56 protein-coding genes (1 of these 56 running past the window's edge) are annotated in these 57671 nt (G+C 54.3%); 28 read left to right on the forward strand and 28 right to left on the reverse strand.

Going from position 1 to position 57671, the window contains the following annotated elements; genetic code table 11:
• Positions 1–581: 581 nt before the first annotated feature.
• The gene (gene olsF / locus FEF65_RS11915) at positions 582–2291 is read left to right on the forward strand and encodes a bifunctional ornithine lipid synthase OlsF (protein WP_138240052.1); all 1710 of its coding nucleotides are present in this window, start codon (positions 582–584) and stop codon (positions 2289–2291) included.
• A 39-nt stretch (positions 2292–2330) separates the two neighbouring features.
• Positions 2331–3047, forward strand: a complete 717-nt coding sequence (locus FEF65_RS11920) for a type 1 glutamine amidotransferase (RefSeq protein WP_138240053.1) — start codon at positions 2331–2333, stop codon at positions 3045–3047.
• A gap of 664 nt (positions 3048–3711) precedes the next feature.
• On the opposite strand, the gene FEF65_RS11925 is transcribed toward FEF65_RS11920, so the two are convergent.
• The 3 genes from FEF65_RS11925 to FEF65_RS11935 all read right to left on the reverse strand — a co-directional run bounded on the left by FEF65_RS11925 (position 3712) and on the right by FEF65_RS11935 (position 5280).
• Positions 3712–4251 carry a single-stranded DNA-binding protein gene (locus tag FEF65_RS11925; RefSeq protein ID WP_138240054.1) on the reverse strand — a complete coding sequence of 180 codons (540 nt, stop codon included), beginning with the start codon at positions 4249–4251 and terminating at the stop codon, positions 3712–3714.
• 74 nt (positions 4252–4325) lie between these two features.
• Positions 4326–4880 (reverse strand): thioredoxin family protein, encoded by a 555-nt coding sequence (locus tag FEF65_RS11930; RefSeq protein ID WP_138240055.1) that lies wholly within the window; start codon positions 4878–4880, stop codon positions 4326–4328.
• Positions 4881–4905: 25 nt separating this feature from the next.
• Positions 4906–5280, reverse strand: a complete 375-nt coding sequence (locus FEF65_RS11935) for a SirB2 family protein (RefSeq protein WP_138240056.1) — start codon at positions 5278–5280, stop codon at positions 4906–4908.
• Positions 5281–5493: 213 nt separating this feature from the next.
• On the opposite strand from FEF65_RS11935, the gene FEF65_RS11940 reads away from it, so the two are divergent.
• On the forward strand, positions 5494–6393 hold the full coding sequence (locus FEF65_RS11940) for a delta-class carbonic anhydrase (RefSeq protein WP_138240057.1): 900 nt from the start codon (positions 5494–5496) through the stop codon (positions 6391–6393).
• Between the two features lie 266 nt (positions 6394–6659).
• On the opposite strand, the gene FEF65_RS11945 is transcribed toward FEF65_RS11940, so the two are convergent.
• From FEF65_RS11945 to FEF65_RS11955, 3 genes are read right to left on the reverse strand one after another with little or no spacing between them, the layout of a single operon-like run.
• Positions 6660–7820 carry a sensor histidine kinase gene (locus tag FEF65_RS11945; protein ID WP_138240058.1) on the reverse strand — a complete coding sequence of 387 codons (1161 nt, stop codon included), beginning with the start codon at positions 7818–7820 and terminating at the stop codon, positions 6660–6662.
• Between the two features lie 5 nt (positions 7821–7825).
• Positions 7826–8542, reverse strand: coding sequence for a response regulator (locus FEF65_RS11950; protein WP_238701383.1), 717 nt, complete (start codon positions 8540–8542; stop codon positions 7826–7828).
• Between the two features lie 41 nt (positions 8543–8583).
• Positions 8584–9093, reverse strand: a complete 510-nt coding sequence (locus tag FEF65_RS11955) for a Crp/Fnr family transcriptional regulator (RefSeq protein ID WP_238701384.1) — start codon at positions 9091–9093, stop codon at positions 8584–8586.
• 182 nt (positions 9094–9275) lie between these two features.
• Between FEF65_RS11955 and FEF65_RS11960 the strand changes: the two genes are divergently transcribed.
• The 8 genes from FEF65_RS11960 (at position 9276) to FEF65_RS11995 (ending at position 17794) form a co-directional block, all read left to right on the forward strand.
• Entirely contained in the window at positions 9276–10373 is a 1098-nt protein-coding gene (locus tag FEF65_RS11960; protein WP_138240061.1) for a hypothetical protein, read from the forward strand.
• 86 nt (positions 10374–10459) lie between these two features.
• Complete coding sequence (locus FEF65_RS11965) at positions 10460–11488, forward strand: substrate-binding domain-containing protein (RefSeq protein ID WP_138240062.1); 1029 nt, start codon at positions 10460–10462, stop codon at positions 11486–11488.
• A 246-nt stretch (positions 11489–11734) separates the two neighbouring features.
• Positions 11735–12979 (forward strand): phosphate ABC transporter permease subunit PstC, encoded by a 1245-nt coding sequence (gene pstC, locus FEF65_RS11970; RefSeq protein ID WP_138240063.1) that lies wholly within the window; start codon positions 11735–11737, stop codon positions 12977–12979.
• Positions 12972–14156: a phosphate ABC transporter permease PstA gene (gene pstA / locus FEF65_RS11975; RefSeq protein WP_138240064.1), complete on the forward strand. Its 1185-nt coding sequence runs from the start codon at positions 12972–12974 to the stop codon at positions 14154–14156. Before pstC ends, pstA begins: the two co-directional genes overlap by 8 nt.
• 6 nt (positions 14157–14162) lie before the next feature.
• On the forward strand, positions 14163–14933 hold the full coding sequence (gene pstB / locus FEF65_RS11980; RefSeq protein WP_138240065.1) for a phosphate ABC transporter ATP-binding protein PstB: 771 nt from the start codon (positions 14163–14165) through the stop codon (positions 14931–14933).
• Between the two features lie 11 nt (positions 14934–14944).
• Complete coding sequence (gene phoU / locus FEF65_RS11985; protein ID WP_138240066.1) at positions 14945–15652, forward strand: phosphate signaling complex protein PhoU; 708 nt, start codon at positions 14945–14947, stop codon at positions 15650–15652.
• Between the two features lie 186 nt (positions 15653–15838).
• Positions 15839–16513: a TIGR00153 family protein gene (locus tag FEF65_RS11990; protein WP_202978277.1), complete on the forward strand. Its 675-nt coding sequence runs from the start codon at positions 15839–15841 to the stop codon at positions 16511–16513.
• Positions 16514–16525: 12 nt separating this feature from the next.
• Positions 16526–17794, forward strand: coding sequence for an inorganic phosphate transporter (locus FEF65_RS11995; RefSeq protein ID WP_138240068.1), 1269 nt, complete (start codon positions 16526–16528; stop codon positions 17792–17794).
• Between the two features lie 82 nt (positions 17795–17876).
• Here the strand turns inward: FEF65_RS11995 and FEF65_RS12000 are convergent, their stop codons facing one another.
• From FEF65_RS12000 to FEF65_RS12025, 7 genes are all read right to left on the reverse strand, one after another.
• Complete coding sequence (locus FEF65_RS12000; RefSeq protein ID WP_170304450.1) at positions 17877–18926, reverse strand: succinylglutamate desuccinylase/aspartoacylase family protein; 1050 nt, start codon at positions 18924–18926, stop codon at positions 17877–17879.
• The gene (gene rimK, locus FEF65_RS12005; RefSeq protein ID WP_138240069.1) at positions 18923–19825 is read right to left on the reverse strand and encodes a 30S ribosomal protein S6--L-glutamate ligase; all 903 of its coding nucleotides are present in this window, start codon (positions 19823–19825) and stop codon (positions 18923–18925) included. Before rimK ends, FEF65_RS12000 begins: the two co-directional genes overlap by 4 nt.
• Positions 19822–20265: an ATP-dependent zinc protease family protein gene (locus FEF65_RS12010; protein ID WP_138240130.1), complete on the reverse strand. Its 444-nt coding sequence runs from the start codon at positions 20263–20265 to the stop codon at positions 19822–19824. The genes rimK and FEF65_RS12010 overlap by 4 nt, the downstream gene beginning before the upstream one ends.
• Before the next feature lie 209 nt (positions 20266–20474).
• Complete coding sequence (glgP, locus tag FEF65_RS12015; RefSeq protein ID WP_138240070.1) at positions 20475–22187, reverse strand: alpha-glucan family phosphorylase; 1713 nt, start codon at positions 22185–22187, stop codon at positions 20475–20477.
• A 27-nt stretch (positions 22188–22214) separates the two neighbouring features.
• Positions 22215–22901: a TrkA C-terminal domain-containing protein gene (locus tag FEF65_RS12020; protein WP_138240071.1), complete on the reverse strand. Its 687-nt coding sequence runs from the start codon at positions 22899–22901 to the stop codon at positions 22215–22217.
• Between the two features lie 405 nt (positions 22902–23306).
• The gene (locus FEF65_RS13505) at positions 23307–23444 is read right to left on the reverse strand and encodes a hypothetical protein (RefSeq protein ID WP_162847930.1); all 138 of its coding nucleotides are present in this window, start codon (positions 23442–23444) and stop codon (positions 23307–23309) included.
• 139 nt (positions 23445–23583) lie between these two features.
• Positions 23584–24819: an SLC13 family permease gene (locus tag FEF65_RS12025; protein ID WP_138240072.1), complete on the reverse strand. Its 1236-nt coding sequence runs from the start codon at positions 24817–24819 to the stop codon at positions 23584–23586.
• A gap of 211 nt (positions 24820–25030) precedes the next feature.
• Here FEF65_RS12025 and FEF65_RS12030 point away from each other — a divergent pair, with 211 nt between their 5' ends.
• Together FEF65_RS12030 and FEF65_RS12035 are read left to right on the forward strand one after the other, a co-directional pair.
• Positions 25031–26314 carry a citrate synthase gene (locus tag FEF65_RS12030; RefSeq protein WP_138240073.1) on the forward strand — a complete coding sequence of 428 codons (1284 nt, stop codon included), beginning with the start codon at positions 25031–25033 and terminating at the stop codon, positions 26312–26314.
• A 69-nt stretch (positions 26315–26383) separates the two neighbouring features.
• Positions 26384–27304, forward strand: coding sequence for a methyltransferase domain-containing protein (locus FEF65_RS12035; RefSeq protein ID WP_138240074.1), 921 nt, complete (start codon positions 26384–26386; stop codon positions 27302–27304).
• 28 nt (positions 27305–27332) lie between these two features.
• Here FEF65_RS12035 and FEF65_RS12040 read toward each other — a convergent pair whose 3' ends face one another.
• The gene (locus FEF65_RS12040) at positions 27333–28175 is read right to left on the reverse strand and encodes a LysR family transcriptional regulator (protein WP_238701385.1); all 843 of its coding nucleotides are present in this window, start codon (positions 28173–28175) and stop codon (positions 27333–27335) included.
• A gap of 96 nt (positions 28176–28271) precedes the next feature.
• Here FEF65_RS12040 and FEF65_RS12045 point away from each other — a divergent pair, with 96 nt between their 5' ends.
• From FEF65_RS12045 to FEF65_RS12055, 3 genes are all read left to right on the forward strand, one after another.
• On the forward strand, positions 28272–28481 hold the full coding sequence (locus FEF65_RS12045) for a hypothetical protein (RefSeq protein WP_138240076.1): 210 nt from the start codon (positions 28272–28274) through the stop codon (positions 28479–28481).
• Positions 28481–28768, forward strand: coding sequence for a hypothetical protein (locus FEF65_RS12050; RefSeq protein WP_138240077.1), 288 nt, complete (start codon positions 28481–28483; stop codon positions 28766–28768). Before FEF65_RS12045 ends, FEF65_RS12050 begins: the two co-directional genes overlap by 1 nt.
• 153 nt (positions 28769–28921) lie before the next feature.
• The gene (locus FEF65_RS12055; RefSeq protein ID WP_138240078.1) at positions 28922–30181 is read left to right on the forward strand and encodes an Npt1/Npt2 family nucleotide transporter; all 1260 of its coding nucleotides are present in this window, start codon (positions 28922–28924) and stop codon (positions 30179–30181) included.
• Positions 30182–30267: 86 nt separating this feature from the next.
• Here FEF65_RS12055 and FEF65_RS12060 read toward each other — a convergent pair whose 3' ends face one another.
• Positions 30268–32448, reverse strand: coding sequence for a methyl-accepting chemotaxis protein (locus FEF65_RS12060; RefSeq protein WP_161595243.1), 2181 nt, complete (start codon positions 32446–32448; stop codon positions 30268–30270).
• A gap of 532 nt (positions 32449–32980) precedes the next feature.
• On the opposite strand from FEF65_RS12060, the gene FEF65_RS12065 reads away from it, so the two are divergent.
• From FEF65_RS12065 to FEF65_RS12085, 5 genes are all read left to right on the forward strand, one after another.
• On the forward strand, positions 32981–33703 hold the full coding sequence (locus tag FEF65_RS12065; RefSeq protein ID WP_138240080.1) for a hypothetical protein: 723 nt from the start codon (positions 32981–32983) through the stop codon (positions 33701–33703).
• A gap of 147 nt (positions 33704–33850) precedes the next feature.
• Positions 33851–36487: an aconitate hydratase AcnA gene (acnA, locus tag FEF65_RS12070; protein WP_138240081.1), complete on the forward strand. Its 2637-nt coding sequence runs from the start codon at positions 33851–33853 to the stop codon at positions 36485–36487.
• A 273-nt stretch (positions 36488–36760) separates the two neighbouring features.
• The gene (locus FEF65_RS12075; protein WP_138240082.1) at positions 36761–37189 is read left to right on the forward strand and encodes a hypothetical protein; all 429 of its coding nucleotides are present in this window, start codon (positions 36761–36763) and stop codon (positions 37187–37189) included.
• A 131-nt stretch (positions 37190–37320) separates the two neighbouring features.
• Entirely contained in the window at positions 37321–37866 is a 546-nt protein-coding gene (locus FEF65_RS12080) for a BPSL1445 family SYLF domain-containing lipoprotein (RefSeq protein WP_138240083.1), read from the forward strand.
• Between the two features lie 85 nt (positions 37867–37951).
• A complete protein-coding gene (locus tag FEF65_RS12085; protein WP_138240084.1) occupies positions 37952–38389 on the forward strand; it encodes a DUF2721 domain-containing protein in 438 nt (145 codons plus the stop codon).
• Between the two features lie 222 nt (positions 38390–38611).
• Here the strand turns inward: FEF65_RS12085 and FEF65_RS12090 are convergent, their stop codons facing one another.
• Both FEF65_RS12090 and ftsY read right to left on the reverse strand, forming a co-directional pair.
• A complete protein-coding gene (locus FEF65_RS12090) occupies positions 38612–39226 on the reverse strand; it encodes a porin family protein (protein WP_138240085.1) in 615 nt (204 codons plus the stop codon).
• Between the two features lie 127 nt (positions 39227–39353).
• Positions 39354–40256: a signal recognition particle-docking protein FtsY gene (ftsY, locus tag FEF65_RS12095; protein WP_138240086.1), complete on the reverse strand. Its 903-nt coding sequence runs from the start codon at positions 40254–40256 to the stop codon at positions 39354–39356.
• 295 nt (positions 40257–40551) lie between these two features.
• On the opposite strand from ftsY, the gene FEF65_RS12100 reads away from it, so the two are divergent.
• The 5 genes from FEF65_RS12100 (at position 40552) to FEF65_RS12120 (ending at position 44296) form a co-directional block, all read left to right on the forward strand.
• A complete protein-coding gene (locus tag FEF65_RS12100) occupies positions 40552–41058 on the forward strand; it encodes a TlpA family protein disulfide reductase (protein ID WP_238701386.1) in 507 nt (168 codons plus the stop codon).
• Positions 41059–41179: 121 nt separating this feature from the next.
• Complete coding sequence (locus tag FEF65_RS12105) at positions 41180–41899, forward strand: DsbC family protein (RefSeq protein ID WP_138240087.1); 720 nt, start codon at positions 41180–41182, stop codon at positions 41897–41899.
• A gap of 27 nt (positions 41900–41926) precedes the next feature.
• Complete coding sequence (gene rph, locus FEF65_RS12110) at positions 41927–42640, forward strand: ribonuclease PH (protein ID WP_138240088.1); 714 nt, start codon at positions 41927–41929, stop codon at positions 42638–42640.
• 10 nt (positions 42641–42650) lie between these two features.
• The gene (rdgB, locus tag FEF65_RS12115) at positions 42651–43232 is read left to right on the forward strand and encodes an RdgB/HAM1 family non-canonical purine NTP pyrophosphatase (protein ID WP_138240132.1); all 582 of its coding nucleotides are present in this window, start codon (positions 42651–42653) and stop codon (positions 43230–43232) included.
• Positions 43233–43348: 116 nt separating this feature from the next.
• Positions 43349–44296, forward strand: a complete 948-nt coding sequence (locus FEF65_RS12120; RefSeq protein WP_138240089.1) for a magnesium transporter CorA family protein — start codon at positions 43349–43351, stop codon at positions 44294–44296.
• Positions 44297–44341: 45 nt separating this feature from the next.
• Here FEF65_RS12120 and FEF65_RS12125 read toward each other — a convergent pair whose 3' ends face one another.
• Together FEF65_RS12125 and FEF65_RS12130 are read right to left on the reverse strand one after the other, a co-directional pair.
• Positions 44342–44623: a hypothetical protein gene (locus tag FEF65_RS12125; protein WP_138240090.1), complete on the reverse strand. Its 282-nt coding sequence runs from the start codon at positions 44621–44623 to the stop codon at positions 44342–44344.
• A gap of 345 nt (positions 44624–44968) precedes the next feature.
• Positions 44969–45844: an SDR family oxidoreductase gene (locus FEF65_RS12130; protein WP_138240091.1), complete on the reverse strand. Its 876-nt coding sequence runs from the start codon at positions 45842–45844 to the stop codon at positions 44969–44971.
• 85 nt (positions 45845–45929) lie between these two features.
• Here FEF65_RS12130 and FEF65_RS12135 point away from each other — a divergent pair, with 85 nt between their 5' ends.
• Together FEF65_RS12135 and FEF65_RS12140 are read left to right on the forward strand one after the other, a co-directional pair.
• Complete coding sequence (locus FEF65_RS12135) at positions 45930–46319, forward strand: winged helix-turn-helix transcriptional regulator (protein ID WP_138240092.1); 390 nt, start codon at positions 45930–45932, stop codon at positions 46317–46319.
• Positions 46320–46639: 320 nt separating this feature from the next.
• The gene (locus tag FEF65_RS12140; RefSeq protein ID WP_138240093.1) at positions 46640–47680 is read left to right on the forward strand and encodes an IS110 family RNA-guided transposase; all 1041 of its coding nucleotides are present in this window, start codon (positions 46640–46642) and stop codon (positions 47678–47680) included.
• Between the two features lie 431 nt (positions 47681–48111).
• Here the strand turns inward: FEF65_RS12140 and FEF65_RS12150 are convergent, their stop codons facing one another.
• From FEF65_RS12150 to FEF65_RS12190, 9 genes are all read right to left on the reverse strand, one after another.
• A complete protein-coding gene (locus FEF65_RS12150) occupies positions 48112–51147 on the reverse strand; it encodes an efflux RND transporter permease subunit (RefSeq protein WP_138240094.1) in 3036 nt (1011 codons plus the stop codon).
• Between the two features lie 105 nt (positions 51148–51252).
• Positions 51253–52032, reverse strand: a complete 780-nt coding sequence (locus FEF65_RS12155) for a PhzF family phenazine biosynthesis protein (RefSeq protein ID WP_138240095.1) — start codon at positions 52030–52032, stop codon at positions 51253–51255.
• Positions 52033–52070: 38 nt separating this feature from the next.
• Complete coding sequence (locus FEF65_RS12160) at positions 52071–52733, reverse strand: YceH family protein (RefSeq protein WP_138240096.1); 663 nt, start codon at positions 52731–52733, stop codon at positions 52071–52073.
• Between the two features lie 14 nt (positions 52734–52747).
• Positions 52748–53992: a DEAD/DEAH box helicase gene (locus FEF65_RS12165; RefSeq protein ID WP_138240097.1), complete on the reverse strand. Its 1245-nt coding sequence runs from the start codon at positions 53990–53992 to the stop codon at positions 52748–52750.
• A 4-nt stretch (positions 53993–53996) separates the two neighbouring features.
• Positions 53997–54545 carry a YaeQ family protein gene (locus tag FEF65_RS12170; RefSeq protein WP_138240098.1) on the reverse strand — a complete coding sequence of 183 codons (549 nt, stop codon included), beginning with the start codon at positions 54543–54545 and terminating at the stop codon, positions 53997–53999.
• Positions 54546–54974: 429 nt separating this feature from the next.
• A complete protein-coding gene (locus FEF65_RS12175) occupies positions 54975–55661 on the reverse strand; it encodes a potassium channel family protein (protein WP_138240099.1) in 687 nt (228 codons plus the stop codon).
• Positions 55662–55670: 9 nt separating this feature from the next.
• A complete protein-coding gene (locus tag FEF65_RS12180) occupies positions 55671–56189 on the reverse strand; it encodes a YqhA family protein (protein WP_138240100.1) in 519 nt (172 codons plus the stop codon).
• Between the two features lie 96 nt (positions 56190–56285).
• Positions 56286–56903 (reverse strand): L-threonylcarbamoyladenylate synthase, encoded by a 618-nt coding sequence (locus tag FEF65_RS12185; RefSeq protein ID WP_138240101.1) that lies wholly within the window; start codon positions 56901–56903, stop codon positions 56286–56288.
• Positions 56904–57238: 335 nt separating this feature from the next.
• Positions 57239–57671, reverse strand: the 3' end of a protein-coding gene (locus FEF65_RS12190; RefSeq protein ID WP_138240102.1) for an AsmA family protein. 1859 nt of this gene lie beyond the right edge of the window; only the last 433 of its 2292 coding nucleotides appear in the window; its start codon lies off the right edge, out of view — the gene reads right to left on this strand; it ends in the stop codon at positions 57239–57241.

The raw sequence follows: 57671 nt of genomic DNA on the forward strand, positions 1-57671 counted from the left end.
CAATGCTGGAGAAGACTCGACACGTCCACAGTTCAAATAAAAATCACTAATTGTAAAGAACAAACCAAACTTTTCTTCCGCTATCGGGCGGCTTGCGCTGCCTGACTGCGGGCGGCGAACTATACGGTCGCCGTTCGAGGTGTCAACCTCTTTCTTCATCGCTCGTCCTTGCGAACCTGCTTTGAAGAACCTCGTTCACCGTCTCCGGTTTGCGAGGGCGGCGAACATTAGCGCAGCGTTTCGAGCCGTCAACCACTTTCTTTTGACGTCTCTGACTGGCTCGAAACTGCTGCTTTTCGAACCGGTCACCCTTTGCGAGGGCGGCGAACATTAGCGCCGCATTCCGAACCGTCAACCACTTTCTTTGACGTTCCGAAACAGGTTAAAAACAACTGCTTTTCAACCCGATCCCCTTTGCGAGGGCGGCGAAACATAGCCTCAAGGACCCCACCGTCAACCGAAATCTTCACGCACATTTCCCCCATCAGGTTCTCATGCTGTCATCAAGCTGCCATGCTGTTGAAATCATTGTGTAACTCATTTCAGCGAGGATTGCACTCACCCCCATGGAGATACACATCATGTTAAACATTGAAGCACTGAGTCAAACATTCATGCCCGGCCTGACCGACAAACCCCTTGTCATCCGGAAATCACTACAGGCCATATTACGCTCTCTTTTCCATGAAAAGGAGCTCAACCGATTCCAGGCAAACTACCCTCACCTTGAAGGGCTGGATTTCGTCGAGCAATTACTCGATCACTTTGACGTCAGTTATTCACTACGTGGCAATGAGCGCGAACGCATTCCACCGCATGGCAGAGTTGTTATTATAGCCAACCATCCTATCGGCACACTCGATGCCGCTGTACTCCTGCGCCTCATTGGTGAAATCCGGCGTGATGTCAAAGCAGTCAGCAACCAACTGCTATCCGGACTTCAACCACTCTCCTCCCTGCTGCTTCCGGTGGATAACATGGGTGGTCGCAGCAGCAGGGAGCAACTAAAGGGAGTCTATCGACACCTGGAAAATGAGGGTGCCGTCATCATCTTTCCGGCCGGAGAGGTATCGCGCATGAGTCCGACCGGCATTAAGGATGGCCACTGGCACAGTGGCTTTCTGCGCATTGCCACCGCCACGCGCGCCCCGATCCTCCCCGTCTGCATCGATGGGCGGAATTCCATGTTTTTCTATACACTATCCATGCTATCCCGTCCCTTATCGACCCTGTGGCTCGTCCGCGAAATGTTCAAGCAATCGAATCGATCGCTCCACCTGTCCATAGGCAACCCCATCACATTTGAAAACTATCAGCGCACTCATCTGCCACTCAAGTCGTGCGCCAAACTATTTCAACGCCATGTATATCGAATCGGAAAACAGAAAGAACCGGTCTTTGCCACCCTGCGTGCCATTGCTCATCCCGAGGACAGGCAGCGCCTGCACAGGGAGATACAGCGCTGCACGCTTCTTGGAGAAACCGATGATGGCAAACAGATCTATCTCTCAGACTTCAATCCTGACAGCTGCATCATGCGGGAGGTTGGTCGCTTGCGTGAAATTGCCTTTCGCGCCGTCGGAGAAGGAACCGGACTTCGCCGTGACACCGATCCTTTTGACCGCCATTGCCATCAGCTGATCCTGTGGGATGAGAGTGCACTTGAAATTGTCGGCGCCTACCGGCTGCGCGACACCTGCCATGCAGATCCGGCCAGTCTTTACAGCAACACACTGTTTCACTTTGAAGCAGGCATGCAGCCGATCATCCGCAATGGCCTGGAACTTGGCCGCAGCTTTGTTCAGCCCCGCTACTGGGGCAAGCGCAGCCTGGACTATCTCTGGTTCGGAATCGGCGCCTTTCTCCGCAACAATCCGCATTACCGCTATCTCTTCGGGCCAGTTAGCATCAGCAACAGCTATCCGGCCGCCGCCCTGGATATGCTCACCTGGTATTACAATCACTACTTCGGTACTGAAACAGCGCTGGCATATGCCCGTCTTCCCTACACACTCCTACCGCATACACAGCAACAAATGCGGGAGGTATTTCACGGCAATGACCGCAAACGTGACTTCGTCACGCTCAAAAGTCGCATGGGACACCTCGGATGCAGCATCCCTACCCTGCTTAAACAGTACAGTGAGTTGTGTGAGACAGGCGGAGTCAGCATGCCTGCCTTCAATATCGACCCCGACTTCAGCAATTGCGTGGACGCCCTCGTCGTACTCGATCTTGAACGGCTAAAACCTTCAAAGCGTAACCGCTACATCCACAACGATACAAAGTGACAGGTTGCCAGCCTCCTGACGCCCTCATATCCTTGTCAGATGAACTTCCTCGTCATTCAGCATCTTGATATTGAGCCCCCCGGCCTGATCGGAGAGCTACTGCAGAAGGCCGGCCACAGCATACAAACAGTCCACATCAACCGTGGCGAAGAGCTGCCAGCCGATAGCGCACATATGGATGGCATCGTGATAATGGGAGGCCCTCAGTCCGCCAATGACAGTCACCTCTGTTATATAAGAGACGAACTGCAATGGCTGGCAGCCCGAATCGATGAAGGCTTACCCATGATTGGCATCTGCCTGGGAGCTCAGCTGATGGCCAAAGCATCCGGAGCGCATATCCTGCGTTCGCCGGTTCGGGAGCTTGGCTGGTTTCCGGTCTACCGGACCATGGCAACAGCAACCGACCCGCTCTTTTCAGCCATGACAGACGGGCAGGTTGTATTCCAGTGGCATGGAGAAACATTCTCCATCAGCGATAGCATGACCCTGCTGGCCACCCATCCGGATGTACCGGCGCAGGCATTCCGCCTGGGCCAAGCGCAGTACGGCCTGCAATTTCATATCGAAATCGATGCAGCCGTCATTGAACAGTGGATCGATTACGGTGAAAGTGAACGCAACCACCTGGGCCAGGCAGGCATCCTGAATATGAGAATGGCCATCGACGAGCTGATGCCGACGGCGCACCGTTTTTGCACAACGCTCGTCAACAGCTGGCTTGAACAGATTCACCCCTCAACAGAGAGAGCGTGACATTTACCCCGACTGCCAGCCGATCATCACACAACCATCAAAGCCTTGACAGAAAATCCATCAGCCCCATCAGTGCGACCACAAACAGCATCGCCCCCGCCACTTTCACGCGCTCACTGAAAACAAAACCCATCACACACCTCCAGTTCATTAAGGAAGCGCTGATTCATTCGGCGCTTCCGAGCGAGCCATGGACGGCTCGCCAAATCAGACGCGTAAGTGCCTGATTTGTAAGCAAAGACAAAACCACGCTTTTGTCTTTGCGAACTGATTTTTGCCAGGAGGGCAATAAATCAGCATCTCCTTAAGGAAGCGCTGATTCATTCGGCGCTTCCGAGCGAGCCATGGACGGCTCGCCAAATCAGACGCGTAAGCGCCTGATTTGTAAGCAAAGACAAAATGACTCGGGCATCATGCCCTCGCCCTGCGGGCGGCCGTTGGCCGTCCAATCGGCTTCCTGCCTCTTTGTCACGCTTTTGTCTTTGCGAACTGATTTTTTGCCAGGAAGGCAATAAATCAGCATCTCCTTAATCTACCCGACCATCATCAGCCATAGAGATGTCAGAGGTGTGTCAGGGCGAAGTCAGCAGCGTGACAGAAAAAAAACAGGGCCCTGCATGCAGGGCCCTGTAAGTGGAGCGATGTAATTGATCGATGGTCTATTTCAGAACGGAATATCGTCGTCAATCGGCACATCGCCGAAATCAGGACCACTGGCAAACGGATCATACCCGCGTGACGGCGCACCACCACCACCGCCATGCGTCGGGAAGCCGCCACCCTGATTACCACCACGCGACTGACCGCCAAAATCATTATTACCCGAGTAGCCGCCACCGGAAAAACCACCACCTGATGCAGCGCCGCCGCCACCGCCCGCACCACCGCCAAGCATTTTCATTTCGCTGGCACGAATTTCGGTGGTATATTGATCCTGCCCTTCCTTATTGGTCCACTTGCGGGTCTCGATCTTGCCCTCGATATAGACGCGGGCGCCCTTGGTCAGGTATTTGGCAGCGATTTCACCAAGCTTCCCCCAGATCACAACACGGTGCCACTCGGTTCGCTCCTGCTGTTCGCCTGTCCGGCTTTTGAATTTCTCGGTCGTCGCCAGACGCAAATTACATACGCAGGTACCATCCTGGGTATAACGTGTTTCCGGGTCAGCCCCCAGATTTCCGATCAGAATTGCTTTGTTCAGCATATTAACCCTCTCTCTGATAACAAAGGCGCGACACTAGAAAGCCCCCCCGCAAATCGCAACGGTGAAATCACCCATCACGCCTCTTTCCATTTAATCGAACAGCCGATGGTCGGATGCTGCGGCGATGGCGGGTTTTCACCGGAGATCATCAACTCCGCAGCCATCAGCAGCTCCTGCCGCGTCACCTTCGCCTCATCTTTCCATGCATCATCGATACGTCCGTGATAATAAAGACGTCCATGACGATCAAACATATATATATCCGGCGTACACTGGGCCTCAAATGCCCGGGCAACCGTCTGGGTCGGATCGGCCAGGTAAGGAAAAGCAATCCCCCACTCGGCAACCTTCTCCTGCATCGCAGCGACACTGTCAGCAGGATAATCCGGGTGAATATTCGGATTAATCGCAACCGTCTGTATACCCATTGCCGCGAGTTCGGCTGCATGCCGGATCAATCGCGGCCAGACAGCCAGCGCATAAGGACAATGATTGCAGGTAAAGACCACCAGCAAACCTTCACTGCCGGCCAGTTCAGTCAGACGAACATCACAACCGGCCAGATCACTCAACACCATATCCGGCAGACTCCAGCCGGAATCAACATGTACAGATGCTACCAGAGCCATTTCAAACATCTCCCCGTTACAGATTTCACAACCACGGCCATATCTGCATGGTGTGGGCGACAGCAACAATATAACCCATCACCAGCAGAGCAATGATAAAACTCACCCGGTTGATCCGGCGATCACCGCGATATTGAAGTGCAACAAAACCGAACAGAATATAGACCACGATAGCCGCCAGCTTTGCCGCCAGCCAGCCATCCGCCCACGGGGCAACATGCCAGAGATAAGCCAGAACCACGCCACTGATGAGCAGCAAGGTATCGATCGTATCAGGAATAAGACGGCCGGCCCGACGGGAATCCACCGGCCTCCCCGACCACATACGCACACCACGCCAGGTAAAAAGCGCCAGTGATATCACCACAAGTGTCACATGCAAAAGCAACAGCCCGCTCATAACCGGGAACCCTGCATCAAAGTATCGACATGCAAAACATTTTCCACCTTACGAGCATATCCACTCACCCATCCTCATCAATTCAACCTGAATCATACGCAACAAGATGCAAAAAATGCACTTGCATGATGAAAGCCGGCCCCTATATTCGATTCCGCGCAGCAACTCTGCTGCCGCGCTAACCTGAGGGAATATTCATATGGGAGGATTACAATGAAACACATTGCAATAGCAATGGCTGCCAGCGCCTTGCTGGTCGCACCGGCAATCGCCAGCGAACATGGTGGCCATGCAGAAGCAGGCGCACATGGCGAAATGACCACGGTTGCGACAGATCAGATGATCGCCAAACAGCGCGAACTGCTGGCTACCAACACCAGGGGCAAGGGTTTCGGCCCGCAGTCACCACGTGACATCGACTCCGCAGCCGGCAACAACAACCGCATGTTCAACGCTGCACCTGCATTCACCGAAATGAATCTGTGCAATATCCACTTTCATAAAAATGCCGAGCACAAGGCCAAAGACTTCTCGATCTATGCCGGTAACGGTGATGGCCATGGTTACCGCAGTGGCTACAAGTTTGACACGTCAGGCCTGAGCAAAGCCGAGCTGACCCCGATCAAACACGAAGTGTGCAACAGCCATCATGGCGACGGCTCACTGCAGGTCGGTGACACCATCGAAGTTCACTACGTACACTCAACCGCACAGGTCACACCTGGCCCTACGCTGAACTCATGCCTGAGCGAAGCGATCAAGAACCCGCAGCTGCGTGTTGAAACCCAGGTCTATGTACTTGTGAACGACAAGCATGCCCTGGACTTCGGCAAACTGACCAAGTACAGCAAAAACAAAGGCGGCCTTTATCAGGCCACCGGCATCCCTGCCGATACAGGCACACCGGTTCAATATGAAGGCTCCACCACCGGTCCTGGCTACAATGAAAACGGCTCACCGTTCCAGGTTACCTGGAGTGTACGCCCTCATGTTGCCAAGGTGAATATTGCAACCGTCGGCAAGTGGTGTGAAAAGAATGACTTCAACGAAGACCACGGCCATGGCGTAAGAAACCTCGTCATCAACCCTGACCTGCTGTCGAAGATCGACTGATCGCTGATACCGGCCATAAAAGCCGTCTCCCTCGCGGAGGCGGCTTTTTTTTGCTTTCAACGACGGTAAAGGTGTGCATTGCCATGCCGGACAATCCATCAGCACAGCAAAAACATCGCTGTAGCCCTGCTTGCAAAACCGGTCGATGAGCACACCGCATCATGCAAATCAGCCGGGAGAACGGCATCCAATCCGGCGATCCCGCCCGGGCGATCCAATGCCCTGACACTGAACAGATCCCCCCCATCACCGTGATCTCTACGCTGTCATAACTCCAGTGGAATCAGCACAGAAACGGCAAGCCCATGCGGTTCGACATTGGCCAGCTGTACGCTCCCGCCATGGGCCTCGGCAAGCTCCTTGACAATGGCCAGCCCGAGCCCGTGGCCGCCATACTCACGACTGCGGGCCTTATCCACACGATAAAAGCGCTCTGTGACACGATTGAGATGCTTGTCCGGAATACCCGGCCCGTTGTCCTGCACGGACAGATGCGCCATGTTATCGCCATGCGTCTGCAGAGATAGCAGCACAACCCCTCCCTTCGGAGCATACTGGACGGCATTTTCCAGCAGGTTTCTGACAATCCGCTCAAAGCTGTCCACATCCATGCGCAGAGCAGGCAACATCTCATCAAGCTGACAACGAACGTCGACCGCCTTACCATCAACCGCCATCTTCAACATATCGAGCACCTGCCTGATCACATCGTCTGCCTGACAGAAGGCATCGGGATCGCTACCGGCAAACTCAATCTGATCAAGCGTCAGCATGGACTCCAGCAGATGGTTTACGTGCTTGGCCTCATCAGCTATCACCTGAATCGCCTCCTGGCGAAATTCATCATCCTGACCAAAGCGCTGCAGACTCCGGGCATAGCCAAGCAGAGATGTCAGTGGTGTTTTAAGGTCATGCATCAGATTGGCCATAAAACTGCGCCGCTGCACTTCAAGCCTGTGCTTGTCGGTAATATCCATACAGAGCAGCAGCGACTGCCCGCCACTAAGCCTGGCAATGCGTGGCGATAATGTTCGATCACCCACCTGCATATCCGGCAACACCATGCGCTCAGGCAGCAGAGCAACAGCAGCCTGCCAGGCCTCGAACCAGTCGTTATCGCGATAAAAGAACATAAACGGCTGCGGCAGCACCAACTCTGATGCATGAAATAGTGTTCGTGCACGAGCATTGGCCGCGACCACCCTTCCCTTGTCATCAATACGAAGGATGGCTTCATCAATGGCAGACAGACACTCGTCGAAACTCCCCTGTGAAGACTGCTCCCTGCTACCGGAAACCTCCCTCAGGCGCCTGATCACCTCTTTATAGCGACGAATCTGACGACGCATGCTGTAGTCCGAAAAGAACCAGGTCACAGCCATGGCAGCCATCGCAGGCAACAGCAATGACGCTCCACTAACCTGCATGGCAGTTATTCCGAAGGAGGAAGAAAGCGGTATCCCATACCGCGAACCGTTTCGATACACTCACTTCTATCCAGCTCCTTCAATGCCTTGCGCAGGCGTTTGACCGTCACATCAACCGTACGGGCCTCAACATACACATCATTACCCCAGACATGATCGAGCAGATAATCCCTTGCCCGGGTCTTGCCCGGCTTGCGCATCAGGATCTGCAACAGCTTGTACTCCATCGGTCGCAGGTCAACGCGCTTGTCCCCTTCATATACTACAGGCACATCAGGATCGAGCTGCAGGGTTGGTGTGGCTGTACCACCACTATTCACAATACGGGTACGGCGCAGCAGTGCACGGGCCCGAGCCACCAGCTCATCCGGCTCAAACGGCTTGGGCAAATAATCATCCGCCCCCTCATTCAACCCCTGCACCCGTTCGGAGGCCATGCCCAGAGCTGTCACCATCAAAACGGGAATGTGAGCCCGCTTCTCCGAGCCCTTTAACCAGCGCAGCACCTGCATACCACCGGTACCAGGTAACATCCGATCCAGTATCACCAGCCGCCACTCACCATCACACAGGCAGTTCAGCGCCTCATCACCATCCGCACACCGGTGAGTCGTAAAGCCGGCTGCACGCAGGTGGAGCCCCATCAGCCGGGCAATCGCATCCTCATCTTCAACAATAAGGATATCCGCTCCGTTACTATCATTCATTTCAATACTCTTCATAAGATCACGATACTGTAAGCTGACTCCACCAATCTCAACCATCACATCCTTCTCGCTGTCACATAACGATGCATGGCTGCATATTCTGTATCAAGCTTCAGTGACATTTGCGATAACAGGCGAAACATAAAGCGCAACAGCAAGTTGCCCATGGCCGGGTCTTCAAGCGTAATCACATTGAAATACTCCCGATTAAGCGTCAGCAACGTCACATCGCTCACCGCCCTGAGCGTGGCTGAATGGACGCGCTCCTCATCGAGAAACGAAAAGAGCCCGAAGGTATCGCCCGCCTGCAATTCTATATATAGATCATCGGTTGGTGCCGCCACAGATACGCGGCCATCCATAATCAGGCGAACGGTGTGATCCGACACCCCGCCAGCCTCGTAAAACAGTTCGCCCGCAGCCACATCGATCGCACTGAAACATGAATAGAGCATCATACTTTCATTGGCTCCAAGTGTAGCGCAGGCCGGCATACCGCGGAATCGCATATAGGTCGGGCTGCTTTCAAGCGTCGCCTCATAGGCACTTAATAAATTATTTGTCATATGCATGCATGATTGTTCCTTGTAAAGTGACATAACACGTCCTGACACAATCATGTGCATAAAAATGTCAACGGTATGACACAGATCACACATCTTCAGTATGTCATCTTCATGTCACAATCGACCGCTAGCTTCCGCCCCGATCCGAGAGGAACCGATTTTGAAACACACAGGAGAAGAACTTGAAAGCAACGATTAAGTCTATTGCTGCTCTTGCCATGTTCGCATTCGCTGCGCCGGCTGCATTCGCTGGCGGCGTAAATGTATATGATGACGGCGAAAGCAAACTGAAACTCAGCGGTAAAGTCTTTGTTGACGGCACCAGCTTCAAATCTGACCAGACAGTCGCAGGCACCACTACCACCCTGTCAAAGACACAGGGCTTCAACCTGGGCCGTGCTTACCTGACTGCAAAGTACTACTTTGACAAAAACTGGATGATGCGCGTCACCACCGACGCTGCTCTGGAAAACGGCGCCGGCCTCGGCAAGCGTACCAACGTCTTCGTAAAATATGCCTATGTTGAAGGAAAACTCTACGGCAAGGCGCTTGAGCTCCGTCTCGGTATCTCCCACAACCCATGGATCGACTACGAGCAGGGCCTGTGGAAGCATCGTTACTTCACCAAGGTTACCGCTGACCAGTTCGGCTATGATGACTCCGCCGATATCGGCGTCGGCTTCAAAGGTGAGCTGCTCGACGGCATGGCTGAATACTGGGTTACCGCTGTAAACGGCGGCGGCTACGGCAACATCTCCCAGTCCAACGGTCTGGACTACAAGTCCCGCCTGAGTATCTTCCCGATCGAAGGCCTGACCATCGACCTGGGCTACAACAACGGTTTCCGCGGCAAGAAGACCTTTGTAAACAACGTCTCTACCAATCCTCTGAAGCAGTCCATGTATCAGATCATGGTGACCTACGGCGCCAAGGATTACCGCGTTGGTGTGAACTACATCGCCAACCAGGACAAGGCCAAGAACCTTGTTGATGCCAAGACCATGGCAGCATGGGGCTGGGTCAACGTCGGCAGCGGTGTTGGTCTGGTTGCCCGCTACGAGCAGGAAAAGTCCAATACCTTTACCGCTCTCGGTGCAAAGGTTACCGGCCAGCCAAAACAGGTTCGCACCCGTTATGCAGCAGGTATCAGCTATGACCCGGTCAAGCATGTTAACCTGACCCTCGGTTACATCAGCGACAAGACTACCGCTCGTGCCAACGTAACCGGTGACTCTGCCAAGACCACCCAGTTCGGTCTCTGGTCCGAGTTCAAGTACTAAGTAGCATAAAAAAAGGCCGGGGCTACACCCCCGGCCTTTATTCCTGATTCCTGTTCATACAAGCACTCAAGAAGGAGCTAATTCTCATGAAAAAGATCATACTGGCAACCGCCGCGTTGCTTATGGTTTCAAATGTGGCTGAAGCACGCGACCAAATCAAGATCGTCGGCTCATCCACTGTATATCCGTTTTCCAGCTATACCGCTGAAGCACTGGGCGCAACAAGCAAGTTCAAGACCCCTGTTGTTGAATCCACCGGTTCCGGTGGCGGTCTGAAACTGTTCTGTGCCAGCAATGACATGGACAGCCCGGACATCACCAACGCATCACGCCGCATGAAAGAGAAAGAGTTTGCAACCTGTCAGAAGAACGGTGTCAAATACATCACCGAGATGGTAGTCGGCTATGACGGCATCGCTATCGCCCAGTCCAAGACGACCGCAGCCATCGACCTGACCCGTAAAGAGCTGCTCCTTGCTGTAGCTGCCAAGGTACCAAACAAGGATGAATCCGCTCTGATCGACAATCCTTACCACTACTGGGATGAGATCAATGCCAAGCTGCCGCACCGCAAGATCACCATTTATGGTCCGCCAACCTCTTCAGGCACCCGTGATGCGTTCGAGGACATGATCCTCAAGCACAACACCAAGCACTGGAAAGTGTACAACGATGCAGGCTTCAAGAAGTTCCATGAGATCCGTCAGGATGGCGTTTATGTTCCAAGTGGCGAAAACGACAACCTGATCGTACAGAAGCTTGCCAAGGATACCGAGGCACTGGGCATTTTCGGCTACAGCTACCTGGCTGAGAACACCGACAGCATCGGCGCTGCTACCATCGAAGGCGTAGGCCCTGCTCCTGAGACCGTACAGGATGGCAGCTACAAGCTCTCCCGTTCACTCTACTTCTACATCAAGCAGTCTCATGTTGGCAAGGTTCCTGGCATCATGGAATATTCAGACCTGTTCATGAGCGAGCGTATGATTGGCGACAAGGGTGAATGTGCAGAAATCGGCCTGATCCCGCTGCCAGCTGCAGATCGTGACCACTATCGTGCGAACCTCAAGGCAATGACCCGCCTGACCGCGGATGACCTGAAGCCAAAGAAGTAAAACCGGTCAACCAACGCATCACCTGACAGGCTGGCCGGAGTTCACACTCCGGCCAGCTTTTTTATAAAACGCCAAGCAGGTATCGACATGGAAGCCACACTTCCATCTCCATGCCGGACTTGATGACCTACTACAGCATCGTGATACAGATAGCGCTTTCAGTGCATTCCCCTGCTATCATGCCGCCGCCAGTAGGTGATGTAACTTATCCGGCAAATGATATGAACGGGGTTGCGAACATATCCAATGACCACTGCTGATCTATTTTTATGGTTCTTTGCCGGCCTGATTCCGCTCGCTGCCATGGCTTTCTGGCTGGCCAGGGGCAGAGCGATGGCTATCGAAACGGGTGATGTGCGCCTGCACTCCCGCCCCGGTTTCTACGGCTGGTTTTCAGTCATCTGGCTGGCTCTTCCGGCTATTGCTGTTTCGTTTGCATTCAGCGTCCTGCACATGTTCGGTCTCTTTACCGTTCCCGGCCCGATGCTGCTGGCAGCTACCTTTGCAGCCGGCGGTGCCGGCCTCTGGTTCTCACTGGGCCAGATCAAGGCAGAATTCCGCGCCCGTCAGGCCGTTGAAAAAGTGATGCGCGGTCTGTTGCTGACTGCAGCGACGATTTCGATCCTGACCACGATCGGTATTGTCCTTTCTGTCATTTTTGAATCCATCCGCTTCTTCAAGGTGATCCCTATATGGGACTTTATTACCGGTACCCAGTGGCAGCCGGACACAGCCTTCCTGATCGGCGCCGGCCGTGCAGATGAGCATGTAGCTCCCCCGCTGTTCGGCTCTGTACCCATTTTTGCCGGCACGTTCATGATCACCCTGATTGCCATGCTGGTCGCTGTGCCCGTCGGACTGTTCTCAGCCATTTATATGTCTGAATACGCCTCACACAAGGCTCGTGGCAGACTCAAGCCGATGCTTGAAATTCTGGCCGGCATCCCGACTGTGGTTTACGGCTTCTTCGCAGCCATCACCGTCAGCCCGATGATCGTTGAAATTGCCCACTCCTTTGGCTATGAGGCTGCTTACACCAACGCGCTCGCTCCCGGTCTGATTATGGGCATCATGATTATTCCTTTTATGTCATCGCTCTCTGACGACGTCATCCGCGCTGTTCCGGAAAGTCTGCGCGACGGTGCCCTTGCCCTTGGCACCACCAAGGCGGAAACGATCCGTCACATTGTGCTGCCAGCCGCATTCCCCGGCATCGTATCTGCGTTCCTGCTCGCGGTTTCCCGCGCCATTGGTGAAACCATGATCGTGGTGATGGCTGCCGGCCTGCGTCCGAACCTGACCATGAATCCGCTTGAAGGCATGACAACGGTAACCGTCAAGATTGTTGAAGCACTGACCGGCGACCAGGAGTTCGACTCAGCCTTCACACTCTCGGCCTTTGCCCTGGGCCTCGTTCTGCTGATTGCCACACTGATACTCAATATTATTTCGACCATCGTGGTCCGGAAATTCAGGCAGCGTTATGAATAAAGAAGCGAATAACTTTCTCCATCAGGGAGCCAACCCTCGTAAACGCAAGCGTGAGCGCGCTGACACCCGCTTCCGCTGGTATGGTCTGATTGCACTCGGGCTGGCGCTGAGCTTTCTGGTCTTTTTCTTTGTCGACATCATCGGCCAGGCACTCCCTGCCTTTAAACAGACAGAAGTGCTGGTCAGCGTAAATTACACTGAGGAAGCAAAATCCAACTACAACCGTGCCGTTGAGCACAAGCTGACCCATATCGTCAGCCGTGCCTGGCTTCGCACCATTCCCGCCTACCTGGAAGCGCATCCTGAAGCGGTTGGCACAAGCCATGATGAGTGGGTGCCGGCAGACAGTCGCGTTGATCAATACGTAAAAAAACATGAAGGCCATGGCCTGAAGAGTAAATATCAGAAAGAAGTGGATGCCCTGCAGCAGGAAGGCAAGGTACGCTCTTCATTCAATATTGCCTTCTTCGAAACAGGTGACTCAAAGATGCCTGAAAATGCCGGCATTCTGGCTGCAGCTGTCGGTTCAGTATTCACTCTGCTGATTACCATGCTGGTTGCCGTACCGATTGGTGTCATGACCGCGATTTATCTGGAGGAGTTTGCTACAGATAACCGCTTCACCCGTCTGATCGAAGTCAACATCAATAATCTGGCTGCCATCCCATCCATCCTTTACGGCCTGCTGGGTCTGGCGATCTTCATCAGCTTCATGGGCGTACCCCGTTCATCGGCCCTCGCCGGTGGTCTGACCCTGGCCCTGATGACACTGCCGCTGATTATCATTGCCACACGTGCCGCCCTGCGGGCTGTACCTGAGTCGATTCGTGAGGCGGCCTATGGCCTCGGTGCATCCAGCCTGCAAACGGTATGGCATCATGTACTGCCACTGGCGATGCCCGGCATTCTGACCGGCTCCATCATCGGTCTGGCACAGGCAATGGGCGAGACAGCTCCGCTGATTATTGTCGGTATGATGGCATATATCCCCGAGCCGCCATCATCCATTCTTGAAGCAACAACGGTTTTACCCGCGCAGGTCTACACATGGTCAACCGAATCGATGCATGGATATATCGAGCGGACAGCAGCCGGCATTCTGGTACTGCTGACTGTGCTGTTAAGCCTGAATGCGATGGCTGTGAGATTGAGAAACCGTTCGGAAAAAACCTGGTGAGGAACGATGAGCACTAATCTGGAAACAAAAATATCGATACGCGACCTCAAGCTGTGGTATGGCAGCTATGAAGCGCTTCACGGCATTGATCTGGACATCTACAGTGGCAAGGTCACTGCATTTATCGGTCCGTCCGGCTGTGGTAAATCAACCTTTCTGCGCACCCTGAACCGCATGAATGACCGTATTCAGGGATGCAAGGTTGAAGGGAAGATTCTGCTCGAAGGCAATGACATCTATGCCCCGCAGGTGGATGTGGTTCAGCTGCGCACCCATGTCGGCATGGTGTTCCAGAAGCCGAATCCGTTCCCGAAAAGCATCTATGAAAATGTCGCCTATGCACCGCGCATCCATGGCATGGTGCAGGATGGACCGGAGATGGACGAGCTGGTCGAAACCGCACTGAAAAAAGCCAGTATCTGGAATGAGGTAAAGGACAAGCTTCATCAGCCTGGTACCGCACTCTCCGGTGGTCAGCAGCAGCGTCTCTGCATCGCCAGAACGATCGCGGTTCAGCCTGATGTCATCCTGATGGATGAGCCATGTTCAGCACTGGATCCGATTGCAACAGCAAAGATTGAAGAGCTGATGGATGAACTCAAGCAGGAGTACACCATCGTTATCGTCACCCACAACATGCAGCAGGCAGCCCGTGTTTCCGACTACACTGCCTACTTCTATCTGGGTGATCTGATCGAGTTCGGTGAGACACAGCAAATCTTTACCGCACCATCCAACAAGAAAACTGAAGATTATATTACCGGCCGGTTTGGTTGAAGGAGCCGCAGATGTCTGAACACACAATCAAGCGATATGAAGATGAGCTTAACCTTCTCAAGCAGAAGGTGATCGCCATGGGCGGACTGGTTGAAAAAGCCGTCCGTCGCTCGATGAAATCACTGCTGGAGCTTGATGCCAAGCGCGCGCGCAAGGTCATCGAGCGTGACAGTGCCATTAACACACTCGAACTGCAGATCGATGAGATGACCCGCAAAATTCTGGCTCTGCGCCAGCCTGCAGCCGGTGATCTTCGCTTTATCATGACCACCATCAAGATTGTGACCGATCTTGAACGCACCGGTGATATGGCTGAAGCCATTGCTGAAACCATGCTGCAGAGTGAAGACCATCCGCTGACTCATCTGGCATCTCTGCAGGCCATGGCAGAAAAGGCCATCTCCCAGCTCAAGGATGCACTCGACTGCTTTGCCCGTGGGGATCTGCACCTGGCTCTTTCTATCATCCAGAAAGACGGTGCTATGGATCTGATGTTCAAGAGCCTGCAGCGGGAAACACTCACCTATATGATGGAAGATCACCGTGAGATCAGTACAGGCCTGCTCGCCTACTCCATCGGTAAGAACCTTGAGCGGATTGGTGACCATGCCGTCAATATTGCAGAAATGGTGATCTATATGGTCAGCAGCCATGATGTACGCCATCTCAATCATGAGGCCGCATCAAAACTGTTGAATCTGCAAACTCCGACTGAATAAATAACTTCCCTCCAGGGAATCGCTGATCAATCCAGCGATTCCGGGCGGACCATGGACGACTACCTAAATCATGCCGGTATGCCTGTACAATAACAGGCCGGTGTATCGGCATGATAGTCATAGTGACCGTTCAATATTGTTCCTGTAATATATCCCTGTTTTCACAGGGGGGAATGGTCCATGGTCATGAAAAGCTCAATCACCCGGATGTTTGCCGGCTCACCGGTTAAACCACTGCAACTGCATATGGAAAAGGTCTGTGCATGCGCCGATCAGCTGCAGCTTTTTTTCCGGGCCTGCGTCGAAAAAGAGTTCGACTCATGCAAAAGCATTCATAAATCGATTGCAAAAATGGAGCAGGAGGCGGATCGCATCAAAGCCGATCTGCGCATGAATCTTCCCGGCAGTCTGTTTATGCCGATGCCGCGCGAACAGATTCTCGACATCGTCCGCCTGCAGGACAAAATCGCCAATATCACGCAGGACATCTCCGGCATTATGACCGGTCGGAAAGCCGAAATTCCCGACGCCGTTGCCCCGCTGTTCGTCGCCTTTGTCGAACGGGCCATTGATGCGGCACATCAGGCACGCATTGCCATTAACGAACTGGATGAGCTGGTCGAAACCGGTTTCCGCGGCAAGCAACTCGATATTGTACAAAAAATGATCGATACACTCGAAGAGATCGAAAGCGAAACAGACAAGCAGGAACGGAAGCTGCGTCACGCCATGTTCAAGATCGAAAAAGAGTACGACCCACTGGATATGATGTTTCTTTACCGGGTGATTGACTGGATCGGCAAGCTGGCTGACACCTCCCACCAGGTAGGGGCCAGACTGCAGCTGTTGATGGCGCGTTAAGGAGCAATCAACATGGAGTCAATTCTCATCCAGCACGCCACACTCTTTATTGCACTTGCAGCCATATTCGGGCTGTTTATGGCCTGGGGCATCGGTGCCAATGATGTCGCCAATGCCATGGGCACCTCTGTCGGCTCCGGTGCACTGACTTTCCGGCAGGCGGTCATGATTGCTGCCGTATTTGAGCTTGCCGGAGCGGTTCTTGCCGGTGGCGAGGTGACGGCGACCATCCGCAAAGGCATTATTGATATTTCATCGATTGGCGATCAACCCGAACTGCTTGTCTATGGCATGCTGGCATCATTGCTCGCAGCAGGTATCTGGCTGCTGGTTGCATCACGTCAGGGATGGCCTGTTTCCACCACTCACTCCATTGTCGGTGCCATCGTCGGATTTGGTGCTGTCGGCATTGGCATGGAAGCAGTCCACTGGGGTAAGGTTGGTACCATTGTTGCCAGCTGGGTCACCTCTCCGCTACTGGCCGGTGCAATCTCATATTTCCTGTTCAGAAGTATTCAGAAACTGATCATCAATACCGACAACCCGGCTGAAAGTGCGCGCAAATATGTACCCGCCTATATCTTTATCGTCGGTTTTATCATTGCCATGGTGACCATGGTCAAGGGGCTGACACATGTTGGTGTAAAACTGCCAATGAACCAGAGCGCCATGATTGCTGTCGCCATCGGTATCCTCATCACCGTCATCGGGGCGGCTATGATCAAACGTATCAAGTATGATCCTGAAGCGAACCGCGATTTTCATTTTGCCAGCATGGAGAAGATTTTCGGCGTATTGATGATTTTTACTGCCATGGCCATTGCCTTTGCCCATGGCTCGAACGATGTCGCCAATGCCATCGGGCCGGTCGCAGCCATTGTCGGTGTTGTTCAGAGTGCCGGTGAAATCGCAGCCAAATCTGCGACGCCGCTATGGATCCTGCTGATTGGCGGTGGCGGTATCGTGTTCGGCCTGATGACCTATGGCCACAAGGTCATTGCCACCGTTGGCACCGGCATCACCGAGCTGACGCCTTCGCGGGGCTTTGCTGCCACGCTCGGAGCCGCGATCACTATCGTTTTCGCATCAGGAACCGGCCTGCCTATCTCCACCACCCATACACTGGTCGGTGGTGTCCTTGGCGTTGGCATCGCCCGTGGTATCGGCGCACTGAATGGTGACGTCATCAAAACGATTTTCATGTCATGGATTGTCACACTTCCGGCCGGTGCCGGGTTGTCGATCCTGTTTTTCTTCCTGTTCAAAGGCGTTTTGGGCTGAATCAGCGATAAGTAACCCAGCCTCGTGAGCTGCCGGTCATCTCTGGCCGGCAGTGCCAGACTCACAGCAAAGACTCTCCGCCTCACATAATCGGAGCATCGAAGTCATCCATCGTCGAATCATCAAACACAACCTCGAACTCTGACTGAAAGGCCTCAACCACAGAGGCAACATCGCTGGCGTGCCTGAACTGGGCGATATGGCACAGGGCATCGCCCTCATACACAAGCGGCAGATTCGTGCGCCCGATAATAATACCCGATGAGGGGGCATGAATTTTTTCATCCGCACCCCCGTAAGGATCGTTAATCAGCCCCAACAGATCACCCCGACTGACATGCGCCCCCATCGGCAAGATACTGCGATAAATTCCGCTGCGCGGTGCTCTCACCCAATAGGAGCGACTGGCCACCTGGGGCACATAGGGCTTGTTGATCTTCCGTTTGGAGAGCATGCCAATCTCACGCATGACCTGAACAATGCCGCGCACTCCGGCCCGAATGGAGACCTCATCAAAACGCAGTGCTTCGCCTGCCTCATACACAATCCACGGAATACCAAGCTTGCCTGCCGCCTCACGTATCGTTCCCGGCCGCAATGCCGCATCCAGCAAAACGGAAACAGGAAATGCATTGGCCATCTGACAGGTGGCAGGGTCATTCAGGCAGGCGCGCACCTGTGGCAGGTTATCGCGGTGAATGGCAGCAGTATGCAAATCAATGCCATGCGTACATTTGCTGACCACTTCATTGAGAAAAAGAGCGGCCAGCCGGGCTGCCATGGAGCCGGTTTCAGAGCCGGGAAAGCTCCGGTTCAGATCGCGGCGATCAGGCAGATAACGGATCTGGTGGATAAAGCCATAAACGTTGACGATCGGAATAGCGACCAGGTCACCACGCATTTTAGCCAGCGCCGGATGGGTCACCAGGCGCCGGATGATCTCCACCCCGTTGATCTCATCACCATGTAATGCGGCACAAACCAGCAGACGGGGGCCGTTTTTTCTGCCTCTGATCACATGGACCGGCATATGCAGACTGGTATACGTGGTCAGCGGCGGCAGAGGAAGTTCAATAATCTGCCGCTCGCCACGGCGAACGGAGCTTCCTCCGATGATCAGTTCAGCACTCACCCCTTGCCTTTGGTACGGGTATTGCCGGCTTTGGCATTGGACTCGATAAACTCGATAATCATGCCGGCGATATTCTTGCCGGTTGCCGTTTCTATGCCCTGCAGGCCGGGTGAAGAGTTTACCTCCATCACAACCGGCCCGTGGTTGGAACGCAGAATATCAACACCGGCCATATTCAGCCCCATAATCTTGGCTGCCTGTACAGCAGTCTGGCGCTCGGCACTGCTGATCTTCACAAGCTCAGCCGTACCACCACGATGAATATTGGAACGGAATTCACCCGCCTTGCCCTGCCGCTTCATCGCTGCCACCACCTTACCGCCCACCACAAAGCAGCGGATATCGGAACCGCCGGCCTCCTTGATAAACTCCTGAACAAGGATATTGGCATTCAAACCATGGAATGCCTCAATCACACTCTCGGCGGCCTGCTGGGTTTCCGCCAGCACCACACCGATGCCCTGGGTTCCCTCAATCAGCTTGACCACCAGCGGGGCCCCGCCGACCAGTTTAATCAGATCTTCCGTATCATCGGGATAGCGGGCAAAACCGGTGACAGGCAGACCGATGCCCTTGCGGGCCAGCAGCTGCAGACTGCGCAATTTGTCCCGCGAACGAGAGATGGCAACCGACTCATTCAGCGGGTAGACCCCCATCATCTCGAACTGCCGCAGCACGGCGGTACCATAGAAGGTCACCGAGGCACCGATACGCGGGATCACAGCATCAAAATCGAGTCGCTCACCACGATATTGCACCGACGGATTCATGGAGGTGATATTCATATAGCAGCGCAGATGATCAACCACCCTGACCTCATGGCCGCGCGCTTTCGCCTCCTCAACCAGTCGCATGGTTGAGTAGAGCTTTGTATTTCTCGACAAAATACCGATTTTCATCTTTTCACCTCTAAATTTGCCCCGGACAACAGATAGGATCCTGATGGATCCACAACCAGGTGGCGGGCCACCATCGCAGTACGTCCCAGCAAGACACGAAAGCGCATCGAATCACGATTGGTCAACGTAAATTCGGCAGGAAAACTGATCGGACCGAGCACAATCGTGGTACGGATCACAGGGCGCAGTTCGCGATGGCCACCGGAATCACAGACCACCCGCTCATCGACGATCTCCGCTGCACACACGACCTGGCTATCACGACTTAATTGCACCGGGTGCATACCAAAACGAATCCATGGTGCTCCGTCCTGTGTAAAACGTTCCTGGCTGAATGCATGCAGGCAGGAGGTCCTGGCACCGGTATCGACTTTCACCTTGATGCGATCAAGCCCCAGCTCGGGAAAGGCTGCCCACTCACGCCAACCGATGGTGATCATCTCCACAGGGCAGCCTCCATTTCAGAAAATATGTTACGCATTCCTTATGCCATCCAATAGCTGAGAAGAAATCTTCCGGTCGCAATGAGCCAGGATCGAACCACCGGGTCGGCCAGCAGCCTAGGAGGGCATCATCACAATGGGAAGTAACAGCACGATGACGTCAGCAGCTCTTTACAATCGCCATGCCTGCACCGGTGCAACACATTTCAGCGGATATAGGCATCGGCTGCATACCTTCGCATCATACGATGACTATTAAAGAGCGAGGCATTCTTGCAGATCGCCCCCTGCATCACTGAAATCCAGCCATCCCGGTTATCGCGATATAACGGCAACACCACCTCCTCCAGCTTGCGATACAAGGCTGCTGCATCATTGCCATTGGCAACATCACAGCTCTCACCATCATCACAGCTTTCGCCAATGGCCCAGCCGGTCACCCCCTCAATGCACCCCTCAACCCACCATCCATCCAGTACCGACAGGTTCGGCACGCCATTAAACGCAGCTTTCATACCACTGGTGCCGGAGGCCTCAAAAGGCTTTAGCGGCGTGTTCAGCCAGATATCGGAACCGGAGACCAGCTTAAGGCCGGTTTCCATGTTATAACCCGGAATAAATACGACACGAATATCATCCGACAGTTGCCGTATATATCCGTACAGCTGCCTGATCAGCTGCTTGCCCTGTTCATCTCTCGGATGAGCCTTACCGGCAAGAACAATCTGAAACGGCTGTTTGCGTGCAATCGCCCGCAAACGTTCGATATCATAAAACAGCAGGTCCGGTCGTTTATAGGCGGTCATCCGACGGGCAAAACCAAGAATCGGCACATCGACATCAAGCGAAACATGGCACCGTTCTTCTACCAGCCTGACAAGCTCCTGCTTGGCCTCCATATGGGTCTGCCACAGCTCTTTCTTCGGAATACAGCAATCCGCGCGCAACAACTGCTCAGGCTCATGGCACCAGCCGGGCAAATGCGCATCAAACAACTTGCGAAATGGAATGCTTGTCCAGCTGTGCGGATGCACACCATTGGTGATGGCCCGTACATGGTAGCCCGGAAACATCCGCCGTGAGACCTCGGCATGGCGCTTGGCCACACCATTGACGTAATCGCTCATATTCATGGCCAGGCGGGTCATATTCAACTCTTCCCTTCCCGCCAGCAGCATCAATGTATCGTTGTCGACAAAATCATCGAGCAGGCGATGCACCAGCTCATACGGGAATCGATCCTGCCCTGCCTCCACCGGTGTGTGGGTGGTGAAATTGCACAGCTCACGCACGGCCGGAATATCATACGGACTATCCCCCGGCCGCAGACCATCCGCCGGATAGGCATGACGTCGCAACAGCTCAAGCGTCAGCAGCGCCGAGTGCCCCTCATTCAGGTGGTACTGACGCACATGAAAATCGAGCGCATGCAACAATCGGGCACCGCCGACACCGAGCACAATCTCCTGCTTCAGACGATAAGCTGCATCACCGCCATAAAGGCGATCGGTGATCTGGCGGTCGTCCGCCCTGTTTTCATCCAGATCCGTATCAAGCAATAACACAGGCTGGCGCCCGCCCAGATAACTCTCCAGCACATATAACCAGCCACTGACCCATACATCACGCCCGTCGATGACAACCGCCACCTTGGCCGGTAACGGGTGGGCGTATTTTTCCGGCGCCCATGTATCAGCGCTCTCGCTCTGCCCTCCCTCTTCGTCGATGTGCTGATGAAAATAGCCCAGCCGTGAAACCAGCGTCACAGCCACCATCGGCATCTGCAGGTCGGCTGCCGAACGCAGGGTATCGCCGGCAAGCACACCCAGTCCCCCGCTATAGGTGGGAATATCATTCTGCAACGCAATCTCCATCGAAAAATAGGCGATGCGTTCATTACGAATAAACTCTCTGAGCATGTGATCCTCCGTATGATGACGTTCTGTTCAGTGAACCATGCCGGCAAACTCGGTCTTTAGCTGTTCCAGCTGGCCATACACAATCATCTGGTCACCCGGCAGCAGCGGCTCATGCATCTGGCGGGCAGCAATCCATGTCCGCCCCCGCTCCACCCCGAGAATCAGCATCTCCCGATGCCCTTTACCGATCTGAATGATGGATTGACCTGCCAGCACCGATGAGGGTTTTACCTCAACCTTCACCAGTCCGTACCCCTCCGCCAGGTGCAATAACTCCTCCACCGGCTCGAACTCAAACAGTGAACTGCGATAGAGCATTCGCTCAACCAGTCCCTCCCACTGCTGCATCAAGCCGATATGACGGGCAATCAGATAAATACAGAGTAACCCGGCCATCAGCACGAGTACATTTCTTGGCATGTTCTGGGCCGTCGTCATCACCAGAGAGGAGGTGCCGCTGACAGTCACAGCGGCGATACCGGCATAACCACCGATCATCAGGATACTGATAATTTTTCGCCGGGTAGGATGGTTCACCACCTTTTCGGCCTCATGCGTGGTAAAACCCGTTGAGGTGAAGGCAGAAAGAGCCTGGAACTTGGCCTGATCATAGTGCATACCGGTCAGCATCAAGGCAATGGCACCGGCCCGAACAAAGAGCATGGAAATAAGAATTGCCATCAGGGTAGGGATGAGGAAATACAAACCACTCATGCTTGACCTCCGGTCTGCGACCGCACCAGGCGGGTCAGCCGCACACCATATGAGTCGTTTTATAACATGAAGTACTGCAAATATCCACTTAAGGAGATGCTGATTTATTGCCCTCCTGGCAAAAATCAGTTCGCAAAGACAAAAGCGTGGTTTTGTCTTTGCTTACAAATCAGGCACTTACGCGTCTGATTTGGCGAGCCATCCATGGCTCGCTCGGAAGCGCCGAATTAATCAGCGCTTCCTTAAGGAGGTGCTGCCCCACGGGCAGGATGCTGTGGATCACTATTCAGCTGCACATCAAACAAGGATGCGCTCAGTCGGATTCGCTGCATTACGCCGCGCCTCTGAAAAGACAACGCGGCAAACAAAAAGCCGCCCCGTTTTTCGGAGCGGCTTTTGCCTTACTCAATCATCCCAATCATCGCCCCACTCATCTTCGTCATCATCATCCCAGTCATTATGATGCTTCTTTTTTCTACCGGGATTCCACGGCATGTCCTCTTCAAATGGTTCATTATCGTCGTTTTCGGGGTCGTATCCCATGCTTCCTGCTCCATTTTATATGCGTTTCGGGGGCGCAATAACTCCCGCGCACAATTCGAAAGGCAGGTGAAAGGCATGTAAAACGGAATATTTCGCACGCAGTGGAAGAAAAAATTCTACACCTGCATGACAAGGCGGATCAGTGACCGATAAGGCTCCAGCCAAACAGCCCCAATAACGCAACCACCGTAGCCGGAATACCGACTCTGGCATGTTCGCCAAATCCGATCACCACCCCCATCTGTCGTGCCTGGGTCACCACAATCAGGTTGGCGATGCTGCCGATGAGAAAAAAGTTGCCCGCATAGGTCGTAGTGGCCGCCAGCAGATACCAGCTCTGGGCGGTATCCGGCAGCAGCGGAAACAACAACATACAGGCCGGCACATTGCTGATCAGGTTACTGAGCAGGGATGCCGCTACAATCAGGGTGCCATGCTGGTCAAGGTGAATACCGGCAGCCATCATCCACCTGCCCAGCGCTGGCAACCAGCCGGCAGCGGCAAAACCGGCATTCAGCACAAACAGAGCAGCAAACAGCGTCAGCAAATGCCAGTCAACCAGCCCCAGCATTGATCGGGTATGCATGCGTCTGGAGGCCAACAACAGTGCGGCAAGCCCGAGAGCCGACCACTCGCGGGGCACATCTGTAAAAAACAGGGCAACCAGCAGCAGTAGCAACAGCCCCCCCTTGCCACTCTGCCAGCGATCAAATCCGGGCAGTTCCGCCGTATCGCCTGCCTGCACTGCCCCGCGTACAGGCATACCTGCCGGCAACAGCTCACACCGGTACAGTTTCACCAGCAACAGAAATGTGGCCACCAGCGCCATCAGGGCCGGCGGCAGGCTCCACAGTGTAAAGGCGGCGAAATCAAGCCGACCGACCTGCCCCAGCAACATATTCTGGGGATTACCGATCAGGGTGGTCGCTGAACCAATATTGCTGGCCAGAGCCAGACCAAGCAGATGGGGCACCGGCACAACCGATGCCCTGCGACAACAGTGAATAATCACAGGAGTCAGGGCAAGACAGACCACATCATTGACCAGCAGCGCCGACATCAATGCCGAGCCGGCCATCACTCCGCCAAGAAAATGAACGGGATTTGCCAGCAACGGTGCCATTTTCAGCACCACCTGCGTATAGAAACCGCCCAGACGAAACTGGGCGGAAAAAATCATCAGCGCATAAAGCAGTAACATGGTCGACATATCCACTGCTGCAAATGCGCGATCGGCAGCAAGCGCACCGCTTACCACCATCAGCACGGCCCCGATCAGGGCAATGCCGGTCCGGTCCAGCGCCAGCCCCGGCACACGCCCCAGTGCCAGCCCGACATAAGAGAGGGCAAAAATAGCCAGCGTCAGATAGTCCATGACTTCACCTCTTGATACGATCATCTCATGCAGGGGGAGCTTACAGGGATCAGCCCCCGTCACATGGCCGGCAGAGTGGTATCAAACCATCGGCACACAACCCCTGCCCGGGCTTTGCCGAATCCACACAATAGCACAATGCTGCACTGGACAAATAATATCCTATGACACAACAATGCCGCACAATCGGAAGTCATCCGTGGAGAAAAATATGACCCAACAATATGCCAGCATTATTATCGGGGATGAGCCCGGCAAGGATTCATTGCCCATCCTGAAAGGCAGTATCGGCCCTTCAGCGATCGATGTCAGGGCACTGCTCGGCCAGAATGGCCTGCTCACCTATGACCCGGGTTTCCGCTCCACGGCCTCCTGCCAGAGTGCCATCACCTACATTGACGGTGATGCCGGACAACTGCTTTATCGCGGCTATCCGATCGAGGAGCTTGCTGCCAGCTGCAGCTTTTCCGAGGTGGCCCACCTGCTGATGTACGGAGAGTTGCCAACCGCAGAGGAACTCACCGGGTTTCAGCGCAATATCAATGATCATAATCTGCTGCATGATCAGGTACTCTCCTTTTATCATGGCTTCCGGCGTGACGCTCATCCCATGGCTGTCATGGTCGGTGTGGTTGGAGCCCTCTCGGCATTTTATCAGGACGCACAGGATTACAATCGGGATGCCGATCAGCACAAGGCCGCCATCCGTCTGGTAGCCAAGATGCCTGCCATTGCCGCAGCCAGCTTCACCTACAGCATCGGGCGCCCCATCCGTCACCCGGATAACCGTCTGGATTATGCCTCCAATTTTCTGCAGATGATGTTCGGCAAACCCAACGAGCCCTACCATGTTGATCCTGTGCTGGCCAAGGCAATAGAACTGATCCTGATTCTGCATGCCGACCATGAGCAGAATGCATCCACCTCAACCGTTCGTATGGCCGCCTCCTCCGGTGCCAACCCGTTTGCCTGCATTGCCTCCGGTATTGCCACCCTGTGGGGACCTGCCCATGGCGGTGCCAATGAGGCCGTACTCAACATGCTGGAGATGATCGGCTCACCTGACCGCATCCCCGATATCGTTCGCCGGGCCAAGGATAAAAATGATCCATTCCGCCTGATGGGCTTTGGACATCGCGTCTACAAGAATTACGATCCGCGTGCGGCCCTGATTCGCGACACCACCCGTCAGGTACTGGCTCATCTCGGCATGGAGAACAGTCCGCTGATGGCAACTGCTCTGGAGCTGGAGCGTGTCGCACTCGAAGATGAATATTTCATCGCCAAAAAACTCTATCCGAATGTCGATTTTTACTCCGGCATTCTGCTGCGTGCGATGGGCTTCCCCAGCCGCATGTTCACGGCGGTTTTCGCCGTTGCCAGAACCGTTGGTTGGGTCTCTCACTGGCTGGAGCTTAAGCGTATCGGTCACGGTATCGACCGGCCGCGCCAGCTCTATACCGGCCCGACCGTGCGTCACCTGGACAAACGCTGAATCAAAAAACGGAAAAGGCCGGCGCAAACCGGCCTTTTTTTATGGTGAATAATATTTATAGTGCATGCAATGACCCACGCATTTGATTTTCCCACCGGCCCGGACATGCATAACAATGCCATTACCGAGGCTGATAACCTTCTCGGACAGTATATTCCGCTCCATTATCACTTTCAGATGCTCGAGGATGAGGCCCGTATGTCGGGGTTCAAGGCAGCTCTCGATTATATGGTACCGACAGGAGGTACCGTGCTCGACCTTGGCTCGGGAACCGGTGTGCTCTCCTTTCTAGCCGCCCAGAAAGCCGGTCGCGTTTACAGTGTTGAACGACAGCCGGAGCTGATTGAGTGTGCCAAAGAGCTGCTGATCGAAAATGGTTGTGGCGACAAGGTCCAGCTGGAGCTCGCTGATGCGCGCGACTACCTGCCCCCCGAACCGGTGGATGTCGTCGTATGCGAAATGCTGCATTCAGCGCTGTTGCGGGAAAAACAGCTGGAGGTCATTCAGACGTTTAAACAGCACTACCGTGAGAAATTCGGCGACCGCTTACCGCTGTTTATTCCTGATGCCACCATTCTTGGCGTTGAACCGATTTGTGCCGACTTCTCATTCCAGGGCTACCATGCCCCGATCTCATTTTTTGAGGACCCTGGCCTGCTGTCCGGCCGCTATCGATCTCTCGGAGCAGTCACCCCCTACTGTATTCTCGAATACCAGGCCGATTTTCCCACGCGATTAAGCTATGACGGGCCGCTGACCATGACAGAAAGCGGCCGTTTCAATGCACTGCGCTTCGTCACCAAAAGTCTGCTGGCCATCAATCTCAAGACGGGTGACAGTATCGACTGGATGAACCTGAATCTTGTGCTTCCCATAAAGAAGCCGCTTGATGTCAGCGCAGGAGAGAGGTTTCACGTACGCTTCAGTTATGAGGCCGGCGGTGAAATTCAGTCACTGAAAAATTCTATCGAAGTCGCCAGAGAGCGATAGAGCGGTAAGCCCGGGCAAGCCTCCGCACCTAACCTTTGCCGGGCAGTAACAAGCTGTTGCGCAAAGCTGTATAGGTCACATCATTTTCCTTGCTCAGTGCCGCATATAACGACAGTGGAATGCTGCCGATACCCACAACCCTGCGAAGCAGTCCATCTTCCAGATGCCCTGCAACCAGTGCCAGTGGCAGCCATGCCGTCCCGCCAAAACGCAGCAACCAGTCGAGACCGAGCCATGCCACATTGACATCGGCAACCGCATCAGGCGTCAGGTGGGTCGATTCAATCACCCGGTTTCTGAATCCATCGCCCCAGTCAATATCGACATAGCGATCGAGTCTCGCAGCAGCCTCATCGCCTATATCCGGCGAGCAGACAAGCACCAGATCCAGATCGGTGAGGTGCTGACAGAACACCCCCGGATACTTGACCTCTTCAGGCAATACCGCGCAATCCAGCGAACCATTGATCAGCATCTGGGCCAGATCACGCCGCTCTCCGGTTCTGAGGATAAAGCTGCAATCCGGCGTGGCTGCGATCAGTGCCGCGATTTTCGGCTGCAGCCAGATCTGCCAGATCACATCGGTGGCACCCAGTCGCAAAAGCCCGCCTTCATCCCTTTTCAGCACATCCTGGCGAATATTATTCCACTCCTGGATCATGCCCTCGGCCCGCTCCTTCAGACGGCTGCCAGCCGGTGTCAGCACCACTCCGCTTCGATTGCGATCAAACAGCTGCACCCCGATTTCACGTTCAAGCTGCCTGATTCTTGAACTGACAGCCGATGGCGTTAAATGCAGAAATTCGGCGGCCTTCCTCAGCCCCTCATGCTCGGCGACAGCAAGAAATGTGCGCAATAAATGGATATCCATGTGTGCTCCGATTTTGAACATACTGAGTGATTTATTTTGCTTTACGCATGCAGACCTGCATCCACATATTTGCACCGTGTTTACCAGCACAATCATATGCTTGAGGTAGCAATCATGGCCAGACAAAGTCATTCGGCAGAAACCGACTTCTTTGAAAACGCGAAACACACCAGGAGCAAAAAAGAGGAAAAACGTAAGCGGAAGGCATATTCCGCTGACGATGATAGTGATGACGATGATGACGAGTGGTTCGATCACATCGATGAATACGACGATTTTCAATCCTTTACGAGAGAGGAACACTGATGAAAAAACATATGAAGTCCATCATGCTGGCTGCCTGCATGAGCATTGCTGCAGGTGGGCTGGTCGGCACCGCACAGGCTGAAGATCAGGGCACCGGCCTGAATCCGTGCGACATGGCCACCAACCCCTGCAATCCATGCGATATGAACAGCATGCAGGGTGATATGGGCTATCCGGATGCCGGCAATCCATGCGATCAGCAGGCTCCTGATGGTTATGGTATGGGTGACGGCATGGGCGGTGACAGTGCCATGCCGGCAGACAGCGAGCCGGGTGCTGCACAGTAAGCTGCCACAACAGCCATATGTCATCCTCTGATGACACTGAAAACGGGTCCGCACGGGCCCGTTTTTTTTCATTACGCCACGGCAGGGATGACAAACCGGGGCGGGGCAGAGCACAGGCTTGAACGTATCTCCCGTTTGCTTCATGATCCCAGAATGGAACCCATGCGTCGCACCGCCCTGATTCGCGGCATATTGCTGTTCACCAACTATTTTCTGATCATCGCAGCGCTGTACCAGTTGAAACCGGCCAGCCGCTCCATCTTTATCGAACAGGTAGGCAGTGAACACCTGCCGTATGTCTGGATTGCCACAGCCATTTCGCTGGCGCTGATTATCTCACTCTATAACAGGCTGGTTGCCCGCTTTTCACGCATGCATGTGGTGATCGGCACCGTTGCCATCCTGATCTCACTGCTTGGACTGTTCCGGCTATTGTTGAATGCACCGACACAGGTCACGGCATTCGCCTTCTATATCTTTGTCGACATCCTCAGTGTGATACTGGTCGAGCAGTTCTGGAGCCTGACCAACAGCATTAACAGTGAACAGGACGGCCACCGCTGGTATGCCCTGATCGGCACCGGCGGTCTGCTCGGAGGTGTACTGGGCGGCATGGGAGCTCATGCACTGATTACCTATGCGGCCATGAATACACTCGACCTGCTGCTGGTGGCAGCCACCATTCTGCTATTGCTGATGGCGCTGACACTGCTGATGCAGCGGTGCGGCCTCTATCACGAACAATCAACAGCCGCTCATGAACGCCATGTCGACAGCGGCTTCTGGCGTACGATCATCGGCAACCGTTATCTGACACTGATTGCAGCGCTGCTACTGTTATCACAAATCATTGAGCCACTGGTCGAATTCCAGTTTATGCATGCCGTTGAGGCAGCCTACGGTGACCGTGAGGCGAGAACCGCCTATCTCGGCAGCTTTTTCAGTCTGCTCAGCGGCGTTGCCATCGCCATTAACCTGATTCTTACCCCACTGATCCACCGCTGGCTGGGGGCAATCGCCGGCCTTGCCATGCAACCGCTGTCGGTGGCTGTCAGCACCATGTTTTTTATCGCCAACCCGACCCTGCTGACCGCTGCTACACTGAAGATTGCCGATCGGGGACTCTCCTATTCGATCAATCGCGCCTCCAAAGAGCTGCTCTATATCCCCATTGATGCTGTACTGATTTTCCAGGCAAAAGCATGGATTGACATGTTCGGCTACCGGGTTTTCAAGATTCTCGGCTCGGTCATGATCCTGCTGCTCACCCAATGGCTATGGTTCACGGTCTCTGTACCGGCCACCGGCTGGTTAAGCCTGATCATCTGCATCACCTGGATGGCCGTATTAGTCGGGGTCAAACGCGAGTACAGAAAGGTCTCCCGTCACTCGCTCAACAATACAGACCGATAAAAGCTGCTCTCATGAGGAAGGCGCAGCCGGACAAGCCATGCGCTTACGCCATGGCGCGACACCGACTCAGGCAGCTACGCTCCGGATCAGTCCCACAGCTCATCATCACCATCATTGAGCATGGCATCATCATCCACCCCGGCATCACTTGCCTCCACAGCTCCTTCACCCTTACGGGAGGCTTCAAAGCGACTGATAAAATCATCCGCATAGCGCTGTTGTACCGAAATCGTCTCTTTCAGTTCAGCCGCAGCGGCAAGAAGCATGCGCGCCTTATCAGAGATATTTCCCGTTGCATGCGAAACCTTCACAATTTCACTGTCGATGTAATGCATCTGCTCGGCTGCCAGGCGGGCGCCATGCGAGATCTCTCTGGCCGCCTCGGACTGCTCGGCCATCATCAGTGAAACCTCCTGAGAAACGCTGTTGGTCTGGGTAATAACATCAGCAATCGAATCAATACTTTGCGTCGCATATTCACTCTGCTGCTGCACCTGATTGATCAAATCAGTAATCTCCGAAGTCGCTCGTGCCGTCTGGTTTGCCAGCTCTTTCACCTCACTCGCCACAACGGAAAAGCCACGTCCGGCCGCCCCGGCGCGAGCCGCCTCAATATTGGCATTCAGTGCCAGCAAATTGGTTTTCTCGGCAATCCCGCTGATGATCTGGACGATAGAGCCGATCTTCTCGGTTGAGGCAACAAACTGGGCAATCGTGCGCGAGGCCTGCATGGAGCGCTCTACCGCCTGTCCGGAGACATCCGAGGCATTTGCCGTACGTTCCGTCACCACGGCAGTAGATGAAACAATCTCCTCGGAAGCTGTAGCTGTGCCAGTGACATGCTCTCCCGCCTGCTTGCTGCTGAGCATGGCGTTATCCGCCTGCTCGGACATCACCTGCGCCTCCTCTGCCAGTGCAACAGCAATCTGATCAATGGAGGCTGATACAGATGCCACCAGCTCTGTCACCCCCTCCAGCTTCCGTTCAAAGCTCAGCACCAGCGCCTGCTCCTGCTCCTGTGCCTGCGCCCTCTTATCCAGCTTCTCACGCTCACTTTTAATGGCAAACTCACTCAACACCATGCCCTGATGCAGCTCATTGCGCATCACCTCCAGTGTTTGAATCAAATGTCCGAGCTCATCCTGGCGACTGGTCCTGATCGGGGTGATCATATCCCCCCTCTTGATGTTGCGAATATCATGCTCCGCCTCATCAAATCCCAGAAAGATAGAACGGTTGAGCAGCCAGCCGGAGATAAACATCAACAGTATCGTGACCGGCACAATCACCCATATCTGCTGGTAGGCACGATCGACCGCTGTCTTCACCTGTTCTTTGGCATGGGCAATCACATGAATCGACGATGCCTCCAGCCGGTCGGACAGATCACCCAGTGCCTGCAGGGCAGCTGCGTCATTCACCTCAACCTGTGGCAAAATATCCCTGATGCTATGGCCTTCAGCACGCATACGGCGCACGACCTCAAGATGACTGTGATATTGTGCCATCGCCCGTTCAATCAACTGCAGATCATCCAGCTCATTTTGACTGATACCCTCAGCCTTGCGATAGTGATCAACCTGTAGCAAAAATTGCTGATAATCTCGCTGAAAGTTTTCAAAATATGCCTTCTCACCCCTTAAAAGATAATTTTCAAAATGATGAATCAGCCCTCCGTAACCGATCGCCTGCAGAAAGCCCCGCATCGCCACCTGCCTGACGTAGATGGTTTGATAATCACCTGCAAACCCGGATGAAATCCCTGATATATATGCAATTTGGCGGTCCGTTGCTGTAAACACCTCATCATTCAGCTTACCCATAGCATCAATATAGGGAGTGTCATCCACCCGCACTGCTGCATCCACGGAGGCAATGGAAGCGCCCTGTGCCCCCATCGTTCTGGCGACCTCAATGGCCTTTCTGTATTTCCCGATCATCTGGATCAGTCGCATTGCCATTTCATTATTTTCCCGGCTCACCAAACCAACCCGCTCGATATGGTGCAACTCCTCCGAAGCCTCGCCACTTTCCTGTAGAAAATACTCAAGATCCTGAGCTTTTTGCCTCAGTATATAATCCTTGAAGTGATGAATGGCCCCGCCGTAGCCAAGACGGGCAAGCGTCTGACTGACCTGATGCTGTTTCAGCTGCAAGGTCTGCAATGATTCAAGGCTGTTCAACGCTTCGCCCTTCACTAACCCGTTAATACCGATCCAGCCCACCCAGATCAGTCCGATCACTCCGAAGATCAAGGCAAGGTTCATTTTGGTACGAATCGACAAATGTGTTAAAGCCCGACGTAACGATGCAAGAGCCACTGGATCCACCCCTTATCTTTTACTTGCTTAAAACGCTGGATGCACTGCCATCCAGTCAGCGTTTCAATGCCGGCCATAAAGGCCGGTAAAGGAAAAAAATCACACAACTTCCTTTTCCTGCAGAATCACGACAGGTACGCAGTGAAATCAGATCATCTATTTTAATGATTGGAAGCAATTCAAGTGCCACCTGCCCAACAGCTTGTCAGTCATCGATCCATGGACCGGAGACAGAGCAGCAGAGGATTGATGTTAATCATGGCGGCACTACTGGATCACCACTCCGGACGGCATCAGAAAGGCAATCAAATAAAAGGATTTTCAACTTTACATGGCGAATCCCCACATACGTGCCGGATTCAATGCGCGACATCGTCACCCTGCACCGGACAGCAACAAACGCACTCCCCACGGGGACATAATAACTGGCCCGATGATTGCTTCTGTATTGGATGACCAATCGAATCCGGAGTTGCCAATGAAACTGACCAGCCCACTACCATGGTTCATGCTGATACTGCTGATGACAGGGCTGAATGGCTGCAACAGCGTCCAAAAGCTTATCGGCAGCGAAAATGCAGCCATGCTGGAGAGCCTGACCAGCTCCAAAAGCATCACCTCACGTATTCAGCATATTGACCAGGCCAATGACCGACAGGCAGCACGCAATATCATCATCCAGGAACTTCTTGCCGAGTCGGACCGCAAATGTGCCCTTGTGCTTAAAGAGGTTCCCGAGCAGATCAACAAATGGCATCCGGGATCGGTCGACGGGGACAAACTGACAACGATGCTGACCGAAAACATCGCCAAACGAGAATTTGACCCGCTCAATGATGAGCTGACAAACAACCCGCTGGCTGCCACAGAAAACCCGCAAAAGGAGCTGGCAGACACCATCATCTCGGTCATTGAGAAGCAGCGTCAACAAATCCTCTCAACGTTGAAAACACGGGAGGAGATCGATATTCATGGCTATTCCATGCGACAGGCACTGCAGGATATTCGCTATTATCACAACAGCTGCTCCATCCCCTACGGCATCTCGACGGTTGCTGCCTCGACAACACCAGCCATGACACCGGAAGAAAAACAGGCCGCCATTGATGCGCTGATGCAACTGCGTCAAACCCTGATCGAGCAGGGCATCAGCACGCGCGCCGTACAACAGAAAATCGATGCGGTGATCATGGCCAAATAGCAGTCCGGGCGACTGACACACGCCGATCATTTCAGGCCTGTTTCCCCGCTCATCTCAACGTGATGGACGGCGAATCAATGTCAGCTTTGGAAAAAATTGGCAACGACGCTATATTCCGCACTTCAGTTCAAGACACGGGAGTAGCCAGTGAGCAATAGTTTCGGTGCAAAAAAGAGCCTGTCGGTAGGTGACAGCAGCTATACCTATTACGCCCTGGAGGCGGCCGGGGATGTCACCCGTCTCCCTTATTCAATGAAGATTCTGCTGGAAAACCTGCTGCGCCGCGAAGATGGTGCCGTTGTCAGCCGCAGCGATATTGAAGCGATTGTGCACTGGGATGCGGCAGCTGAGCCATCCAAAGAGATCGCCTACATGCCGGCACGCGTGCTGATGCAGGACTTTACCGGTGTACCTGCAGTCGTCGATCTGGCCGCCATGCGCGATGCAGTGGTGGCACTCGGTGGCAACCCTGAACAGATCAACCCGCTGGCACCGGCCGAACTGGTCATCGATCACTCTGTCCAGGTGGACCACTTCGGCTCCGATGATGCCATGGGTAAAAATGCCGAGATCGAATTTGAGCGCAATCGTGAGCGCTATAACTTCCTGAAATGGGGCCAGATGGCCTTTGATAACTTCAAGGTCGTTCCGCCGGATACCGGCATTGTGCACCAGGTGAATCTGGAAAATCTGGCACGCACCGTCTTTGTTGATCAGGATGGCGTGGCCTACCCCGACACACTGGTCGGCACCGATTCGCACACCACCATGATCAACGGTCTTGGCGTACTCGGCTGGGGTGTTGGCGGCATTGAAGCAGAGGCTGCCATGCTCGGTCAGCCCATTTCGATGCTGATCCCGAAGGTAGTCGGCTTTGAACTGACCGGTGCATTGCCCGAAGGCGCTACCGCCACCGATCTGGTACTGACCATTGTCGAGATGCTGAGAAAGCACGGCGTGGTGGGTAAGTTTGTCGAATTCTATGGTGCTGGCCTTGATCATCTGCCACTGGCTGATCGTGCCACCATCGCCAACATGGCACCGGAATATGGCGCCACCTGCGGTATTTTCCCGATTGATGATGAAACCCTGAACTATCTGCGCCTCTCCGGCCGTTCGGAAGAGAATATCGCACTGGTTGAAGCCTATGCCAAAGCACAGGGCATGTTCCGTGATGCATCCAGCGTAGCCGATTACAGCGAGACACTGGCGCTGGATATGGCCACTGTCGTTCCATCCATCTCCGGCCCCAAACGTCCGCAGGATCGTATTGCGCTGACTGACTCAAAAGCAGCTTTCAGCAAAGCTGTAGCGACGATCAAGGCTGAAGCCGGTTTAAGCTCCAGCGCCGTAACCACACAGATGGGTGGCCGTGAAGTCACGATGCAGGATGGCGCCGTGGTGATTGCCGCTATTACCTCCTGCACCAACACATCCAACCCATCCGTGATGCTCGGTGCCGGCCTGGTTGCAAAAAAAGCAGCCGCTCTCGGCCTCAATTCAGCGCCATGGGTCAAAACATCACTCGGTCCCGGCTCACTGGTAGTGACCGAATATCTGGAAGGCGCCGGCCTGATGGAACCACTGAAGCAGCTGGGCTTCCACGTGGTCGGTTATGGCTGCACCACCTGTATCGGCAACTCCGGCCCGCTGCCGGCTGAGGTTTCCAAAGCCATCAGCGATGGTGATCTGGCTGTCTGCTCGGTCCTTTCCGGCAACCGCAACTTCGAAGGACGCGTCCATGCCGAGGTACGTCTGAACTATCTGGCTTCACCACCGCTGGTGGTTGCCTATGCCATTGCCGGCACGATGAATATCGACCTCTATCATGATCCGATCGGCAAGGGGCGCGATGGTCAGGATGTCTACCTGAAGGATATCTGGCCAACTCAGGCTGAGGTTGCTGAAGCGGTTGCCAGCGTCAGCCGTGAACAGTTCACCAAATCCTATGCCGATGTCTTTGCCGGCGACGCCAACTGGCAGGCACTGGCAGCACCAACCGGTGATCGTTTTGACTGGCAGGATGACTCTACCTATATCCAGAATCCGCCTTACTTTGCCGGCATGGGCAAGGAGCCGGGCACCATCGGCGATATTGAAGGCGCACACGTCCTGGCTCTCCTGGGCGACTCCGTCACGACCGATCATATCTCACCGGCAGGCTCCATCAAGGCTGACTCACCGGCAGGTCGCTACCTGCGTGAACATGGCGTTGAGCAGAAAGACTTCAACTCTTACGGCTCCCGTCGCGGTAACCATGAAGTAATGATGCGCGGCACCTTTGCCAATATCCGCCTGCGCAATCGTCTGGCCCCCGGAACTGAGGGCGGCGTGACCCTGCACCTGCCGGGTGGCGAACAGATGAGCATTTATGATGCGGCCATGAAATATCGTGAAACCGCCACACCGGTCATCCTGATTGCCGGCAAGGAGTATGGCTCGGGCTCTTCGCGTGACTGGGCCGGCAAGGGACCAGCCCTGCTCGGTGTCAGAGCAGCCATTGCTGAAAGCTATGAGCGTATTCACCGCTCCAACCTGGTCGGCATGGGCATTCTTCCCCTGCAGTTCAAAGAGGGCGAAAGCGCCGAGTCACTCGACCTCTGTGGCCATGAAGTCTTCAGCATCACCGGCATCAGGGCCGGTGCACGTGAAGTCACGGTCACGGCCGATGATCGCTCATTTACCGCGATTGTACGCATCGATACACCGAAAGAGTGGGAGTACTACCAGCACGGCGGCATCCTGCACTACGTACTGCGCCAGCTGGCCGGCAAAGCGGAATAAACCCATCCCCCATGCGTATGGCAACATACGCATGGGGGATGCTGCCCGCCTCTCTGTAAGCGCGGACCTCAAACCATCAGCAATACATCAACATTTCCATCGCATCACTCGCCCCTGTCACGGCAGCTGCATCGCTTGTCGATCCATGCGCTTCTGTGCAAGCCGCATTGTTTGTGATCTGTGACACATACCGAACACATTGACCGGTTAGCCTTGGCGCAGTGCCCTCTGTCGGAGTACCGCACTCAATCAATAAAATCCATGGAGCCTACTATGAAAAAGCTTGTATCCATCGCCTTCATCATGTTGCTCACCGGACTTTCGAGCGGCAGGGCATGGGCTGGTGACATCATTAAAAGTGAGCACCAGGCTCGCGTCGCGTCCGCTTACTTCGAAGAGAATATGCAGGTATATATTGGCGGCACATGGCGTATCTGTTCCAATTTCCGCAATACCTGGCAGGAGGGGTTCAAGCAGGCCAATGCGGATCTTGAGGCTTCCTTCGCCTATTACGCAACGGCTTCCGATCAATTTATTCGCACCCACAGAGCAGCCTTTGAGCTGGTCAACTCCATTGCTCACCATTATCTGCACAATAACTGTCCGGCCATACCAGGTGCATTCGAGATCGTGGATAAAAGTAATCAGTTCAATGAGCGAAGCCAGATCGCTGCCAACAGCCCGGCCCGACAACTCAACTGAGTCACAACTCACTCCCCTGTATCGGAGTCTTCTGCCCCGCACAGCCACAAAAAATCCGCAGTAGACTTAAGTCAAAAACAGGCATCTAATACTGACAGCCTCATGTAAAACTTATACTCACGGAGATCACCATGACGACACTCAAACGATTGCAAATCATGACATGTCTGCTGGCCTTCCTGGCGCCGTTGCCTGCACTGGCAGCCAGTGCGGATGAGATCAATGCCAAGGTTACGGCAACCCTGCATGATTTTTACAAAACGGTACGCGGTGGCAAGGAGCTTGCCGGTAAGGCCCGCGGTATTCTTGTCTTTCCCGAGGTGTACAAGGCAGGCATTGGTATTGGCGGGGAATATGGGGAAGGAGCACTGCGGGTCGGTGGCAAGACCGTCGCCTATTATAATACCGCAGCAGCATCCATCGGCTTTCAGCTGGGAGCCCAGGTCAAATCACAGGTCATTCTGTTCATGACGGCCGATGCACTGAAATCGTTCCGCGCCAGCAGTGGCTGGAAGGCAGGTGTCGATGGCAGTGTGGCGCTGGCTTCGCTGGGTGCAGACGGATCAGTGGATAGTGATACGGCGAGAAAGCCGATTATCGGATTCATTTTTTCAAACAAGGGACTGATGTATAACCTCACGTTTGAAGGAAGCAAAATCAGCAAGATCGACAAGTAAAAAGTGCCTGCCATGCATGGCTGATCCGGCGGAATCAGCTGTTTGAAGCTGTGCATGGCTGCATAAAAAGGATTGAACTGATTCGATGTCTCTGGAACATCTGGTACCGGCTCTTCAGCTATCGATCGGCCCGGTGATTGTCATATCGGGTGTCGGCCTGGTTATGTTATCCATGACCAATCGTTTTGCCCGCGTGATCGATCGATCCAGAGAGCTGGCAGAACTGTTACGCAACGATGCAACATGTGAAACCCACCATGTGCAAAAGCAGCTCGAGATACTGATTCGCAGAGCCCGCTTGCTACGTCGTGCGATTGAATTCGCCTCAACCAGCCTGCTGCTGGCGGCATCGCTGGTCATCAGCCTGTTTCTGGTGGTGTTACTGGCGCTGGAGGCATCACTATGGATCAGCACACTGTTCATACTCTGTATGCTCTGCCTGATCATATCGCTGGCCTATTTTATCGCTGATGTGAATATATCACTATCGGCACTCAGCATTGAAACCGGCATCAACCGATAAACCGGCTTGCTGCGATCACACAAACTGCAGCGCTTGATACCGGCATGAAGCGCATCTGATCATGAAAAGCTTTTGCCACACCTGTCAGGGAGATACTGATTGATTGCCACCCTGGCAAAAATCAGCATCTCCTTAGCGGTGCCAGCAGAAGCCTTCAAAACAGATGCGGAGTGATTGCCACTCTGACAATCACTCCGGCAAATGCGCGCTTTTCCCTTTGACCTAGAAGTGATAGCCGACGGTGCCGACAACACCCCACATTCTGGCCTTGGAGCCAGCTGCAAACACAGCGCCCTGGTTCAGCTTGACCGGGAACATATACTGGGTCCACTCGCCACCGACAGAAATCTTGTTATCCATATGATAGTCAACACCGGCGCCCAGGCTCAGGCCGGTCTTGAGCTGGGTCTGGGTGAACGTACCGGCAGCAGAGGCCGACTTACCCTTGATACGTGCTGTGGTCGCACCGGCCAGCATGTAAAGATCGACATCAGACGAGACCGGGTATTTGAATTTGCCGAGGTAGGAAACGAACACCGGGCTGGAGAAAGAGAGATCGGTTGCAGATGCACCCACAACACCGGCTGCATAGCTCTTCTTGTCATTACCGGTCATACCAACGCGCAGCTCAGCACCAAAGTATTCGTTTACATCAGCGCCAAAACGAAGGAATGCGCCAACAGATGCATTCTTCTGATCAATACCGGTCGCCTTGTAATCCACGCTGACTGCACCTGCACCAAGACCTGCATAATATGCGATATCCTGTGCCTGTGCACTGGATGCCATACCGGCAATTGCCAGACCGAACGCGGCAGAAGCGATTACTTTTTTCATCTTGTCTGTCTCCTTGAACACGGACACGCAGGCCCGCCATTGATTATCGCGGAAACGTATAAATCAAGACTGAAATGAAACTGAAAAAATCGGGGAAATCGATGACCTGAACGGCACAGACTCCCGCTTAGTCGGCACGCTCTCCCGGCGTCGGAAGCAGCCCTGTCACAAAGGCTTCGGCATCAAATGGCATCAGATCTTCAAGCGTTTCCCCCACGCCGACGTAGCGGATTGGCAAACCGAACTTGCGCGACAGCTGCAGCACAATGCCACCTTTTCCTGAACCATCGAGTTTGGTGACGATCAACCCTGAGGTGCCGGCCACGGCTCTGAACTTTTCAACCTGAACCACTGCGTTCTGGCCGGTACCACCATCCACAACCTGCCATACTTCATGGGGGGCATCCGGACAGGCCTTGGCAATCACCCGTCGAACCTTGGCCAGCTCATCCATCAAACCGCGATCGGTCTGTACTCGCCCGGCCGTATCGACAATCACCACATCATAGTTGCGCGCCATACCTCGCTGAACGGTATCGAAGGCAACTGCCGCAGGATCGGCCCCCTCGTGCTGACGTACCATATCGGCACCGGCACGCTTGACCCACACAGCCAGCTGCTCCACCGCGGCAGCACGGAACGTATCACCGGCCCCCACCAGCACTGTCTTGCCCTGCTGGCGGAACATGGTCGCGAGCTTGCCGATCGTCGTGGTCTTTCCGGTTCCGTTCACGCCCACCACAAGCAATACAAACGGCCCTGATTTCGGTTCATTCATGGCACCGGCAACCGGCAACATCTCCAGCATGGATGATTTCAATGCTTCCACCGAAGCACCACGGCGCTTGCGTACGGACTTGATCAACGAGGCTGTCAGCTCCCCGCCACAGTCGGCCATGATCAATCCGTCCTCGATATCCATCCAGTCCGCATCCGATAATGCCTCGACATTGCGTCCCGGCATCAGCTGCGCCAGCCCTTCCCGGCTGCGGGCCAGTCCTTTCTTCAGTCTGGAAAAAAATGAGGACATAGTCTCTCCCACCTAGTCTGCTATCACCGGACCCGATCAACTCAAGTCCATCCCCCGATGATGAAAGCGTACCCTACCTGAGCCGTTGCGCTTTTGGCAGATGCATCGTAAGAAAATCCACCTCAAACCGGGCGGTCTTCATCATCGGCATCATCCATAGCGCAGGGAGGGTCAGGAAACACCAAGGCAGCGGATACGCATCCAAACATACATCAAAAGTACACAATATGACTTATCTCTGTTTTTATGCAATATTTGCGCCTCTGTTATCAGTTAAACTCAAGTCGGGGATCTCATGATGCGCCACCTAACCGTTGTTCAGCTTATCAACCGTACTCTCGCTGCCGCAGCATTATTGTTGCTTTGCTCAACAGCAGCGTACGCCAACGACAGCAGTGATGCGGTGAATTTCCGCTGGCTGGATGACAAGGGCACTCAGCACTCTCTGCAGGAGTATCGGGGCAAGCCGGTACTGGTTCACTTCTGGGCCTCATGGTGCGGACCATGCCGTCAGGAGATGCCGGCACTCACAGCATGGCTGAAAGTGCATCCGGAAGTCACCATCATCCCGGTCTCTCTCGATAACAGTATTGAAGATGCACAGGCATTTCTTGACAGTCATCACTTCGCACTGGCCGCGCAGCTGACCGACTCTACCCAGCTGCAGGGCCTTGGCGCCCGCGGCCTGCCCACCACCCTGGCCATTGCCTCCGATGGCAGCATCACCGCCCGCCAGACAGGTACCCTGCCATGGGAAGATCAGGAGTTTTCAGACAAGGTTCTGAACATGCTCAAACCCTGAATTCCTGCCTGCGGGGGAACGACTCCCCCTTCACAGTCGGGATAATATCCGCATGATGCGCATGTAAACAAAAGATCTCTGATTCATCTGATGGACAGAAATTAAACACCCGGAGATTATCATGCGTTCGCTACTCGTTATTTGCTCGATGCTGCTTGCCTCACCCGCAATCGCTGAAACCGCCCAACCGACAGCCGATGTTGACGCGATCCGCGCCCATGCTGCCGAAGTACTGCGCAATACACCGGTGGATGCAGTGCAACCCTCTCCGATCCCCGGACTGTTCGAGGTTCAGAGCGGCAGAAATATTTTCTATTCGGATGCTGATGGGCGCCACTTTGTCATCGGAGCCCATATTATCGATTCCGTCGCCAAAAAAGATCTGACCAGAGAGCGTCAGGAAGCCTTAAACAAAGTGGAGTGGAGTATCCTGCCGCTGGATAAGGCGGTCGTATCCGGTGATAAAAATGCCAAACTGAAACTGGCGGTATTCACCGATCCCGAATGCCCGTATTGCCGCAAGTTTGAAAAAGAGCTGACTCAGCTCAAGGGCGTCAAAGTTTACAGCTTCCTGTTTCCGCTCAGCTTCCACAAGGATGCCCGGCGCTGGTCGACAGCCATCTGGTGCAGCAAGGATCGCCACAAGATGATGACCGATATTATGATCAACAATGCAGATCCGAAAGCCGGTACCTGCGATACCCCGGTCGATGAGATCGTGGCTCTGGGTGAAAAACTCGGCATCAATGGCACACCAACCCTGATTTCCGGGGATGGCCGTATGTCCCCCGGTGGCAAAAGCGCAGCTGAACTGAAAGCCTGGCTGATGGAAAAGCAATAATCCACGCTCCGGACAAGGTATAAAAGCATGCGCGAAGATCGCCGGGCGGATGAGCTCCGCCCTGTCAGCATTGATACAGCATTCAACCGTTATGCAGAAGGATCGGCGCTGATTTCATTCGGCCATACCCGTGTCCTGTGCACGGCAAGTGTTGAGGAAAAACAGCCCCCGTTTCTGCGCGGCACCGGCAAAGGCTGGGTCACAGCTGAATACGGCATGCTGCCCCGTGCCACCCATACACGTGGCAGTCGTGAAGCGGCACACGGTAAACAGGGTGGCCGCACCGTTGAAATTCAGCGTCTGATCGGCCGCAGCCTGCGTGCCGTGGTCAATCTGGAGGCACTGGGCCCCCGCTCCATCAGCCTGGATTGCGATGTATTACAGGCCGATGGCGGTACCCGTACCGCTGCGATCACCGGCTCCTGGGTTGCCCTGCGCATTGCGATCAACAAATTGCTTGCTGGCGGCACCCTCGCGGCCGACCCCATGATCGGCCAGGTCGCAGCTGTCAGTTGCGGCTTCGTCGATGGGATAGCGCTGCTCGACCTGCAATATTGCGAAGACTCAAAGGCTGCAATGGATGCCAATTTCATCATGACTCCCGATGGCGGTGTCATTGAAGTACAGGCAACTGCTGAAGACAAACCCCTGCACTGGGATCAGTTCATGCAGTTAAAGCAGCTGGCCGATAAAGGCATACGTGATCTGGCCGCACTGCAGCTGCAGGCCGCATCCATCTGATATGGCACACATGAAAATCGTCGTCGCCAGTAACAACAAAAAAAAGCGGCAGGAAATCGAGGCGATTCTCGCCACACTCGGTATCGAACTGGTGGCAGCTGCTGATACCTGCTTCGTCGATGTCATTGAGGATGCCGACAGCTTTGCCGGCAATGCCCGCAAAAAGGCAGAGGCATTTGCCATGGCCAACCACCTGCCGGCACTGGCCGATGATTCAGGCCTGTGTGTCGATGCACTCAATGGTGCGCCCGGCATCTATTCAGCCCGCTATGCCGGTGAGGATGGCAATGACGGGGCCAATAACAGCAAACTGCTGCAAGCGTTGCATACTGCTTGTGATCGCTCGGCTCATTTCACCTGCGCGCTTCACCTGGCATTTCCCGATCAGCGGCCGGCCATCACTGCTGAAGGTCAGGTGCACGGCATGATTCTTGAGCAGGCCACCGGCATCGCCGGCTTCGGCTATGATCCGCTTTTCTTCTGCCCTGAAATCGGCAAGGCCTTTGCAGAAGCAACGGCAGAGGAAAAAGCCGGTGTATCGCATCGAGGCCGGGCATTGCGGGCACTGGCGGAACAGCTCAGCCACCTGTAAACCTTGCTCCATAGACTGAGAATCACAAGTAGAGCAGCATCTCAGGTGTAACGGTGACGTTCAGAAGCAGGCGAAACCACAAAGTCTGGCCTCATTCAGTGCAGGGAGAAAAACAGATGCAAGCAACGGAGAACCAGCCAACCCGCACATCCAACCTTGGCAACCGCCTGCACACCATGGCCCCGCTGAGCTGGCAGGAGACATTGCAGGAAGAGGAAACGATCCTGCGGCTAAGCAAACCCGAGGATGAAATCCTGCAAGCAGTCCAGCGCCGCTTTAACCTCGATGAGCTGCACCTGAAAGATATTCGTAACCCGGCTCATCCCCCCCACTTCACCCGGCTGGGCAAGGATGCCATCCACATCATTCTCCGCTTTCCTGTGGATGCTACCGACCCGGACGGTGAAACCATCAATACCAGCGTCTCGCTGCTGGCGGATGCAAGGATGTGCGTGCTGATATGGCCGGTTGAACGCTTCCACATTATCCCCCGGGAGGCACTGGCCGGGCTTGATGTCCATGAATGTGCCTGCAAAATCATTCATATACTGGTGGATCATCTGCTGCACCGGGTCTATCAGATGCGCGAAGATATGGATGACGTCGAGGATGCGTGCCTTGCTGATGTCGGCAAGGCGGATATGGCCCTGCTGCTGCAGATGCGCAAGGAGCTCTCCTCACTGGCCCGCATCGCCACAAGCAACGGCATTGCCATTGAGAAGTTACGACAGGAGCCGGGCTTTAGCGGCAATCTCCGACTGGCGGATGCGATAGAACACATGAACCGGGCCGCCGTGATGGCTGAATCCAAAGCCGAACAGGCACTGAACGTCATGCAGGCAGTGCAATCACTGCTCAGTCAGCGACTGAATGATGTGATGAAGTTTCTGGCAGTGATCACCGTCATCATGACACCCATGGGCATCATTGCCGGTATTTTCGGCATGAACTTCACCCATATGGATATACTCAGCTCACCATACGGATTCCAGGCTTCTATTTGGGCTATGCTGTTACTCGGTGTGGTGCTGGCGACCTATTTCAAAATCAGGAAATGGTGGTAATCGCGATCACTGCCGGGTCATGCGTCGCTCGTCTGTGTACACTGGTCATACCGGCCATTTCTCGAGTACACGAGGCAGCTCCTCAAGGTGGATAAAGGTGAGTCCGAGCGATAATACAATGGTGACCACATATACAAAGGTCAGCAACGGAAACGCCTGGCGCATCAAACCGATCGCAGCGGGTACACAAAACGCCACCAGCCCCTCATGACCGGTCAGCGCCCCCAGACCGCCAAGCGCCACGCATACGGTGGTAATACAAAAGTCGCAACAACGACTGTTAAAGACAAAACCGATATTTTTACCCATGTTTGTTTCACTGTTCATATGTGCCCCCTGTCATCACAGATATTGATGCACATAAGGCGGTCGCTTCCAGCCTCCTGACGACAAACAGAGATCAACACTCGGCCCGTCGAAACAGAGACATATGCCCATCACAGACTGCCAACAAGCCACAGCCCATCATGGCTACACAGTTACGTCGGGTGCACCACTGTTGTATTAGCATATAAAAACCGAGTGTCAAAGTCGGGTATAGGGACAAACTACCGCATCGCAGTCGCATGTTCCGAGTGAATCATGGCTAAGGCGATGCTGATTTAATGCCATCCGGGCAAAAATCAGCATCGCCATTGGGTAAAGAACTGGCCCCGCGCTTACGGATGAGGGTTAGTCGCTGCCGCTGTTCAATGTGGTAAGCGTTTCGGCGACGGTGACAGAGAGTGCGGTGGTCGGGCGTCCGATCAGCCGGCTCAATTGCCGGCCGTCGTCGAACAGTTCGCCATTGGCTATGCCTGTCTCCGAATCAGCCAGTGCGCGCGCGAATCCTTCGGGTAAGCCGAAACCGACCAGCATATCGCGATAGTCGGCCTCTGCTACGTTGTCGAAAGAGACCGGGATGCCGGACTGCACCGAGATTTCTGCAGCCAGTTCGGCCAGCGTCCATGCCGCATCGCCGGCCAGTTCGTAGATACGCCCCGCCTGCTGCGCCGGGCTGGTCAGTACGGCTGCCGCCGCTGCCGCATAATCACTGCGGCTGGCCGAGGATAGCCTCCCCTCGCCGGCACAGCCGGCGATCTGCCCGTACTGCAGCGCGGTCGGGATGGCAGCCATATAGTTCTCCGTATACCAGCCATTTCGCAGCAGCACGTACGACAGGCCCGAGTCGCGCAGCAACGCTTCGGTCTGTTGATGTTCGGCCGCCAGCAGCAGCGGCGAACGGTCGCAATGCAGTATGCTGGTGTAGGCCAGCAGTTCGACCTCCGCCTCAGCAGCCGCCTCGATCACCATGCGGTGCTGTGGCAGGCGCTGGCCTACCTCAGAGGAGGATATAAGCAGCAGCTTGCGAACACCGGCGAATGCGGTGGCGAGACTCTCCGGCCGGTCGTAGTCGGCGTAACGCACGGTCACCCGGAGTGCGGCCAGATCGGCCGCCCGCTGCGGCGAGCGCACGGCGGCGATCAGTTCGCCCGCCGGCACGGAATTTAACAGCTGTTTGATGACAAGTCGGCCCAACTGGCCGGTAGCTCCGGTAATAGCGATCATCGATCTCTCCTTGCAGTGGTCTTGGCAAGCGCAAGGTTAACCGCCATACTTTCATCCAGTAAGTACACACTAAAAGGTAAGTACTATGACAACGAACCCATCGAACACCGGACTCGCGGACAAGATGCGCCGGGGCGCGGTACTGGCCGCAGCCTGCCCATCGCGAAAAATATTGAATCATGTTACCAGCCGCTGGGGTGTGCTGGTGTTGCTGGCGCTTGGGCGTGGTACCCACCGCTTTGCCGAACTGCGCAGGGCCGTCGGGGGTGTAAGCGAGAAGATGCTGGCCCAGACCCTGCAATGTCTGGAGGCCGATGGCTTTGTGAAGCGTATCGCTTACCCGGTGGTACCGCCGCATGTCGAATACAGCCTGACGCCGCTCGGTGAGGAGTTATCCATTCGCGTCGAGGGACTCACCGACTGGATCGAGGAAAATCTGCCGCGCATTATGGAGTCCCGCCCCGTGAGTGAGTGAGGGTCAGTTCTTTAGTTTATAGTCAGCCAATATCTGATTGGCAGATTCCATCAAAGGCCCGCCCTGAACTTCCGACTGGATCTGGGATATTCTGGGCGAAGACACGCCACACATTTCCGCCACGTCAGCCAGATGCAGATTGGCCATTTTTCTCAATAAATATACGCCCAGCATATACGCCAGCCTGTTGGGAAGCGGGTCGGGAAGCGGGTCGGGCTTAATGGGATGGTCCGTCCCGCTCCTCAAACGGCATCGCAATGTGCCAAAATAGAGCTGTCCGGTGAGGACACAGACTATTTGATCAAGGAGCGGAACGAACCATGAGAAATTCTATCGTAACGAATGAGATCAAGGTAGTTGGCATTGATTTGGCGAAGGAGTCATTTCAACTACACGGTGTGAATGAGCAAGGTCATGTGATTGTCCGCAAGAAACTCAGCCGTCGCAAACTGATGCTTTTCATGACACATCTTCCGCCCTGTCTGGTTGGCATGGAGGCGTGCGGAGGAGCGCATGACTGGGCACGAAAATTCAGAACGATGGGTCATGACGTACGTTTAATGAGCCCTCAGTTTGTGAAGCCCTATGTGAAGAGCAATAAGAACGATGAAGTGGATGCCGAGGCGGTTTGCGAAGCAGTGCAACGTCCAAACATGCGATTCGTACCGATTAAGAGCATTGAGCAGCAGGATATTCAAAGCCTGCACCGGGCAAGAAGTCTGGCGGTGTCTCATCGTACGGCTCAGCTGAATCAGATACGCGGGTTTCTGATGGAATACGGGTTGGTGGCAGCCAAGGGCGTTGCGACCTTGCGAAAAGCGTTGCCTGGAATATTGGAGGATGCAGATAATGCATTAAGCCCCATGTTTCGAGAGCTGTTATCCGGTCTTCAGGATGAGTTTCACCGGCTTGATGAGCGCATTGCCGCCTATGATTTGCAAATCAAACAGCTAAGCGCCCAGAGTGATGCATGTCGTCGGTTGATGACGATCCCCGGAGTTGGGCCGATGATCTCAACTATACTGGTGGCTGCGGTTGCGGATGCGAAAGCGTTCAAAAACGGTCGCGAAATGTCGGCATGGCTGGGGCTGGTTCCAAGACAGCACTCTACAGGTGGGAAGCCGAAGTTGCTTGGTATCAGCAAGCACGGCGATGCTTATTTACGCACCATGCTGATTCACGGCGCACGATCAGATTTGCTGGCGGCAAAGAAAAAGCAGGACAGACGTAGCCAATGGGCTGTTGCTCTTGAGGCTCGGCGAGGGCAAAACATTGCCGCAGTGGCTTTAGCCAACAAGATCGTACGAACGGCCTGGGCATTATTAAGCAGAGGTGGCGAATACAAGGTGACGGCGGCTTAAACGAAGACGAGATTATATGATTTCAACGAACTGCGTGGATGAAGTGAGATGATGGCATACAAAGTGGACAGCTGCATTTCCAGAAACCTGAAAATGTCATGGGCCATTGAAGGTCGCAGGCTTGATGAGGTCGGGAATGCGCGGATTTCCATCAGGGTCAGAAGCGATTCAGCTTCAAACAAAGGCCGGATATATGTACGCAACTTCCTTTGATGCATCTAAACTTTTTCCTTGCAGTGCGGGACGGACCATATATGACATATGGGTATTTGAAAAAGTCGGCAGCAGTGGTTTAGGAGGCTGTTCCGAACCAGACATAGTCAAATCACACGGACAAAGATGATACTGATCAGCTTTAAAACGCCTGATGTCAGTGATCGATATATCCAATACGGGCATTCAATATCGAGGCAACAATCATGAGCAGGAAACTATTCCGCCTTCACCCGGTACCACAGTGCATACAGCGCCGGCAGAAAGAGCAGCGTCAGCAACGTGGCCACAAACAACCCTCCCATAATGACAACAGCCATCGGTCCCCAGAAGACGCTGGAGGTCAGCGGGATCATCGCAAGAATGGCCGCCGCTGCCGTCAGCAGGATCGGCCGGGCACGACGAACGGTCGAGTCGATAATGGATTCGTAGCGGGAAAGACCTGAGGCCATATCCTGTTCAATCTGATCAACCAGGATCACCGAGTTGCGCATGATCATACCGGCCAGCGAGATCATGCCGAGCATCGCAACAAAGCCGAATGGAACATGGAAGGCCAGCAGTGATGCAGTCACCCCGATCAGACCAAGGGGGGCTGTGAGCAATACCAGTGCTGTCAGCGAGAAGCTGCGCAGCTGCACCATTAGCAACGTCAGAATGATAAAGCCCATCAGCGGTAACACCGCAATAATCGAATCGGTAGATTTGTCGCTCTCCTCCATCGCTCCGCCCGCCTCGATGTTGTAACCTCTGGGTAACGATGCCCGCAGCTCCGCCAGTTTTTCGTCGATGGCTGCACTGACATCAGGCGCCTGCACATCGTCCGAAATATCGGCACGAACGGTCACCACCGGCTGGCGATTCAGGCGCCAGATAATCCCCTCCTCTGTACTCTGCCTGATCGTGGCAATACTCGGCAGCGGTACGAAACTGCCACTGTCGGTATGAATAGCGGCATGATCCAGCAATAACGGATCGCTGCGATCAAACTCATCGGCCCGCATCACAATTTCAAGCTGCTCGCCCCCTTCACGGTAGTAGCTGACGGTGAGACCGGACAACAGCATCTGCAAGTGACGCGACAGATTCTGCGAGGAAATACCAAAGGCACGCGCCTTCTTCTGATCCAGATTGATACGCAGCGTATGCACAGGCTCATCCGAATCCTGACTGACATGTTTGGTGTGCCCGTTCTGCTGCACCACCTTCATGACATCATCGGCAATGCGGCGAATTTTATCCGGCTCTTTTCCGGTAATGGTAAACTGGATCGGATAGCCAACGGGAGGTCCGTTTTCAAGACGTGCAATACGCACGCCGGAGTCCGGGTACTCCTGATCGATTTTGCTACGGATGCGCTTTAGCACAGCCTCGCGCCCCTTGATATCGCGGGTCTCTATCACCAGTTGTGCATAATTGATCGCTGCCGGTTCCAGATCGAGCGGCAGATAGAATCTCGGCGAGCCGCCACCGATATAACTGGTGTACTGTTTTATATCCTTGTCCTGGGCAAGCAGTGCTTCAACTCTGGCTGTCACCGTTTCGGTCATGGCAAATGAGGTTCCCTCCGGCAGCCACACATCCAGCAGCAGCTCCGGACGCTCGGAAGGCGGGAAAAACTGCTGCTCGACCCGATCAAAACCGGCAATCGCCAGTGCAAACAGAATGACGGTGACAGCGACAACGCTCTTGCGCCAGGCAAGACACATTTCGACCACACGCCGGAACATATGGTAAAAGGAGGTATGATACTGTCGCTCAATGTGATCGGTATGCTCGCCCAGCAGCCGATAACCGATAAATGGCGTAAATACGACGGCCACCAGCCAGGATACCAACAGGGAAAGCGTAACGACGGCACAGATCGAGAAGGTATATTCACCGGCCGAGGATTTGGCGAGGCCGACCGGCAGGAATGCGGCTGCAGTTATCAGCGTGCCGGTCAGCATCGGAAAGGCAGTGCTCTGATAGGCGAAGGTTGTTGCGGCTGCCCGGCTCCACCCCTGCTCAAGCTTCACCTTCATCATTTCCACGGTGATCATGGCGTCATCCACCAGCAAGCCAATGGCAATAATCAGTGCACCGACAGAAACGCGGTGCAGATCGATGCCAAAGGCCTTCATCAACAGAAAGGTTCCGGCCATGACCAGCGGAATCGACAGCCCCACCACCAGGCCGGCACGCCAGCCCAGCACAACAAATCCCATCGCCAGAACGATCAGCAGTGCCTCCGTCAGCGCACGCATAAACTGGTCAATGGCGTGTTTCACCACCTGCGGCTGATTGGCTACCTGATGAACTTGCATACCCTGTGGCATCCGCGTGCGCATATGGGCCATCGCTTCATCCAGCATGTGGCCGACACGGGTCTCATCGGCCCCGGGCGCAAGCGATACGGCCAGTCCCACCGCATCTTTACCCATAAAGCGCATCCTGAATTGCGCCGGCTCCTGGTAACCACGATAAATATAACTGATATCACCCAGGCGGTGGACCTTGCCGTTAACCGGAATCCCGATGTCTTTAATACTCTGTAGTGAAAGAAAATCGCCGCCGACGCGCATGCTGACCACGCTGTCTTCGGTGGTGATCTCGCCTGCCGGCTCCATCGCATTCTGCGCTTTCAGAATGGCGGCAACCTGTAGCGGATCAATGCCCTCGGAGGCGAATTTGTCACTGGAAAATTCAATGTAGATTTTCTCGGGCTGCAAACCGATCGGGACGACCTTGCCAACACCGGCAATGGCAAGCAGCTCCCGCCTTGCCTGCATAACCTCCTGTGCAAGTTGTGCCGGCGTCAGCGACGTTGAAGTAAACGCATAGACAGAACCGAACGTTTCGCCGTATTCATCATTGATCACCGGCTTCTGCACACCCTCGGGCAGCATATCCATATCGGCCAGCTTCTTGCGGGCAGTCATCCAGACCCGGGACAATTCAGCCGGAGGCATGGTATCCTGCAGCGTCACGAAAATAACCGACTCACCCGGTTTTGAGAAACTGCTCAGGTTATCCAGCCATGGCGTTTCCTGCAGCGCAAGCTCAATACGATCTGTGACCTGCTGCTCCATCTCACGGGCCGTCGCCCCCGGCCATTTGGCGGTGACCGTCATCACCTTGAAGGTAAAGTCAGGATCCTCTTTCTGCGGCAGCTGAAAATAGGCATAAATGCCGGATAACAGCAGCGCCAGCAGCAGATATAACACCACCGGCTGATTACGGATGGCCCATTTGGAGAGATTCGGTAATTTCATATTTGCCGGTTATGAACGACGGCGCCCCCATGCCTGCATAGGATGGGAATCTTAGCCGCTTTTCCCGCCACTGAATATGGGGGGACTACAGTACAATACCCCTGATCAAAAAAAGATATCCGCAATCATGAATGTCACCGCCTGCCCTGATAGCAGCACACGCTTCCCCCGCACCTCGCAGTCGATATAGCCACCCCGCCGCGAAAGCTGCCTGGCTGCAAGCCTGTCCCGGCCCGTTCTGTTGGCCCAGTAAGGTGCCAGAGCGCAGTGAGCCGAACCGGTCACCGGATCTTCGGGAATACCGAATTTCGGTGCAAAAAAGCGACTGACAAAATCAACATCACGACCGGGAGCCGTCACAATCACACCGCGCAGATCCAGCTGAGCCAACAGATTATGTTCGGGAACGTAACTCAGCACATCGCTTTCATCGTCGACAACGACAAGATAATCCTCTGCCGCCAGCACCTCGACAGGCGGTCGGGCAAGCCCTCTCAGCAATATCTCCGGCACAGGGCATAGCACGGCATGGCTGGCCGGAAAATCCATCTCCAGCCATGCCCCCCGCTTTTTTACAAACAGCTCACCACTGTGCGTTTCAAACAGAACCTCTGCAGCTGAAGATGCGAGCTCCTGAAAAATGACATGTGCACTGGCCAGCGTTGCATGCCCGCATAAATCCACTTCCCTGACCGGGGTAAACCAGCGCAGGCGAACCCCCTTTTGAGAAGGCGAAAAAAATGCCGTTTCAGAAAGGTTGTTCTCTGCGGCAATGGCCTGCAATACTGCATCATCCGGCCATGTCGATAACGGCACGACAGCAGCAGGGTTACCACCAAAAACCTGATCGCTAAATGCATCCACCTGATACTGTCTGAGCTGCACCCTTCCCTCCGAACATGAGCACCGGAATCAGTGACCCGTTACTGCTTTTCCTTCTGCAAACCTGTCAGCTCCCACAACAGCTGCAGCTCGGCCTTCAGCTCAGCCACTTCCTGCTCAAGCATGGCAATTCGATCCGACTCCGCACCATGACTGGCCGAACCGGCCGGCGTTGTTGCGGCCACAGTCATCTCGGGTTGACCACAGAGCAGATGGGCATAACGATCCTCCCGCTGTCCTGAAGCTCTGGGTATACGCACCAGCAGGGGAACTTCACGCGTCATCAGTGCTTCCACGACAGCGTGTAGCTCTGCCGCCTCGTCAAAAGTGGCCATACGACCGGTATTGATACGGATCTCATTCAGAGTCTGGGCTCCACGCAACAGCAATACACAGACAATCGCCCGCTCTTTTGAGGAAAGCGTGAGCTTTCGTGCCAGATGATGTTCAAAGCGATCGACCCGGCCATCCATGCGTGCTGTCACCAGCCCGCGCCCGCGCAACTCATTGACGATACCAGCCACTTCGCTCTCGCTCAGATTCATCACCGGCAGCCGGCTGCTCTTCTGGTTGCAGGCCGCCGTTAATGCCTTGAGCGTCAGTGGATAGTAGTCAGGTGTTGTCATCTGTTTCTCCATCAGCGAGCCAAGCACTCTCGCCTCCCGCTCCGACAACATCCCTTCAACCGCTTCTTCGATCACCATTTCCCCCTGTTTGATTATTTTCTCTTTTTCGATTTTTTACCGGCCCCTTTCAGCCAGGCCTCATGTTCAGCCACCAGGGCCTGCAATTCCAGCGCAGCCTTATCCGGCGTGCGAATGATGTCAGCATACCCTTCATCATTCACCTTCATCACCTCCACAGGCTTGGTAATAAATGCCTCAATTGCCTCCAGCAACGGGCGCTCCTCCCTGCTACAGAAAGAGATGGCCTCACCCTTGTTCATACCGCGCCCTGTGCGTCCAACACGATGTACATAATTCTCGGGCTTATCCGGTAAATCATAATTGATCACATAAGCAACATCCGCCACATCAATGCCACGTGCACTGATATCGGTTGCCACCAGTACCCGGCAACCACCTTCACGAAACGATCGCATGGCAGAGGAACGCTCCCCCTGATCCTTGTCTCCATGAATGCTGAGCACCTCAATCCCGGCCCGCGCCATGGCCGCGGCAACCCGCTCAGCCCTGACTTTGGTACGAACAAAGATCATCACCTTTCCTTCCGGGTGATCCTGCAGAAAGCGGGCAAGAAAGAAGCGCTTGTCATCCATATCAACAAACATCACCGCATGACTGACATTTTTTGAGATGCGATCCTCCGGCGATATCTGAATGCGTATCGCCGCACTATTCACCTGTGAATAGGCCAGCTTCCTGATCTCATCATTGATCGTGGCGGAGAAGAAAAGGGTCTGATGCTTCTGCCTGAGCATCTTTTTGATGTAACGGATATCCTCGATAAAACCGAGCGCCAGCATATGGTCGGCTTCATCAAGCACCAGTGTACTGACTTTTTCCAGACGGATCGCGCCCTGACTGATCAGATCAAACATCCGCCCGGGCGTAGCGATCAGCACATCCACGCCATCCTGCAACTTGATGATTTGTGCATCCTGCTCAATGCCGCCGTGCAACGTAAACACCATCACCTTGGTATGTTTGGCCAGCTCCTTGAACACCTCACCGATTTGCAAGGCCAGCTCGCGGGTCGGCACCATGACAATACATTTGATGCCGCGAGAACGTTTGCTGGTTTTATAGCGGTGAATTTTATCAATCACCGGAATCGCAAAGGCCGCGGTCTTCCCTGTTCCTGTCTGCGCAATCGCCAGTACATCTTCACCATCCTGAATGGATGGGATGGCCTTGAACTGAATATCAGTCGGCCGCTTAAAGCCGAGCCGGGCAAGGTTCTTCTTGATGTCTGAAGAAATATAGTACTGATCAAATTTCATATGCTCACTCTTTCACGTATTTCCATATTTCCGGCGTGATCTCAATAGCCTGATCCCCGCTGGTAAACCACAACTGGCCATCCGAGACCGTGCACTGCAATCGCATCGCCCGCTGTGCCATTTCACCCAGTGCTGTCACCACAGCATCTGAAATGGCGACCACCGCAAGGTTGTCAAATCGTGCCAGCTTGTTCTGATGCTGCTCCCACCAGGCCTTGCCGCTGCGATACTGATAGACGTAAATCATCACACGCCGGGAGCGACCACAGGCCTTGCGAATGCGTTTCTCATCCGGCTGCCCCAGCTCAATCCACAGTTCAATTTCATCACTGAAATTCTTCTGCCAGATATCCGGCTCATCATCTTCGCTCAACCCTTTGGTAAACTGCAGCGTTTCACTGGCATTCAGTGCAAAGGCAAGCAGGCGGACCATCATACGCTCATCATTTTCAGACGGATGCCGGGCAATGGTCAGCTGATGATCCTGATAATAGTTGCGATCCATATCGGTGATCTGCAACTCAGCTTTGAATATTGTCGATTTAAGTGCCATTCACAGCTTCTAAGTCACATTCGCCTGTCAGGCAAGTGTTAGCACATCCAAACGCTATCAGAGGCTGCTTGCCACACGGTTTAAGGAAACACTTTCGCGCCGGATTGGTAAGCAACGGTAAAATGACTCGGGCATCATGCCCTCGCCCGCGGGCGGCCTTTGGTCGTCCAATCGGCTCCTGCCTCTTTGTTACGCTTTTGCCTTTGCGAACTGATTTTTGCCAGGATGACAATCAATCAGCATCTCATTTAAGGAAGCGCTGATAAGTTCAGTGCTTCCGTGCGGGCCATGGACGGCCCGCCAAATCAGACACGTAAGTGTTTGATTTGTAAGCAAAGGAAAAACGACGCTTTTGCCTTTGCGAACTGATTTTTGCCAGGAGGGCAATCAATCAGCATCTCATTTAAACAACCGGGGCAGCAGCCCCGGTCAGCTTGCCGGAGGCTCGGGAGGATCGACATCATCCCTGACCCGCACCGCTGCAGCCGCATGCTTGCGACCATAATCTTCAATAAAAACGGTCAGGTTGGCGACAATCAGCGAATAGACCACAATGCCGAGTATCATCGTCATGACAGCGACAATACGGCCGGCCGACGTAATCGGTACAATATCGCCATAACCGACCGTCGTCAGCGTAACGAAAGCCCACCACAAGCCATCCTGTATCTCCTTGAACTGGGGGTTCTGCCCGTGCTCCAGCAGAAACGTGGTCGTACCAAAGGCAAAGACCAGTCCGAACATCAACGCCATTGCCACCGGCAGGCTCTCACCGGAGAGAATCAGCAGGCGAAGCAGCCGCTCACGGTTGGCCCGGATCATGGCGCCAAGGCGAAGGGCCGGAAGCAGGTGCGCCAGCCGCAATGCCATCAGCATTCGTAAAACCGGTGAGGAGAGCAGTACAACCAGCGCCAGATCAAACCAGTTGGCCTTCATCCACGCTGTGCGGTTCTCATCCAGTCGCCAGCGAATGAAAAACATAATCACAAAGGCAAACAGGGCGGCGATCGTAACCCAGTCAGGCAGATTCTCTATAAAGGTAGCCGCAACCGCACCAAGGGTGGCGGAAAATAGCCCCGTATCAAGCAGGCGCTGCCAGGCCAGCCTGTGCTTCATAGCAACCGCTTAGTGTTCGCTTTCACCAGCCTTGTGGCCGAAATAGAGCGCCAGCGAGACCAGGAAAATCCCACCACCCATGTAAAGAATGTTCAACGGATCATCGAACTTTACATGCAATACATTCTTGAAGAATGCCACGATCAGAATCATCAGGATTACTTTTCCCAGTCGATCCTTCAGATCATCCAGACTTTCAATCTGCAACAGCTTCCCGGCTGTCTCGCTGTCACGGGCAAAATCAATCTTGTCGATATGCAGCTCATACACACCGAGCGCAAAAATCAGCAGTACAATCGCCAGCAGGAAGTCATCGACTGCCGTAATCACATGGCTAACCACAGCGGTATGGAAGTCGCCATCATATTCATGGCCAAGGAACTCAACATTCACATACTCAACCAGCAGCACCCCCATATCCACCGCAGATGAGACAAACAGCAGGGCCATGCCAACCACACACGACCATACAGCCAGGAGCGTCATATAACGGGAGTTCCACAACAGCTTTTCAAGAAATAGTTTCATTATTTTCCCCTCTGCCAATTTTCCGTAAACCTAATGATTTATTTCCGAATCACCAGAGGCAAGAGAGACCGTAATTCCGCCCTTGCCGTCCATTCACTATGCCGGCCATGCGCCCGTCCCCTGACGCACCAGTATCGGCTCCCCATCACACAGATCCACCACGGTTGTCGGCTCCATTCCTCCCCATCCGGCATCCATCACACCACAGGAGAAATGCTTCAGTAGCGGCACGAATTCATCAGGATCGAAAGCCGCTCCGTCTTCCCCCGGCAACTCCAGTGTTGTAGCAAGCAAGGGGGTTGCCATCTCTTCCAGCAACATACTGCAGACCGGATGATCCGGCATACGAATACCGACATCCCGGCGCTTGCCAAATATTCTGCGCGGCAACTGTGAGTTTGCCGGCAGAATAAATGTATAGGGACCCGGCAGGCAGCGTTTGAGTACACGGTGGGCATGATTATCCATACTGACACACATGGCCGCCTGAGAGAGATCGGCACACATCACCGACCACAGATGGGTATCATCCAGCCGCCGCAAGCGACGAATATCCGCAATCGCATCAACAGACTCGGGCAAACAGAGAAGCACATAGGTGGAGTCGGTCGGCACCACCAGGAAACAGCCCTGCCGTAACAGTTCCCCCCCTCGTTTGATTTGTCGAATCTGCGGACGTTCCGGGTTCATCCGGAGGTGTTCAAAAACATGCATAACTCACTACCAAGGTTTCAATATATTCGCCAGGAAATCGCTGATTAATCCAGCGATTCCGAGCGAGCCATGGACGGACGCCACAATCCGGCAGGATAGCCGGATTGGACGGTTTTGCCGCCGCCATGTGAGCTGCAGGACGCAGCGAATCAAATCAGACGCGTAAGTGCCTGATTTGTATGCAAAGACAAAATGACTCGGGCATCATGCCCTCGCCCTGCGGGCGGCCGTTGGCCGTCCAATCGGCTGCCTGCCTCTTTGTCACACTTTTGTCTTTGCGAACTGTTTTTTGCCACGAGGGCAATCAATCAGCATCTTCCCAGAGGTGTGGCAATTCAAAAGCGCGGCAGCATGCCACCAAAACCCTTCAGCAACTGTTGCGCCGGTGCCGCCGGCTGTTGGGTCGGCGCTGCAGGCTGAGCCGGATCAGCCGATTTCTTGCTTCCGCCCAGCAAACCGCCGAGCGCGCCACCGATCTTCGGATTGTTCAACAGTGCCGGTGCATTATCGATCAGGGTTTTGGCATTGATTTCAGGCTTGATGGAGGGAGCATCAAATGGACCGGTGATATGTAGCGGCACAACCAGTCCCTGTCGCAGAACCGTGTCCCCCTGCCCTTTCAGCGTACCCACCACACGCGGCTCAACATGGTAGTCGAGCACCTTGCGAACGAGGTCCACCACCCCCTTACCGGTGACGCGCAACAGAGGAGAGGCCATAAACAGATCCGGATTCGTAGCAACACCATTGACGATATCAAAGCTGCCG

This window comes from Mariprofundus erugo, assembly GCF_005818865.1.
In the GTDB taxonomy this organism is placed as follows: domain Bacteria; phylum Pseudomonadota; class Zetaproteobacteria; order Mariprofundales; family Mariprofundaceae; genus Mariprofundus; species Mariprofundus erugo.

Coding starts and splice junctions, on each gene's coding strand:
- FEF65_RS12055 (WP_138240078.1), top strand. CDS start 28,922: ATGGAACCCATGCGTCGCACCGCCCTGATTCGCGGCATATTGCTGTTC.
- FEF65_RS12060 (WP_161595243.1), bottom strand. CDS start 32,448: ATGAACCTTGCCTTGATCTTCGGAGTGATCGGACTGATCTGGGTGGGC.
- FEF65_RS12080 (WP_138240083.1), top strand. CDS start 37,321: ATGACGACACTCAAACGATTGCAAATCATGACATGTCTGCTGGCCTTC.
- FEF65_RS11950 (WP_238701383.1), bottom strand. CDS start 8,542: ATGAAGAGTATTGAAATGAATGATAGTAACGGAGCGGATATCCTTATT.
- FEF65_RS12125 (WP_138240090.1), bottom strand. CDS start 44,623: ATGAACAGTGAAACAAACATGGGTAAAAATATCGGTTTTGTCTTTAAC.
- FEF65_RS11940 (WP_138240057.1), top strand. CDS start 5,494: ATGAAACACATTGCAATAGCAATGGCTGCCAGCGCCTTGCTGGTCGCA.
- FEF65_RS11925 (WP_138240054.1), bottom strand. CDS start 4,251: ATGCTGAACAAAGCAATTCTGATCGGAAATCTGGGGGCTGACCCGGAA.
- phoU (WP_138240066.1), top strand. CDS start 14,945: ATGTCTGAACACACAATCAAGCGATATGAAGATGAGCTTAACCTTCTC.
- FEF65_RS12165 (WP_138240097.1), bottom strand. CDS start 53,992: ATGAAATTTGATCAGTACTATATTTCTTCAGACATCAAGAAGAACCTT.
- rdgB (WP_138240132.1), top strand. CDS start 42,651: ATGAAAATCGTCGTCGCCAGTAACAACAAAAAAAAGCGGCAGGAAATC.
- pstA (WP_138240064.1), top strand. CDS start 12,972: ATGAATAAAGAAGCGAATAACTTTCTCCATCAGGGAGCCAACCCTCGT.
- FEF65_RS12160 (WP_138240096.1), bottom strand. CDS start 52,733: ATGGTGATCGAAGAAGCGGTTGAAGGGATGTTGTCGGAGCGGGAGGCG.
- FEF65_RS12135 (WP_138240092.1), top strand. CDS start 45,930: ATGACAACGAACCCATCGAACACCGGACTCGCGGACAAGATGCGCCGG.
- FEF65_RS12040 (WP_238701385.1), bottom strand. CDS start 28,175: ATGGATATCCATTTATTGCGCACATTTCTTGCTGTCGCCGAGCATGAG.
- FEF65_RS12050 (WP_138240077.1), top strand. CDS start 28,481: ATGAAAAAACATATGAAGTCCATCATGCTGGCTGCCTGCATGAGCATT.
- olsF (WP_138240052.1), top strand. CDS start 582: ATGTTAAACATTGAAGCACTGAGTCAAACATTCATGCCCGGCCTGACC.
- pstB (WP_138240065.1), top strand. CDS start 14,163: ATGAGCACTAATCTGGAAACAAAAATATCGATACGCGACCTCAAGCTG.
- FEF65_RS11955 (WP_238701384.1), bottom strand. CDS start 9,093: ATGACAAATAATTTATTAAGTGCCTATGAGGCGACGCTTGAAAGCAGC.
- FEF65_RS12075 (WP_138240082.1), top strand. CDS start 36,761: ATGAAAAAGCTTGTATCCATCGCCTTCATCATGTTGCTCACCGGACTT.
- glgP (WP_138240070.1), bottom strand. CDS start 22,187: ATGCTCAGAGAGTTTATTCGTAATGAACGCATCGCCTATTTTTCGATG.
- FEF65_RS11935 (WP_138240056.1), bottom strand. CDS start 5,280: ATGAGCGGGCTGTTGCTTTTGCATGTGACACTTGTGGTGATATCACTG.
- FEF65_RS12140 (WP_138240093.1), top strand. CDS start 46,640: ATGAGAAATTCTATCGTAACGAATGAGATCAAGGTAGTTGGCATTGAT.
- FEF65_RS12180 (WP_138240100.1), bottom strand. CDS start 56,189: ATGAAACTATTTCTTGAAAAGCTGTTGTGGAACTCCCGTTATATGACG.
- FEF65_RS11945 (WP_138240058.1), bottom strand. CDS start 7,820: ATGCAGGTTAGTGGAGCGTCATTGCTGTTGCCTGCGATGGCTGCCATG.
- FEF65_RS11990 (WP_202978277.1), top strand. CDS start 15,839: ATGAAAAGCTCAATCACCCGGATGTTTGCCGGCTCACCGGTTAAACCA.
- pstC (WP_138240063.1), top strand. CDS start 11,735: ATGACCACTGCTGATCTATTTTTATGGTTCTTTGCCGGCCTGATTCCG.
- rimK (WP_138240069.1), bottom strand. CDS start 19,825: ATGAAAATCGGTATTTTGTCGAGAAATACAAAGCTCTACTCAACCATG.
- FEF65_RS12030 (WP_138240073.1), top strand. CDS start 25,031: ATGACCCAACAATATGCCAGCATTATTATCGGGGATGAGCCCGGCAAG.
- FEF65_RS12025 (WP_138240072.1), bottom strand. CDS start 24,819: ATGGACTATCTGACGCTGGCTATTTTTGCCCTCTCTTATGTCGGGCTG.
- FEF65_RS11965 (WP_138240062.1), top strand. CDS start 10,460: ATGAAAAAGATCATACTGGCAACCGCCGCGTTGCTTATGGTTTCAAAT.
- FEF65_RS12020 (WP_138240071.1), bottom strand. CDS start 22,901: ATGAGTGGTTTGTATTTCCTCATCCCTACCCTGATGGCAATTCTTATT.
- FEF65_RS13505 (WP_162847930.1), bottom strand. CDS start 23,444: ATGGGATACGACCCCGAAAACGACGATAATGAACCATTTGAAGAGGAC.
- FEF65_RS12065 (WP_138240080.1), top strand. CDS start 32,981: ATGAAACTGACCAGCCCACTACCATGGTTCATGCTGATACTGCTGATG.
- FEF65_RS12120 (WP_138240089.1), top strand. CDS start 43,349: ATGCAAGCAACGGAGAACCAGCCAACCCGCACATCCAACCTTGGCAAC.
- FEF65_RS12105 (WP_138240087.1), top strand. CDS start 41,180: ATGCGTTCGCTACTCGTTATTTGCTCGATGCTGCTTGCCTCACCCGCA.
- FEF65_RS11930 (WP_138240055.1), bottom strand. CDS start 4,880: ATGGCTCTGGTAGCATCTGTACATGTTGATTCCGGCTGGAGTCTGCCG.
- FEF65_RS12045 (WP_138240076.1), top strand. CDS start 28,272: ATGCTTGAGGTAGCAATCATGGCCAGACAAAGTCATTCGGCAGAAACC.
- ftsY (WP_138240086.1), bottom strand. CDS start 40,256: ATGTCCTCATTTTTTTCCAGACTGAAGAAAGGACTGGCCCGCAGCCGG.
- FEF65_RS12100 (WP_238701386.1), top strand. CDS start 40,552: ATGATGCGCCACCTAACCGTTGTTCAGCTTATCAACCGTACTCTCGCT.
- FEF65_RS12170 (WP_138240098.1), bottom strand. CDS start 54,545: ATGGCACTTAAATCGACAATATTCAAAGCTGAGTTGCAGATCACCGAT.
- FEF65_RS12185 (WP_138240101.1), bottom strand. CDS start 56,903: ATGCATGTTTTTGAACACCTCCGGATGAACCCGGAACGTCCGCAGATT.
- FEF65_RS11920 (WP_138240053.1), top strand. CDS start 2,331: ATGAACTTCCTCGTCATTCAGCATCTTGATATTGAGCCCCCCGGCCTG.
- FEF65_RS12175 (WP_138240099.1), bottom strand. CDS start 55,661: ATGAAGCACAGGCTGGCCTGGCAGCGCCTGCTTGATACGGGGCTATTT.
- FEF65_RS12150 (WP_138240094.1), bottom strand. CDS start 51,147: ATGAAATTACCGAATCTCTCCAAATGGGCCATCCGTAATCAGCCGGTG.
- FEF65_RS12085 (WP_138240084.1), top strand. CDS start 37,952: ATGTCTCTGGAACATCTGGTACCGGCTCTTCAGCTATCGATCGGCCCG.
- rph (WP_138240088.1), top strand. CDS start 41,927: ATGCGCGAAGATCGCCGGGCGGATGAGCTCCGCCCTGTCAGCATTGAT.
- FEF65_RS12090 (WP_138240085.1), bottom strand. CDS start 39,226: ATGAAAAAAGTAATCGCTTCTGCCGCGTTCGGTCTGGCAATTGCCGGT.
- FEF65_RS12010 (WP_138240130.1), bottom strand. CDS start 20,265: ATGATCACCATCGGTTGGCGTGAGTGGGCAGCCTTTCCCGAGCTGGGG.
- FEF65_RS12035 (WP_138240074.1), top strand. CDS start 26,384: ATGACCCACGCATTTGATTTTCCCACCGGCCCGGACATGCATAACAAT.
- FEF65_RS12130 (WP_138240091.1), bottom strand. CDS start 45,844: ATGATCGCTATTACCGGAGCTACCGGCCAGTTGGGCCGACTTGTCATC.
- FEF65_RS11995 (WP_138240068.1), top strand. CDS start 16,526: ATGGAGTCAATTCTCATCCAGCACGCCACACTCTTTATTGCACTTGCA.